43 protein-coding genes and 1 pseudogene (2 of these 44 running past the window's edge) are annotated in these 57,671 nt (G+C 61.9%); 34 read left to right on the top strand and 10 right to left on the bottom strand.

Annotated elements, in window-relative coordinates:
• Positions 1 to 335: the 5' portion of a DUF1543 domain-containing protein gene (locus tag AB4O05_RS20180; RefSeq protein WP_460135714.1), read on the bottom strand. It extends 160 nt beyond the left edge of the window; only the first 335 of its 495 coding nucleotides appear in the window; it begins with the start codon at positions 333 to 335; its stop codon lies beyond the left edge, outside the window.
• 106 nt (positions 336 to 441) lie between these two features.
• Between AB4O05_RS20180 and AB4O05_RS20175 the strand changes: the two genes are divergently transcribed.
• Positions 442 to 1,263, top strand: coding sequence for an aldo/keto reductase (locus AB4O05_RS20175; RefSeq protein ID WP_460135715.1), 822 nt, complete (start codon positions 442 to 444; stop codon positions 1,261 to 1,263).
• A gap of 52 nt (positions 1,264 to 1,315) precedes the next feature.
• On the opposite strand, the gene AB4O05_RS20170 is transcribed toward AB4O05_RS20175, so the two are convergent.
• Positions 1,316 to 1,831 (bottom strand): Hcp family type VI secretion system effector, encoded by a 516-nt coding sequence (locus AB4O05_RS20170; RefSeq protein ID WP_460135716.1) that lies wholly within the window; start codon positions 1,829 to 1,831, stop codon positions 1,316 to 1,318.
• A gap of 475 nt (positions 1,832 to 2,306) precedes the next feature.
• Between AB4O05_RS20170 and tssA the strand changes: the two genes are divergently transcribed.
• The 16 genes and pseudogenes from tssA (at position 2,307) to AB4O05_RS20090 (ending at position 22,029) form a co-directional block, all read left to right on the top strand.
• Positions 2,307 to 3,857 carry a type VI secretion system protein TssA gene (tssA, locus tag AB4O05_RS20165; protein WP_460135718.1) on the top strand — a complete coding sequence of 517 codons (1,551 nt, stop codon included), beginning with the start codon at positions 2,307 to 2,309 and terminating at the stop codon, positions 3,855 to 3,857.
• Positions 3,858 to 3,891: 34 nt separating this feature from the next.
• Positions 3,892 to 4,389, top strand: coding sequence for a type VI secretion system contractile sheath small subunit (gene tssB / locus AB4O05_RS20160; protein ID WP_460135719.1), 498 nt, complete (start codon positions 3,892 to 3,894; stop codon positions 4,387 to 4,389).
• Between the two features lie 28 nt (positions 4,390 to 4,417).
• Complete coding sequence (tssC, locus tag AB4O05_RS20155) at positions 4,418 to 5,893, top strand: type VI secretion system contractile sheath large subunit (protein WP_460135720.1); 1,476 nt, start codon at positions 4,418 to 4,420, stop codon at positions 5,891 to 5,893.
• 14 nt (positions 5,894 to 5,907) lie between these two features.
• Positions 5,908 to 6,309, top strand: a complete 402-nt coding sequence (gene tssE, locus AB4O05_RS20150; RefSeq protein WP_460135721.1) for a type VI secretion system baseplate subunit TssE — start codon at positions 5,908 to 5,910, stop codon at positions 6,307 to 6,309.
• Positions 6,299 to 8,086: a type VI secretion system baseplate subunit TssF gene (gene tssF, locus AB4O05_RS20145; protein WP_460135722.1), complete on the top strand. Its 1,788-nt coding sequence runs from the start codon at positions 6,299 to 6,301 to the stop codon at positions 8,084 to 8,086. Before tssE ends, tssF begins: the two co-directional genes overlap by 11 nt.
• Positions 8,050 to 9,057 carry a type VI secretion system baseplate subunit TssG gene (gene tssG, locus AB4O05_RS20140; protein ID WP_460135723.1) on the top strand — a complete coding sequence of 336 codons (1,008 nt, stop codon included), beginning with the start codon at positions 8,050 to 8,052 and terminating at the stop codon, positions 9,055 to 9,057. The genes tssF and tssG overlap by 37 nt, the downstream gene beginning before the upstream one ends.
• A 12-nt stretch (positions 9,058 to 9,069) precedes the next feature.
• A complete protein-coding gene (locus AB4O05_RS20135; RefSeq protein WP_460135724.1) occupies positions 9,070 to 11,508 on the top strand; it encodes an AAA family ATPase in 2,439 nt (812 codons plus the stop codon).
• Positions 11,505 to 13,037 carry a sigma-54 interaction domain-containing protein gene (locus AB4O05_RS20130; protein WP_460135726.1) on the top strand — a complete coding sequence of 511 codons (1,533 nt, stop codon included), beginning with the start codon at positions 11,505 to 11,507 and terminating at the stop codon, positions 13,035 to 13,037. Before AB4O05_RS20135 ends, AB4O05_RS20130 begins: the two co-directional genes overlap by 4 nt.
• A gap of 59 nt (positions 13,038 to 13,096) precedes the next feature.
• Positions 13,097 to 13,228 carry a type VI secretion protein gene (locus tag AB4O05_RS20125; protein WP_460135727.1) on the top strand — a complete coding sequence of 44 codons (132 nt, stop codon included), beginning with the start codon at positions 13,097 to 13,099 and terminating at the stop codon, positions 13,226 to 13,228.
• A gap of 16 nt (positions 13,229 to 13,244) precedes the next feature.
• Positions 13,245 to 14,417, top strand: coding sequence for a type VI secretion system-associated FHA domain protein TagH (gene tagH, locus AB4O05_RS20120; RefSeq protein ID WP_460135728.1), 1,173 nt, complete (start codon positions 13,245 to 13,247; stop codon positions 14,415 to 14,417).
• Between the two features lie 5 nt (positions 14,418 to 14,422).
• Positions 14,423 to 14,923, top strand: coding sequence for a type VI secretion system lipoprotein TssJ (gene tssJ, locus AB4O05_RS20115; RefSeq protein WP_460135729.1), 501 nt, complete (start codon positions 14,423 to 14,425; stop codon positions 14,921 to 14,923).
• Positions 14,910 to 16,238 (top strand): type VI secretion system baseplate subunit TssK, encoded by a 1,329-nt coding sequence (gene tssK, locus AB4O05_RS20110; RefSeq protein WP_460135730.1) that lies wholly within the window; start codon positions 14,910 to 14,912, stop codon positions 16,236 to 16,238. Before tssJ ends, tssK begins: the two co-directional genes overlap by 14 nt.
• A 5-nt stretch (positions 16,239 to 16,243) precedes the next feature.
• Complete coding sequence (gene icmH, locus AB4O05_RS20105) at positions 16,244 to 17,107, top strand: type IVB secretion system protein IcmH/DotU (RefSeq protein WP_460135731.1); 864 nt, start codon at positions 16,244 to 16,246, stop codon at positions 17,105 to 17,107.
• A 15-nt stretch (positions 17,108 to 17,122) separates the two neighbouring features.
• A pseudogene (gene tssM / locus AB4O05_RS20100) lies at positions 17,123 to 20,474 on the top strand (type VI secretion system membrane subunit TssM).
• Between the two features lie 50 nt (positions 20,475 to 20,524).
• On the top strand, positions 20,525 to 21,190 hold the full coding sequence (locus AB4O05_RS20095; protein WP_460137535.1) for a PP2C family protein-serine/threonine phosphatase: 666 nt from the start codon (positions 20,525 to 20,527) through the stop codon (positions 21,188 to 21,190).
• Complete coding sequence (locus AB4O05_RS20090) at positions 21,187 to 22,029, top strand: serine/threonine-protein kinase (RefSeq protein WP_460135733.1); 843 nt, start codon at positions 21,187 to 21,189, stop codon at positions 22,027 to 22,029. Before AB4O05_RS20095 ends, AB4O05_RS20090 begins: the two co-directional genes overlap by 4 nt.
• Positions 22,030 to 22,037: 8 nt before the next feature.
• On the opposite strand, the gene AB4O05_RS20085 is transcribed toward AB4O05_RS20090, so the two are convergent.
• Complete coding sequence (locus tag AB4O05_RS20085) at positions 22,038 to 22,367, bottom strand: DUF6388 family protein (RefSeq protein ID WP_460135734.1); 330 nt, start codon at positions 22,365 to 22,367, stop codon at positions 22,038 to 22,040.
• A 346-nt stretch (positions 22,368 to 22,713) separates the two neighbouring features.
• On the opposite strand from AB4O05_RS20085, the gene AB4O05_RS20080 reads away from it, so the two are divergent.
• Complete coding sequence (locus AB4O05_RS20080) at positions 22,714 to 24,789, top strand: PTS sugar transporter subunit IIC/EAL domain-containing protein (RefSeq protein WP_460135735.1); 2,076 nt, start codon at positions 22,714 to 22,716, stop codon at positions 24,787 to 24,789.
• On the opposite strand, the gene AB4O05_RS20075 is transcribed toward AB4O05_RS20080, so the two are convergent.
• Genes AB4O05_RS20075 through AB4O05_RS20065 form a run of 3 tightly spaced genes read right to left on the bottom strand, consistent with a single transcriptional unit; the run spans position 24,786 to position 28,068 of the window.
• Positions 24,786 to 25,628: a metal-dependent hydrolase gene (locus AB4O05_RS20075; protein WP_460135737.1), complete on the bottom strand. Its 843-nt coding sequence runs from the start codon at positions 25,626 to 25,628 to the stop codon at positions 24,786 to 24,788. The two genes, AB4O05_RS20080 and AB4O05_RS20075, sit on opposite strands and share 4 nt — an antisense overlap.
• Before the next feature lie 14 nt (positions 25,629 to 25,642).
• Positions 25,643 to 26,533, bottom strand: coding sequence for an SDR family NAD(P)-dependent oxidoreductase (locus tag AB4O05_RS20070; RefSeq protein ID WP_460135738.1), 891 nt, complete (start codon positions 26,531 to 26,533; stop codon positions 25,643 to 25,645).
• A complete protein-coding gene (locus tag AB4O05_RS20065) occupies positions 26,530 to 28,068 on the bottom strand; it encodes a flavin-containing monooxygenase (protein ID WP_460135740.1) in 1,539 nt (512 codons plus the stop codon). The genes AB4O05_RS20070 and AB4O05_RS20065 overlap by 4 nt, the downstream gene beginning before the upstream one ends.
• Positions 28,069 to 28,281: 213 nt before the next feature.
• On the opposite strand from AB4O05_RS20065, the gene AB4O05_RS20060 reads away from it, so the two are divergent.
• The 11 genes from AB4O05_RS20060 (at position 28,282) to AB4O05_RS20010 (ending at position 42,665) form a co-directional block, all read left to right on the top strand.
• Positions 28,282 to 29,334, top strand: a complete 1,053-nt coding sequence (locus AB4O05_RS20060) for an alpha/beta fold hydrolase (protein ID WP_460164788.1) — start codon at positions 28,282 to 28,284, stop codon at positions 29,332 to 29,334.
• 300 nt (positions 29,335 to 29,634) lie between these two features.
• The gene (locus AB4O05_RS20055; protein WP_460135742.1) at positions 29,635 to 30,915 is read left to right on the top strand and encodes an alkane 1-monooxygenase; all 1,281 of its coding nucleotides are present in this window, start codon (positions 29,635 to 29,637) and stop codon (positions 30,913 to 30,915) included.
• A gap of 111 nt (positions 30,916 to 31,026) precedes the next feature.
• Positions 31,027 to 31,521 carry an alkane oxidation protein activator PraA gene (praA, locus tag AB4O05_RS20050; RefSeq protein WP_460135744.1) on the top strand — a complete coding sequence of 165 codons (495 nt, stop codon included), beginning with the start codon at positions 31,027 to 31,029 and terminating at the stop codon, positions 31,519 to 31,521.
• Positions 31,522 to 31,643: 122 nt separating this feature from the next.
• Entirely contained in the window at positions 31,644 to 32,147 is a 504-nt protein-coding gene (gene praB / locus AB4O05_RS20045) for an alkane oxidation protein activator PraB (RefSeq protein WP_460135745.1), read from the top strand.
• A gap of 235 nt (positions 32,148 to 32,382) precedes the next feature.
• The gene (praB, locus tag AB4O05_RS20040; protein WP_460164787.1) at positions 32,383 to 32,886 is read left to right on the top strand and encodes an alkane oxidation protein activator PraB; all 504 of its coding nucleotides are present in this window, start codon (positions 32,383 to 32,385) and stop codon (positions 32,884 to 32,886) included.
• Positions 32,887 to 33,018: 132 nt separating this feature from the next.
• Positions 33,019 to 34,434 carry an outer membrane protein transport protein gene (locus AB4O05_RS20035; protein ID WP_460135746.1) on the top strand — a complete coding sequence of 472 codons (1,416 nt, stop codon included), beginning with the start codon at positions 33,019 to 33,021 and terminating at the stop codon, positions 34,432 to 34,434.
• Positions 34,435 to 34,720: 286 nt separating this feature from the next.
• A complete protein-coding gene (locus AB4O05_RS20030; RefSeq protein WP_460135747.1) occupies positions 34,721 to 37,246 on the top strand; it encodes an acyl-CoA dehydrogenase in 2,526 nt (841 codons plus the stop codon).
• 150 nt (positions 37,247 to 37,396) lie between these two features.
• Positions 37,397 to 38,740 (top strand): 3-oxoacyl-ACP reductase, encoded by a 1,344-nt coding sequence (locus tag AB4O05_RS20025; protein ID WP_460135749.1) that lies wholly within the window; start codon positions 37,397 to 37,399, stop codon positions 38,738 to 38,740.
• 4 nt (positions 38,741 to 38,744) lie between these two features.
• Complete coding sequence (locus tag AB4O05_RS20020; RefSeq protein WP_460135750.1) at positions 38,745 to 39,635, top strand: MaoC/PaaZ C-terminal domain-containing protein; 891 nt, start codon at positions 38,745 to 38,747, stop codon at positions 39,633 to 39,635.
• Positions 39,632 to 40,930 (top strand): acetyl-CoA C-acetyltransferase, encoded by a 1,299-nt coding sequence (locus AB4O05_RS20015; protein ID WP_460135751.1) that lies wholly within the window; start codon positions 39,632 to 39,634, stop codon positions 40,928 to 40,930. The genes AB4O05_RS20020 and AB4O05_RS20015 overlap by 4 nt, the downstream gene beginning before the upstream one ends.
• Before the next feature lie 31 nt (positions 40,931 to 40,961).
• Entirely contained in the window at positions 40,962 to 42,665 is a 1,704-nt protein-coding gene (locus tag AB4O05_RS20010) for an AMP-binding protein (protein WP_460135752.1), read from the top strand.
• A gap of 613 nt (positions 42,666 to 43,278) precedes the next feature.
• Here the strand turns inward: AB4O05_RS20010 and AB4O05_RS20005 are convergent.
• Entirely contained in the window at positions 43,279 to 44,394 is a 1,116-nt protein-coding gene (locus AB4O05_RS20005; protein ID WP_460135753.1) for a Gfo/Idh/MocA family protein, read from the bottom strand.
• Positions 44,395 to 44,705: 311 nt separating this feature from the next.
• Between AB4O05_RS20005 and AB4O05_RS20000 the strand changes: the two genes are divergently transcribed.
• Both AB4O05_RS20000 and AB4O05_RS19995 read left to right on the top strand, forming a co-directional pair.
• Positions 44,706 to 45,746, top strand: a complete 1,041-nt coding sequence (locus tag AB4O05_RS20000; protein ID WP_460137537.1) for a WD40/YVTN/BNR-like repeat-containing protein — start codon at positions 44,706 to 44,708, stop codon at positions 45,744 to 45,746.
• Between the two features lie 15 nt (positions 45,747 to 45,761).
• A complete protein-coding gene (locus tag AB4O05_RS19995) occupies positions 45,762 to 48,137 on the top strand; it encodes an efflux RND transporter permease subunit (protein WP_460135754.1) in 2,376 nt (791 codons plus the stop codon).
• A 50-nt stretch (positions 48,138 to 48,187) separates the two neighbouring features.
• Here AB4O05_RS19995 and AB4O05_RS19990 read toward each other — a convergent pair whose 3' ends face one another.
• On the bottom strand, positions 48,188 to 52,870 hold the full coding sequence (locus AB4O05_RS19990; protein ID WP_460135755.1) for a coiled-coil domain-containing protein: 4,683 nt from the start codon (positions 52,868 to 52,870) through the stop codon (positions 48,188 to 48,190).
• A gap of 171 nt (positions 52,871 to 53,041) precedes the next feature.
• On the opposite strand from AB4O05_RS19990, the gene AB4O05_RS19985 reads away from it, so the two are divergent.
• The 3 genes from AB4O05_RS19985 to AB4O05_RS19975 all read left to right on the top strand — a co-directional run bounded on the left by AB4O05_RS19985 (position 53,042) and on the right by AB4O05_RS19975 (position 54,830).
• Positions 53,042 to 53,332, top strand: coding sequence for a DUF5629 family protein (locus AB4O05_RS19985; protein ID WP_460135757.1), 291 nt, complete (start codon positions 53,042 to 53,044; stop codon positions 53,330 to 53,332).
• Positions 53,319 to 54,494, top strand: coding sequence for a lactonase family protein (locus AB4O05_RS19980; protein WP_460135758.1), 1,176 nt, complete (start codon positions 53,319 to 53,321; stop codon positions 54,492 to 54,494). The genes AB4O05_RS19985 and AB4O05_RS19980 overlap by 14 nt, the downstream gene beginning before the upstream one ends.
• 156 nt (positions 54,495 to 54,650) lie before the next feature.
• The gene (locus tag AB4O05_RS19975; protein WP_460135760.1) at positions 54,651 to 54,830 is read left to right on the top strand and encodes a hypothetical protein; all 180 of its coding nucleotides are present in this window, start codon (positions 54,651 to 54,653) and stop codon (positions 54,828 to 54,830) included.
• Between the two features lie 6 nt (positions 54,831 to 54,836).
• Here the strand turns inward: AB4O05_RS19975 and AB4O05_RS19970 are convergent, their stop codons facing one another.
• Together AB4O05_RS19970 and AB4O05_RS19965 are read right to left on the bottom strand one after the other, a co-directional pair.
• Complete coding sequence (locus AB4O05_RS19970; protein ID WP_460135761.1) at positions 54,837 to 55,430, bottom strand: glutathione S-transferase; 594 nt, start codon at positions 55,428 to 55,430, stop codon at positions 54,837 to 54,839.
• On the bottom strand, positions 55,427 to 57,671 hold the 3' portion of the coding sequence (locus AB4O05_RS19965) for an AAA family ATPase (protein ID WP_460135762.1). 1,394 nt of this gene lie beyond the right edge of the window; the window shows 2,245 of its 3,639 coding nt (coding positions 1,395–3,639); its start codon lies beyond the right edge, outside the window — the gene reads right to left on this strand; the stop codon is at positions 55,427 to 55,429. The genes AB4O05_RS19970 and AB4O05_RS19965 overlap by 4 nt, the downstream gene beginning before the upstream one ends.

The following is a 57,671-nucleotide window of genomic DNA, read 5'->3' as shown; positions in this document are numbered from 1 at the left end:
TTGCCTAGGGCCTTCGCCTCCTGTTTGTTGCGAGCGACCACCAGCAGGTAGTGGTGGGCTTCGCCAAACGCATGGGCTTCATAGCCGCCCAAATTGATGAAGTACAGGCGTTGATCCCCTGCCTGGGGCGCCAGGTGGCTGAGTTCGACCTTCCAGCCGTCGACGCCATCGACCGCCATCCACGCGTCGATATGCACGCCCTTGGGGTTGCCAAACCAGGCATCGCGCAACTGCGGGTAGGTGGCGTGCAGCGTATCCGCCACGGCGAATACCACATCATGTACTTCGATCCTGGCCCGTGGGTGCTTGCCCCCGAGCATCACGACAAACAGCATTGCAGGTTCTTCCTGGCGACTTGGCGGACGGCAACCATACTTCGATTGAACCCTTTTGTCCGGCCAATGCCACACTGTCAATCCGCGAATTCATCAGGAGGTTGTCATGCGTACTATCGATCTGGCGGGCGTTCCCGTCCCTGTCATTGGCCAGGGAACCTGGCGCATGGGCGAAGATCCGAGCCTGCATCGCGCGGAAGTCGCGGCGTTGCAACTGGGGATCGACGAGGGCATGAGCCTGATCGATACCGCCGAGATGTACGGCGAGGGTGGCGCGGAACGCGTGGTTGGCGAAGCCATCCAGGGCCGGCGTGACCAAGTGTTCCTGGTGAGCAAGGTCTACCCGCACAATGCCAGCCGCCTAGGTGTCCCGCGTGCCTGCGAGGCCAGCCTCCAGCGCCTGGGCACTGAGCATATCGATTTGTACCTGCTGCACTGGCGTGGCCAATACCCCCTTGAAGACACCGTCGAGGCCTTCGAGCATTTGCGCGAGGCCGGCAAGATCGGTCGCTGGGGCGTCTCCAATTTTGACGTGGCGGACCTGCAGGAGCTGGCAGCCCCGGCCTGTGCCACCAACCAGGTGCTCTACAACATCGAAGAGCGCGGCATCGAGTTCGACCTGTTGCCCTGGTGGCAACAACACCATTTGCCGTTGATGGCGTACTGCCCGATTGCCCAGGGTGGGAAACTGCTGTCCAGCCCGACACTCAAGCAAATTGCCCAGCGCCACACGGCCACACCGGCCCAGGTTGCCCTGGCCTGGGTCCTGCGCCAGCAAGGTGTGATCGCTATCCCCAAGGCCGTGACGCCCGAGCATGTAAGGCTGAATGCCGCCGCCGTCAACCTGCTGCTCGATGAACACGACCTGGATGCCATCGACCGCGTGTTCGGCGCGCCCAAGCGCAAGCATCCGTTAGCGATGGTGTAGCGGCCTGCAGAAACGGCGCCGTCCCTGGCCACCGTTTGCGCAGTGGTACGACTTAACCCGCTACCGGGCTGCGCCAGTCATCCGACCCGGAGGTGCCGGACACTTCGTGGGTCCACACGATCTTGCGGTAGGTGAAGTACACATCCTCCAGATGGGTGAAGTGGGCGTTGTCAGGGTCCTGGCAGTTGGGCATGCGCGACTGGATATCCACCAGCGTGGCGCCCTCCAGCTCAATGGTGAAGTAATGCTCCTGGGTACCCGCCGAAGAAGTGCGGAACCACTCCAGTCGGCACTTGACCTCTTCACCGCTGGTCAACGCGCTGAACAGTAACGGCGAGGACTTATCGAACACCTTGCTGATCATCAGGGGCTTGTGCACTCGTTGGCCCGTCGGCTGGCCGGACTGCGGGTCACGGGGAATGATCACCTGATGGGAGAAGGCCTGGACCAGAATCTGATCCTCGTGGCCTTCCTGATAAATGTTGCCTACCGAGTCCTGGGTGAACGTGCCTGCCGTCATCAAACCTTGTTTGACACCGGTGATGGAAAGATACGCGGGTGTTGGCATGCTGGGTTTCCTTGCCTGATTAAAAGGTAGTTCCAACCAAAGAAGTTATTGGTTGGGCAGGCTCCTATAACAAGAAGCGTGCCGAAAAGTGCGAAGGCTAGTCAGTGCGCGGGTTGGCGATGATCGGCAAGATTGAAGTCGAACGGTTATAAAGTATTCAAGGGGTTTTTTGTTGTGTTGTTTGCGCATAAGTGTGCATTAAGTTGCTCATGAGTGTCATGCCTCCAGTATTAATGTTTTCATGAGTTCCTGATTTAAACAGTGTTTTTACTGCGCAATATGCTGCGCAGCCCTGTTTTTCTGGGGGTTGTAGGAAACTGCTTAAGTAACACTCCTATGCTTGCTGAATGTTGTGGGCGTGGTTAATGTTCGCGGACTTCGTGGCAGGCAATCCGCAGTTAGAGCGTGTTATACATCGCGCCGTTAGTAGCGAAAGTTTGCCGGTCATATCTTGAAAAGTCTTGCGTGGCTCACAATGATTTATTCGGACAAGCTTTACGCTTATTACCTTGAACTTGCACGGTTGCCCTGTTCGCAAAGCAGCTTTGCGGGCAGTGATATGCGTTTTTCCAGTGAGTTCGAAGCGCTGGAGTCCGAGCTTGTAAAAGTGCAGTCCATCCATGGCGTCGGCCAGCCGGACTGGCAAAGCGTTCTGGAGGCCAGTGAGTGCCTGTTGCGTGAGCATTCGAAGGACCTGCGGGTCGCCGTCTGGCTGACGTGGGCGTTGCACCAGCGCGAGTCCTTTGCGGGCCTGCTGGCCGGCCTTGGGTTGCTGCGCCATCTGTGTGAACAGCACTGGTCGATTGTCTACCCGGAAAAATCGCGTACCCGTGGCGCGGCGTTCGCCTGGTTGGTCCTGCGCCTCGAGACAGTGCTTGCGCAGAACCTGGCGCTGCAGGACCAGCAACCCTTATTCCGATCCCTGCTTGAACACCTCGCGCGTCTTGATGAGCTCTGGGCCGTGCAGTTGAAGGATGACGCGCCGCTGATGTTGCCGATTCGCAGGCAACTGGACCAACGATTGCAGCGCGCCGCGCAGGGCGAATCGCCGGCCACCGGGCTGAATGCCGTTGTTGCGCAGGTCAAGCAGGCGACGACCCAGTTGTTGACGCAAAACGAACCAGCCGTAGACAGTGAAAAAGACGCACATAAAGTGCTGCGTGCCTTGCAGGTGCAGGCGCGTCCGTTATGTGCCTGGTGGTTGCGCCAGAACGCGACCGACCTGCGCGCCTTGCGCCTGAATCGGACGCTGGCGTGGCTGACCCTGGTCAGCTACCCCGACGCAGACGCCGAGCAGGTGACGGCGCTGCGCGGCCCCGCGCCGGACAAGCTCAAGCGTTATCAAGAGCGTTTTGCCCAAGGCCAGCATGCCGACCTGATGCTGGAGCTTGAAGCCACGCTCTCAGGGGCGATGTTCTGGTTCGACGGCATATACATGGTCTGGCAATGCCTGCAAGTCCTGCAGGCCGACCTGGCGATGACCGAGCTCGAAGTCAGCCTTGCCCTGTTGCTGCAGCGCTTGCCCAACCTGCCGGCATTGCGCTTTCACGATGGCAGCCCATTTGCCGACGGCCGCACCCGCGACTGGATCGCCCACCAGGTTTGCCGCCACTTGCAAGCCCCGCAGGCGCCCAGCGTGGTGGCCGATGCCGAGCCGTGGGAAATCGCCTTGCAGGAGGCAGTGCCCAGGTTGCGAAAAGACGGGCTCAAGGCGGCGGTGCAGGCACTCAAGCACGGGTTGCAAACCGCCGGTGGCGATCGCGCCCGCTTTCACTGGCGGCTGGCGCAGGCCCGTTTATGTGTACACGCGGGCAAGCATGAGCTGGCGAAGATCCAGCTTGAACACCTGGACCTCGAGTTGCAACGCACCGGCCTGGAGCGTTGGGAGCCGGAGCTGGCGCTGCATGTGACACAACTCCTGCACCGCTGCTGCGACCTGATGCCGCAAAGCCACGCCGTGCGCGAGCGTAAGGAAGACACCCACCGCAGGCTGTGCCTCTTCGATCTTGAAGCGGTACTTGAATAGGCTCTCGAGCCACTTGAAAAAAAGGAGAAACACCATGGCCAAAGAAGGTTCGGTAGCACCCAAGGAACGCATCAATATCACGTTCAAGCCCGCCATCGGTGGCGCACAGGAAGACGTCGAGCTGCCGCTCAAGCTACTGGTGCTGGGAGACTTCACCCAGCGTGAAGACCTGCGCAAGCTTGAAGATCGCAAGCCCATCGCCATCGACAAGAACACCCTCGATGAGGTGCTCGCCAAGCAATCGTTGAGCCTGACATTGAATGTGCCCAATCGCCTCCAGGAGTGCGCCGACGTAGAAGAGCTGGGCATTGAGGTGCGCATCCATTCGATGAAGGACTTCAACCCCGCGAACCTGGTGGACCAGATCCCCGAGTTGCACAAGCTCATGGCCCTGCGTGAGGCGCTGATGGCGCTCAAGGGACCGCTGGGCAACACGCCGAGCTTTCGCAAGGCCATCGAACAGGCGCTGGCGGATGACGAATCCCGTGCCCGTGTGCTGGCCGAACTGGGCCTGAACAATCCTGCGGCCTGACCATTTTCAGTAAAAGGACACTGACGTCATGACAACTCAACAAACCCCTGTGCCCGTACATGCCGCCGACGAGTGCAGCATTCTCGATAACATCATTGCCCAGACATTGCTCAGTGCCGATGACGAGGCTTATGGCATCGCCAAGCGTGGCGTTTCAGCGTTTATCGAAGAACTGATCAAGCCGCAGAATACGGGGGAGCCGGTGAAGAAACACCTGGTTGACCGGATGATCGCCGAGATCGACGAGAAGCTCAGCCGGCAAATGGATGAGATTCTGCACCACCCGGACTTCCAGGCCCTCGAAGCTGCCTGGAAAGGTTTGCAGCTGCTGGTCGATCGCACCAACTTTCGCGAAAACATCAGGATCGAGCTGCTGAACGTCTCGCGGCAGGACCTGCTGGATGACTTCGAAGACTCGCCGGAGGTGATTCAATCCGGGCTCTACAAGCACGTCTACAGCGCCGAGTACGGTCAGTTCGGCGGTCAGCCCGTGGGTGCGATCATCGGCAACTACTTTCTTTGCCCCAGCGCTCCCGATGTGAAGCTGATGCAATACGTATCCAGCGTCGCCTGCATGGCCCATGCGCCGTTTATCGCCGCCGCCGGGCCGGGTTTTTTCGGCCTGGAAAGCTTCACCGGGCTCCCCGACCTGAAGGATCTCAAGGATCATTTCGAAGGCCCGCAGTTTGCCAAATGGCAAAGCTTTCGCCAGAGCGAAGATGCGCGCTACATCGGGTTGACCGTGCCGCGTTTCCTGCTCCGCACGCCTTATGACCCCCTTGAGTGCCCGGTCAAGACCTTCGCCTATCAGGAAAACGTGGTGAACAGCCACGAGCACTATCTGTGGGGGAACACCGCCTACGCCTTTGCCACGCGCCTGACCGACAGCTTTGCGCGGTTTCGCTGGTGCCCGAACATCATCGGCCCGCAAAGTGGCGGCGCGGTCGAAGACTTGCCCCTGCATCATTTCCATAGCATGGGCGAGATCGAAACCAAGATTCCCACCGAAGTACTGGTTTCCGATCGCCGCGAGTACGAGCTGGCGCAAGAGGGTTTCATTGCCCTGACGATGCGCAAGGGCAGTGACAATGCCGCGTTCTTTTCCGCCAGTTCGGTACAGAAGCCCAAGCATTTTGGCATCAGCGCCGAGGGCAAGGAGGCCGAGCTCAATTACCGCCTCGGCACGCAGCTGCCCTACATGATGGTGGTCAACCGTCTGGCCCATTACCTCAAGGTGCTGCAGCGCGAGCAGCTGGGTTCGTGGAAGGAGCGTACCGACCTGGAACTGGAACTCAACAAATGGATTCGCCAATACGTCGCGGACCAGGAAAACCCCAGTGCCGAAGTCCGTGGGCGCCGACCGTTGCGCGCCGCGCGCATCGTGGTCAGCGATGTCGAGGGCGAGCCAGGCTGGTACCGCGTCAACCTGAGTGTGAGGCCCCACTTCAAGTACATGGGGGCTGACTTCACGTTGTCCCTGGTTGGCAAGCTCGACAAAGAATGAGCAGGGGCTAGGGGATGACCCACAAACAAAGCCTTTTCGAGCGGCTCGATCATTCGGCCGCTCCCCCAACCGATGATGTGACGTCCGTCGCGGCTCACCTGGGGAAGATGCTCAGCATTCGCGCGGGCAGTGTGCAGACACTGCCGGACTATGGCTTGCCGGACCTCAATGACATGAGCCTGAGCCTGCATGAGTCGTTGAGCCAGTCGCGCCTGCTGATCGAGCGCTTTATCCGTGCTTACGAACCGCGCTTGAAGCAGGTGCGGGTAAGGGCATTGCTCCGTGATCGTGATCCCCTGGCCCTGGCATTTGCCATCGATGCCACGCTGAAGATCGACGGTGTGACGCAGCCGGTGATGTTCACCGCGCGGTTGCGTGACGCAGGGCAGTTCGAGGTGTCGCCCGATGTCCTTTAACCGTTATTACCAAAGCGAACTCAGCGCGTTGCGCCAGCTTGGGCGGCGTTTCTCCGAGCGCAATCCTGCCCTGGCGCCCTTTCTTGCCGAAGCCGGCCAGGACCCGGATGTGGAGCGGTTGCTGGAAGGGTTTGCCTTTCTCACGGGGCGCCTGCGTCAGAAGCTGGATGACGAGTTGCCCGAGCTGACGCATTCCTTGATGCATTTGCTGTGGCCCAACTACATGCGGCCGATGCCGGCGTTCAGCATCTTGCAGTTCGATCCCTTGACGCACGCCGGCCCAGGCGTGCTGGTGGCGCGGGATACGCCTGTCGAGAGCGCGTGCGTCAATGGCGAACGCTGTCGCTTCCGTACCTGTTATGCCACCCAGGTCCTGCCGCTGCGACTGAGCGCCCTGGATTACAACCAGCAGGGAGAGCGGGCGCTGTTGAGCCTGAGTCTGGTCATGAGTGCCGAGGGCAACTTCGGTGGCTGCGCGCTGGATCGATTGCGCCTGCACCTGGCGGGTGACCGCTATATCAGCCAGGGGCTTTACCTGAGTTTGTTGCGCCATCTCGAGGGTATCGAGCTCGTGCCGCTAGGCAGCGACGGTCACGCGATCACGGGGGCTGATGGTCAGGTCCTGTCGCTGCGACTTGGCGCCGATCAGGTACAGCCGGTGGGGTTTTCCGAGGACCAAGCGCTGATTCCCTATCCGCAAAATACCTTTCGTGGGTATCGCCATCTTCAGGAGTACTTCACTTTTCCCGACAAATACCTGTTTGTCGATGTGGGCGGCCTGGAAGTGTTGCAGCGCCTGCCCGCAGAGGTACTCAAGCAAGTCCACGCCGTGAAACTGTGCTTCGCGTTGCGCAGCCAGTGCCGGGAGGCCCAGCCCCCCACACTGGACAATGTGAAGCTGTATTGCACGCCCATCGTCAACCTGTTCAAGCATGACGCGGTGCCCATTCGCCTGGATGGCAAGCAGGATGAATACCTGTTGATCCCCGGCGAATATGCGCGGGGAAATGCCTGTGTGTTCTCCGTCGACAAGGTCACGGGCTGGCGCCCCGGTGGGTTGGGGTACCAGGCGTATGTGCCGTTCGAATCCTTCGAGCATGACGGCGACACCGACGTCTCGGCGTGTCCCCCGAGCTACAGCGTGCGCCAGCGGGCGTCGGCGCAGCACGCCGGGCTCGACACCTGGCTCGGGTTTGGCAACGGCCAGGGGGATGCCCAGGAAACACTCTCGATCGAATTGACCTGCACCAATCACAACCTGCCTCGGCAATTGCAGGCGGGGGCGATCAACCAACCCTGCGAACAGACGCCGCAGGGGCTGTCGTTTCGCAATATCTGCGTGCCGAGCGCCAGCTTCGCACCGCCCCTGGACCAGGATTTTCTCTGGCGGCTGATCAGCAACATGTCGCTCAACTACCTGTCATTGAGCGATATCAAAGCCTTGAAGGTGATCCTCGAAACCTACGACCTGCCGCGTTACCACGACCGACAGGCGCGAAAGGTCAGCCAAAGAAAGCTCGGCGCTTTGCGATCCATCAGCCATACCGCCGTCGACCGTCTGCACCGTGGCATGCCGTTTCGCGGTTTGCGCGTCGACCTGAGCATCGATACCCAGGGCTTTCTGGGCCAGGGCGAGGCGTTCGTGTTTGCCTCGGTGCTCAACGAATTTTTTGCGCTTTACGCCAGCCTTAATGCCTACCACGAACTACGAGTCATCAGCACACAAGGAGACGTGTACCTATGGCCACCCCGGATGGGCCAGCAGCCCCTGCTCTAAAGGATTTGTCTCGCATCATTCGCGAATATTCGCTGTTCCAGGCGATTTTGCAGGTGATCAAGCGTCTGCGCGATGCCCACCCGTTGCTGGATGACAACGCGCTGTATGACAAGTTGGAGTTTCAGGCCAACCCAGGCCTGGGTTTTCCCGGTCACGATATTGACCGGGTGGAGTTTTTTGTTGAGCACGATCAATTGCGGGCGCGCCTTCGTCTTAACGTGCTGGGCCTATGTGGTGCGGGTTCGCCGCTCCCGGCCTTTTACGGCGAGCAGGCATTGGCCGACAGTGCGGGCGGTCATGCGACCCGAGACTTCCTCGACCTGTTTCACCACCGGCTGCAGCGGCTGATGCTGCCGATATGGCGTAAGTACCGCTATCGAGCGTGTTTCCAGGCCGGGGCACGTGATCTCTTTTCCGAGCAGATGTTTGCGCTGGTCGGACTGAAGGGGGCGCAGTTGCGCAATGTCGCGCAACTGGACTGCAAGCGACTGCTGCCTTACCTGGGCCTGCTTAGCCTGCGGGCGCATTCGGCAGCCTTGATCGAGACCGTGCTGCGTTACTACTTCAAGCACGACCGCATGTTTATCGAACAGTGGGTTCAACGCCGGGTGGTCATTGCGCGCTCGCAGCAAAACCGGCTTGGCGGCTCCAACAGTTTGCTGGGCCTGGACCAGGTGCTGGGCAGTCGGGTTACCGACCAGAGCGGCAAGTTCAGGGTGCATGTACTGGGGCTGAACTGGCAGCGTTTCCATGGGTTTTTGCCCAATGGCGCGGACTATCCGTTGCTGTGTTCGCTGGTGCGACTGACCGCGCGCGACCCACTGGAATACGACCTGCGCCTGGTCCTGGACAAGGAACAGATCAGGCCATTGCGCATCGGCGCGCACAACTTCTGCCAGTTGGGCTGGACCAGTTGGCTGGCAGACGAGTATGCCGACGGCGTAGTCATTGTGGCCAGCAACGCTCACTAGGAACAAATGATCATGATGAATGTAGACCTGCAACAACTTATCCAGACGTTGACACCTGCTGCCCGGCGCGACCTTGCGCGCTCGGCCGAACGTTGCGTGACGCGCGGTGGCCGCGAGGTGCTGGTGGAGGACCTGCTGCTGGCCTTGCTGGAACCACTCGATGGGCTTTTGCAGCGCGCATTGGCCGATGCGGGAATCGAGGTCGGCGAACTGCAGGCAACGCTGCAACCCCAGGGGCAGGCAAGTGCTTCGCGTAATCCGGTGTTCGCCCAGGCCCTGGTGCAATGGCTGCAACAGGCGTTGATGGTGGCTCATCTGGAGTTGCGCCAGACCGAAGTGGAGCACGCTGCCCTGTTACTGGCGTTGTTACGTCACCCGCTGCAACATGCTGGCAGTGGCTATCAGGCAGTATTGAGCCGCTTGGATCCGCAACGCGTGCTCGAGTTTGTGTTGAGCCAGGCACCTGATGCCGCCCCGGCCGCGAGTGGCGAGTCAATGCTGGCGGGGTTCACCCACGACCTGACGCGCCAGGCCCATGATGGGCGGATCGACCCGGTGCTGTGCCGCGATGCCGAGATCCGTCAGTTGATCGATATCCTCATGCGTCGGCGCAAGAACAATCCGATACTTGTCGGCGAGGCCGGGGTAGGCAAGACCGCCGTCGTCGAGGGCCTCGCCCTGCGTGTCGCCAGTGCCCAGGTGCCAGAGCCGCTCAAGGGGGTGCGGGTGCTGACCCTGGACATGGGCCTGCTGCAAGCCGGTGCCAGTATCAAGGGCGAGTTCGAACGACGTCTCAAGGGCGTGATCGATGAGGTCAACGCCTCGCCCAAGCCGGTGATCCTGTTTATCGATGAGGCGCATACCCTGGTGGGCGCGGGCGCCCAGGCGGGAGCCGGCGACGCGGCCAACCTGATCAAGCCGGCCCTGGCCCGCGGCGAGCTGCGTACCATCGCCGCGACCACCTGGTCGGAATACAAGAAATACTTCGAAAAAGACCCGGCCCTGGCGCGGCGTTTCCAGCCTGTACGGGTCGCCGAGCCGAGTGTGGACCAGGCCATCTCGATCCTGCGCGGACTGGTTCCGGCGTATGAAGCCACCCACGGCGTGTATGTACGTGATGATGCCGTTGTCGCGGCAGCCCACATGAGCGCGCGCTACCTGGCCGGGCGTCAACTGCCCGACAAGGCCGTGGATGTGCTGGATACCGCCTGTGCGCGTGTGCGCATCAACCGGGTGGTGGCGCCCGAGGTGTTGCAGCGTTTGTGTGTCGAGCACGCCGAAGGCGCCCGGCAACGCGATGCGTTGACGCGTGACATGGACGCGGGGCTGCCCGTGGATGAACCGGCCTTGCGTGCCTTGAACCTGCGGTTGACGGCGATTGAGCGCGAGCGGCAAGACCAGCGGCAACGCTGGCTCGAACAGCGTGAACAGGGAGAGGAGGCGCGCGTGTGCCCGCGCCTGGTGGCGGAAGTCATCAGCGCCTGGACCGGTATCCCGGTTGAACAGTTGGCACTTGAACACAGCGACACAGTCCTGGGTTTTGCCGGCGCGCTGCGTTCACGCATCCTCGGCCAGGAACAGGCGGTACAGGTGCTGGACCGCAACCTGCGTGCTGTCGCCGCAGGGTTGAACAAGGCAGACGCGCCCGTTGGGGTGTTTCTGCTGGTGGGCCCAAGCGGGGTGGGCAAGACGGCCACGGCCCTGGCGCTGGGCGAATTGCTGTACGGCGGCGAGCGGTTTGTCACCACCCTCAATATGTCGGAGTTCCAGGAGAAACATGCCCTGTCGCGGCTGATTGGTTCGCCACCTGGGTATGTCGGGTATGGCGAGGGCGGAGTGCTGACCGAAGCCGTGCGTCAACGTCCCTATTCAGTGCTGCTGCTCGACGAGGTGGAGAAGGCCGACCCGGAAGTGCTGAACCTGTTCTATCAGATCTTCGACAAGGGGCTGGCCAATGACGGCGAAGGTCGGGAAATCAATTTTCGCCATACGTTGATCCTCATGACCTCCAATCTGGGCAGCGAATGCATCGTCGACTTGTGCTCGGGCGGCCAGCGGCCCGATGCGCAGGTATTGCAAGAGGCTATTGGTCCGTTGCTGCGCGATTATTTCAAGCCGGCGTTGCTCGCCCGAATGCGTGTCGTGCCCTATTACCCGGTGGCGGGCGAGGCGCTGCATGACCTGGCGGGGCTCAAGCTGGAACGCCTCGGCCAACGATTGCAGGCGCGCAAGCTGGCATTCAGCTACACGCCCGAACTGGTCGCGCACATGGCCGAACGGTGTAGCCACAGTGACAGTGGCGCGCGGTATATCGACCAATGGATCGAGACCCACCTGCTACCGCAGATGACTGATCGTCTGTTGGCGGCGATGTCCATGGGGGAATCCTTGTCCCAGGCCCATGCCAGCCTGGATGCGCATGGGCAGCCGATGTGTGAGTTCAGCCTATGATGAACAACGTGTTCAACCCGTTGCCTGAGCCCTTGGCGTACGCCGATGCGCTACTGGGCTGGTTCACCCGCCTGGGTATCGACAGTGACGAGGCCACCTTGCCGAGCTTGTGTGCCTGCGCGGTGGCCCAACTGAGTCAGTGCGAACTCAGCCAGTTGTACTGGCGCGACGAGGCAACCGGTCGACTTGAGCTGATTGCTCAGCATTGTCCCGGTGCATTGCCACCTGTTGAAGAGATTCGCGGCGCGGACTTCCAGCATGCACAGTTGTTGCACTATGTGCTCAACCAGCGCTCACCCTTGAGCCTGGAGGATCTGGCACACAGCGTCTACGAGTGTGGGTTCCTGCCGGCGACGGCGACGCCCTGGCAGTCGCTGTCATGCGTGCCGCTGTTCAATAGGTGCCAGACCGTCACGGGCTTGTTGCTGTGTGCCAGCCACTGCAAGAGATCCTTGCAGGACTATGCCTCGTCGCTGGGCCAACTGGGCAGTTTTGCCCTGAACCAGCTGCGGCTCTTCAAACGCATGCGCCCGGCACACGGCGGCCGTGCGGCCACGCTCGACACGGCGGCCAGTTGCTCGGCATATGGGCTGATCGGTAACAGCCCGGCCATGGATGAAACCTGCCGTTTGATCGGCAAGGTGCAGAACACCCCCTACACGGTGCTGCTGCGCGGCGAGACCGGAACCGGCAAAGAGCTCGTGGCGCGGGCCATTCATAACGCCGGGCCACGCAGTGGCAAAACCTTTGTCGTGCAGAACTGTGCCGCGTTCCCCGAAGGGCTGCTGGAAAGCGAACTGTTCGGCTATCGCAAAGGCGCCTTCACGGGCGCGGAGCGCAACCACACAGGTCTGTTTGATGCCGCGCATGGCGGCACATTACTGCTGGACGAAATCGGCGATATGCCGCTGTCGTTGCAGGCCAAGCTGTTGCGGGTATTGCAGGAAGGTGAAATTCGCCCGCTGGGCGCCAGTGCGGCGCATAAGGTCGATGTGCGCATTATCGCCGCCACCCACCGTGACCTCATCGCGATGGTGGCCGAAGGCAGTTTTCGCGAGGATCTTTATTACCGGCTGGCGCAGTTTCCCATCGAACTGCCGGCCCTGCGTGAACGGGATGGCGACGTGCTGCTGCTGGCCCGGCAGTTCGCGCAAAAGGCTTGTACGGCATTGGGCCGTACCTCGGTGGAATGGTCCAGTGCAGCCTTGGATCAACTGTCGAGCCACGCTTTCCCCGGCAATGTCCGAGAACTCAAATGCCTGGTGGAGCGTGCGGTATTGCTCTGCGATGACGGTGTGATCCTGCCCGCGCATTTGTCGCTGACGCCCGTGCCTGTCGCCACGGATGTGGATGTCACGTTGCGCCAGCGCCTGGAACGGGTGGAACGGGTATTCCTGATCGATTGCCTGCACAAAAACCGTGGCAACCGTACCCGTACCGCCCGTGAGTTGGGCGTTGCGCGGCGCACGCTACTGTACCGCCTTGCCCGTTTGAAGATCCCGTGTGCCGATGCCCGAGGGGAATGCTGAATGCCTCACGCATGGATTCGGGGCTTTGTCGCCGACCTAACTTTCCTTGGAGATACCTGATGCCTCTTCGTCCGTGGCAAGCCTTGGCGCTTGTCCTGTGTTTACTGGGTGGTTGCAACGCCAACTACATTTTTGACGACGCCGACTACCGTCCGCTGGGTGACCCCCAGGCACCCCGTCGTGGCCATTGAACAGGGGAAGTCCTGCATGCAGTTAGTGTTTGAGGTGTGCGATAGCGGCAGCGACGGGGCGCCGGCGCGCAAGGTGTTCGAAGAAGTCGGCGGCGTGGTCGGTCGTGGTACCGGTTGTGACTGGATTATCCCCGATGCCAGTCGCTTGCTCTCCAGTCACCATGCCTTGGTCAGTTACCGGGAAGGTCGCTATTTTCTTACCGATATCAGTAGCAATGGTATTGGCGTGTCGGGCAGTACGCAGCGTTTGCGCAAGGGGCAGGCCTACCTGATCAACGAGGGTGACGTCTACCAAATGGGGCCGGTGGATATTCGTGCACGCCTGGTGGAGCGCGGGCTGCAGCCAGGTCAGCGAGTGATTGTCGACCGCGGCATGATCCCCGACGATGCCTTCCTGGGGCTGGACCCCGTATACGCACTGGATCATGCACAGCAGTGCGAAGAGTCCTGCGAGGACCTCACAGCATTGAACGCCGTCGTCGAGGCGGCCGGTGCGGTTTCCCACGGTGCGGTGGAGCGCGAGCACCTGATCGTGCCGAGATGGCGCGAGCCCGCCGGCGACGACGCACCCGCTCCACCCACGCCGGTTACGGCGGCGGATCCCGAAGCATTCTGGGCGCGGTTCGGCGAAGCACTGGGCATGCCCCTGGAGGCTCTGGACACATTCGAGCGCGAGGCCCTGGCGATCAAGGTAGCGGGCTTGTTCAGGCAAACCGTCGAAGGGTTGCGGCAGAGTCTGCTGACCCGCGATGAACTGAACAGCGAATTGATCCAGGGCTGGACCGTGCCCAAACGTCACACCCCACTGTCAGAGTGCGCCGATACCCAGGCCGCCCTGGCTGCGCTGCTGGATGCCAGCGAGCGGGGCCAGTCTGCCGAGCAGTCGGTCGCCCAGGCCTACCGGGAAATACACGTTCACCAACTGGCCTTGGTCGTGGCCTGCCGCGCCGCCGTACGCGGCGCGCTGGCGGCGTTTGCTCCGGCGCATTTGCTGCTGTGCTTCGAGCGCCTGGACAACCCCCCCAGGTTCCCCACTGACGGCGCTCATTGGCGGGCTTACCAGCGCCACTACCAACGCCTGCTGGATGAGCAACCGTTGGGCGAGCAGCTGTTGCGCAATGATTTTTCCAAGGCCTACGACGAGCAGGTACGCCTGGTCTCCACCCTGCATGCGGCTTACCCGGGATGAATGTCATGTATCGAGCCATCGCTATAGCAATGCTTGGCGCGCTGGGCCTGTTGGCCGGGTGCGGCAGCGTTTCTCCGCTTTCAACCTTGACCAAGCTGGACCTCACATTGACCGCCAGCGACGCGGTCAACCCTGACCGTCATGGTCGTCCTTCGCCGGTGGTGGTGCGGCTGATCGAGTTGCGGCACCCGGTGGCATTCGAAAATGCCGACTTCTTCAGCCTCTATGGTCGGGCCGAGCAGTCACTGCCCAAGGATTGGGTCAACAGCGAGGAGTTGGAGCTGCGCCCCGGTCAACAATTGGCGCTCAAGCTCAGTGTCGAACCGCAGAGCCGTTATGTCGGCGTCCTGGCGGCCTATCGGGACCTGCCCCAGGTGCAGTGGCGGCTCGTGCTTCCCCTGGCCCAGGAGCAACTCACCCGTGTCGAGCTGATGCTTGATGAGTCGGGTATACGCCTCGTCGGCCCTCAAGCGCGCAGGTTGGAGGATTCAGATGCCGGTTCATAAAGTCGTCTGGCAGGAAGGGATGCTGTTGCGGCCCCAACACTTGCAGCATAACGATCGCTACTACCATCAGCAGCTCAACCGTACCCGCTTGCTTGGCAGTGATGGCTGGGGGTTCCTGACCCTGGATGTCGATGTGCAGTACCTCAATATGGGCAAGGTGGTCGTCAACCAGGCCAGTGGCGTATTTCCCGATGGCAGCCTGTTCGAACTGAACAGCGCGATGCAGCCCCTGGTGCTGCAGGTGCCTGCCAACGCCGGCGGGCACGCCGTGTACCTGGCGCTGCCGCTGGCGATCGGCAATCAGATTGAAGTACGCAAGCAAGAGCAAAGCGATGTGCTGGCGCGCTACGTCAGCTGCGAAACAGAGATCGGCGACTCCAACGCCGGCGTCGACTCCCGCTGCCAGATCAACTGCGCGCGCCCTGATCTACGCCTGCTGTTGGGCGAGCAACCCAGTGACTCGCAGCATGTGAAGCTGCAGCTCGCGCATGTGCTGGAGTCGACCCGCGAAGGTGGTGTACGGCTGGATGCGGACTTCGTGCCGACGTTCATGTATGTCCAGGGCTCCGGATACCTGTCGTCTTGCGTCAAGGAAGTGATCAGCCTGCTGGCCACCCGGGGCGATGCGATTGCCTTGCGCATCCAGGGTCATGGTGGAGCGGCTGGGGCGCAGTTGGGCGATTTCCTCATGCTGCAATTGATCAACCGAACCGAGTTGGTCCTGCGCCACTACCTGAGCCAGGCCCAGGTTCCTCCGGAGGCGGTGTATCGAGCGTTGCTGTCGATGCTGGGCGAACTCTCGACGTTCGCCACCGACAACAAGCGCGCGCAGGTGGAAGGTCATTACCGGCATGCCGATCAGGGCGCGAGCTTTCGCGGGCTGATGGAGGGCATCCGTAGCGTGCTGTCGTTGGTGCTGGAGCAACATGCCATCGAGCTCACGTTGCAACAGCGCCAGTACGGCGTGTTGGTCTGCCCGGTGAGTGATCTCAAATTGCTGAGCACGGCTACGTTCATCCTGGCGGCAACCGCCCAGTGCGATTCGGAAGAACTGCGCCATCGTTTGCCGGCGCACCTCAAGATCGGCCCGGTGGAACGCATCCGCGAGCTGGTCAACCTGCACCTGGCCGGCATCAAGGTCAAGCCACTGCCGGTGGCGCCGAGGCAGATACCGTTTCATGCCGACAAGACCTATTTCATGCTCGAACTCAGTGCCCGTGACATCACGCAGCTGGAACAGTCGGGTGGTTTTGCCTTCCACGCCAGCGGCGAGTTTGCCGCGCTCGAACTCAACTTCTGGGCCATCAGGAACTGAACACCATGACTATGGACAGTGAATACCCGCAGGACGAAAAAACCGTTCTGCTCGACCGCGACGGGCACGGTCCGGCGCAGGGGGCGGTGACGGATAACCCGTCGCCACCGCGCTTCGAGCAACTGGAAGACCGGATGATCTACACCGCCGGCCTGCAAGGGACGCAGCACTTCAATCTGGGGCCCAACGTGCTGGTCGCCGCGGCCTGGGAGCTGTTGTCGCACGTTGCCCACCTCAAGGGCCGTTCCGGCCGGGAACACCTGGAGACACTCAACGAGCGGTTATCGGCGGGGATTACCGCGTTTGAGGCGCGCGCGTTGCACCAGGGCGCAGAGCATAGTCAGGTGATGTCTGCGCGCTATGTGTTGTGCAGCGTGCTTGACGAAGCGGTGGTCACCACGCCGTGGGGTAACTGCAGCGACTGGTCGACGACCAGCCTGCTGAGCCGCTTTCACAACGAAACCTTCGGCGGCGAGAAGTTTTTCCAGCTGTTGGAGCGCCTGTCTCGCGACCCGGTCAAGCATCTGGCCATGCTGGAGTTGATGTACCTGTGCCTGTCGCTGGGGTTCGAAGGCAAATACCGCGTGATGGAGCGCGGAGGGGCGCAGCTGGAGACGATACGCGACGCCTTGTGCCGGCAGATCCAGCATGTACGCGGTGATCGTCTGCCCATGCTGGTACACGATGGGGCCGGACCGCCGCCTGGCACGCGACCGCACAGGGTCTCGGCCACTGCGTTGGTCGCCGCCGCCCTCGCCTGTGTGTTGGCGATGTACGCAGGGTTTGCCTGGGTCCTGGGCAATGAACGCCTGTCGGTTCTGCAACCTTTTCAACCGTTGGCGCCGGAACAGATGCGGACGCCTTTGTAACGCTGGGAGCAATGAATGAACGCATTCTTCAAGAGCGCGGGCACGCTGCTGCGCAGGATTTGGGTCTGGAGCCTGTTGCTGGTGCTGTCCAGTGCGCTGCTGGTGTGGTTTATCGGGCCATTGCTGGCGGTGGATGACCGGCGGTTCTGGCAAGGTTCGACGGCGCGCCTGTTGACCATCAGTTGCTTGTTTCTGCTGTGGGGACTGGCGATGGTCGTGGTGGGCGGGCGCCGTACCGCGCGGCTTAACAGGGCTGAACACCAGGAGCGCTATCAGCGCCAGGGGCTGATCGACGATGAGCGAAGGCAGGTGCGCGGACGCTTCAAGGAAGCCTTGCACACGCTGAAAACCTCGCGCCACTTTGGTGAGCATGGCGAGCGTTGGCGCAACGATTTGCCCTGGTACCTGGTGATCGGTCAGGCGGGCAGTGGCAAGACCCGCTTGCTGGCCAGCAGCGGCACGCCGTTCCCTCTGGGTCGTGGCGACGCAATGCCGTCGGGCGCCACCGCGTACTTTGACTGGTATTTTGCCGACAAGGCGATCGTGATCGAGAGTGCCGGGCGTTATCTGGCACAGCCTGACCGGTCGGTGGACGGGGCAGGGTGGTCGACGTTCCTGGGCTTGCTCAAGACAAGGAACAGGGCGCGCCCGCTCAATGGCGTGGTGGTGACGTTGGCGCTGGACACCCTGCTGGGCAGCAACGAGCACGACTTGGATCTGCAGGCGCGCCACGTGCACTCACGCTTGCAGGACATCCAGCAGTCGCTGCATGTGGATGTGCCGGTTTATCTGGTGTTGACCCATGCGGACCGGTTGCCGGGCTTTGCCGAATTTTTTGATGCGGCCCAGGGCGACAGTGCCGACAGCGTATGGGGAGCGCCGGTCGCTGTTGGCACGGCTGGCGCCGACCTGACCCAGGTGCGTGATGCGTTCGAGGCCCTGCTACGACGCCTGGGCGCAGAGTTGATCCCGCGTTTGCATCAGGAGCGCGCGGTCGAGCGCCGTGGCCAGATGCTTGAACTGCCTGGGCAGGTTGCACGCGTCGGCGAACGTTTGTGCCTGTTCGTGGAGTCGGCCTTCTCCGCCCACCGCTTCCAGCGGATCAATGGGCTGCGTGGCTTTTACCTGACAGGCGCGCACGCTGGCGACAGGCGCTCGCACTTTGTCCAGGGCCTGTTCAAGCGGGTGATTTTTGCCGAGGCCGGTCTTGCCGGGCTGCATAGGCCGGAACAACAGCGCCTGCGTCGACGCCGGGGGCTGCTGGTGCTTGCCGTGTCCTTGCTTGTCGTCGGCGCAGGCGTGCTCTGGGCGCACAGTTATTCAGTGAATCATCAGCGCTTGACGCAGCTGGCGCAGTTGCTCGAGCCACAGCCACCGGCCCAAGGTGGCACGGACGATACCCTGGCATTGCTGCCACTGCTGGACAGTTATCTGGCCGCGACGCGGGTGTTTCCCGCGCTGGAGGATGCTCGTGTGGTCGAGCGGGCCGGCTTGTATCAGGGTGAAGTCAGCCGCCCGTTGCTGGTACGTGCCTACGAAGATGCGCTGCACCGGCAGTTGCTGCCCCTGGTGGCCACGCTCCTGGAGGAACAGGTACGGGCCAGTCTCGGTGATCGCGAAGCATTGCTCGATACCCTGCGTGCGTACCTGATGCTCAACCTGCGCGAGCGTCGCGACAGTGCCTGGCTGGCGCAGCGTATCGCCGCACAGTGGTCCGTGCGTTATGCCGGCGATGCTTCGGTGCAGACGCGTTTGAACGAACACCTGTCGCGGCTGCTCGAGCAACCTTTCGTGGCGCCCCTGAACACTGAGCTGGCGGCCCAGGCCCGCCAGGAACTGCGTGGTGAATCGCTGGCCGAGGTGGTCTACCGGGTACTGCGTGAACAGGCCCGCCATCTGGAGCCCCTTCGCCTGGCGCAGGGGCAGGGGGGGCGCGGCGGATGAGCCAGCCATACCCGGCTTCTACACCAAACGCTATGTGCAGTATTTCGAGACCCAGGGCCCACGGCTGGTCAATGCGATCGCCCAGGATAACTGGGTGCTCGGGGAGGCGGCCGATCTCGGCGTCATGCACCTGCGCCAATTGATGCTGGAGCTGGAGCGACGCTACTTCAGCGAATACGCCGATGCCTGGAGCCAGGCCATCGGCCAGGTGCGCCTGCTGGAAAGCGACAGCCTCAGGCAGCATGCCGACAGGCTTGCAAGCCTGACGTCCGCGCAATCGCCGTGGGTGCAGCTGTTGCAACAGGTTCGGGAGAACACCCGCTTGCTGGTGCTCAGCGATCCTCTTGAGGCCGCGATCCCGCAGGTCGGCGCACTGGCGGACCACCTGCAGGCGCGGGCGGTGCCGGATTCTGCTCGACGTGCGCTGCAGCGTCGTTTCGAACCCTTGCACCAATTGCTGGATTCCGCGCAGAACCCGAGCGCCGAACTCACACAGGCGTTGCGCCTGCTGGATGACTGGCACTTGCAGCTGGCGGCCCTGAACCGTGAGGGCGCGCCAGAGCTAGCGGCGTTCAAGATGGCCAGGCAACGCATGGACGGGCAGCAGCATCTGCTGGACAACGTGCGTGATGCCGCCGCGCGCCTGCCATTGCCGTTCAAGGGCTGGCTCGAAGGCATAGCCGACGACAGCTGGCGGCTGCTGCTCGACGATGCCTATGTCCATATCAATCAGCGTTACCAAAGTGAGATCCATGGCTTTTACGCCAGGGCTATCCAGCGCCGGTATCCATTCAACGCTCATGCCGGCGGTGATGTGGCCCTTGGCGACTTCCAGGCATTTTTCAACCCGCGCGGAAGCCTGGCACGCTTTTATGAGAGCTATCTGCGTTCTTTCGTGATTGCCGAGGGCAGCCGCTATCGTCTGCGCGCCCGGGATGGCCGCAGCTTGCCGTTGTCGCGCTCACTGCTGGACCAGTTGGCGAAAGCCCGAATGATTCGCCAAGGTTTTTTCAATGACGAGCAGGGCGAGTGGGCGGTTCGCTTTACGCTGGCCCCCTATAGCCTGGATCAGGCGGTCAGTCGCGCGATCCTGCGTATTGGCGATCAACAGCTCGAGTACCGTCATGGCCCGATTGTGCCCATGCTGTTCCAGTGGCCGAGCGAGGCGGACGATGGGCGTAGCAGCCTGGTGCTGGAGCGTGGCGCGGAGCGGCCGCTGGGGATTGAGAAAAACAGCGGGCCCTGGTCGTTGTTCCGCTTCTTCGACCTGATGCAAAGTGAACCCGCGAGCGGCAGGCGTGCGCAGTTGCTCAAGGCCGACCTTGGCGGTTTACGCGCCAACTTCCTGCTCACCAGCCAACGCAACCCCGACCCGTTTCAGATGGCCGCCTGGCGCACCTTCCGCCTGCCGGAACAGCTGTGAACCTGTGGCCTGAGGATTTGCGCAGCGCGGGGCGCACGGTGCGGGGCAAGATGCGTGCGCGCAACGAGGACGCGTTCCTCGATTGCCCGCAGCGTGGCTGCTGGGCGGTCGCCGACGGTATGGGCGGGCATCGGGCTGGCGATGTGGCCAGCCAGTGGGTGGTCAACAGCCTGGCGTCGTTGCCGGCCCAGGGCAGCTTTGATGAGCGGGTCGAGGCTGTGCGGCGTTGCCTGCGATGGCTTGACCAGCGGCTGGGACAAACGCTCAAACACCCCGACGGCATCATGGGCAGCACCGTTGTCGCACTGTTGCTGGAGGGGAGCCGCGCGGCCTGTGTCTGGGTGGGGGATAGCCGTTGCTACCTGTGGCGTGACCAGCGCCTGTACCAATTGTCGCGCGACCATTCCCTGCTGCAGCACCTCATGGACAAACAGCGGTTGAGCCGGGAGCAAGCCCAGGCTCATCCGGACGCCAGGGCCCTGACCCGCGCCATTGGCGGCCGGCAGCCGCTGAGCCTGGAGGTGCTGGAACTCTCGCTGCAGCCTGGGGATGTGTTTCTGCTGTGCAGTGATGGTTTGTATCAGGGGCTCAGCCATGGCGCCTTGGGGAGCGCCTTGAGCGTGGGAACACCTCGGCAGGTGTTGGATCGGTTGTTTGGCGAGGTGTTACGAGGGCCGGCGCGGGACGACTTGACGGCGGTGGTGGTTCAGCCGTGAGCGCGATAGCCGGCCCACCGGACCTGCTTGCGGGGCGCTACCAGCTTGAGCGGCTGCTGGGAGCGGGCGGCATGGGGGTGGTCTATCGCGCTCGAGACCTGCTGCATGAGGCGTTCGGCGAACCCAACGCGCGGGTGGCGCTGAAACTGTTGGGCGAAACGCTGTGTGAGTCTCCCGACGGTCATGTGTTGCTGTACAGCGAGTTCGCCCTGACCCGAAGTGTGCGGCATGACCATGTGGTGCGCACGTTTGCCTTTGAGGTCGACACGGCGCGCCAACTGGCTTTTTTCACGATGGAGCTGCTGCAGGGCATGACCCTGGACCGACTGCTGCTGGAATGCCCGCAGGGTTTGCCCTGGCGAGAGCTGCAACCCATCGCCCTGCAATTGCTGGACGCGTTGGCCTGTGCTCACCAGCAAGGCGTGCTGCACGGCGATGTGAAGCCGGCCAATATCATGGTGGACGAGCAGGGGGTGCGCTTGTTTGATTTCGGCCTGGGCCATGCCGAGACACAACAGGCCGCCGGCTTGCCGGGCTTGAGCCGCAGCCGTTTGAACGCCTGGACACCCGCGTATGCGGCACCGGAGCTGATGGCGGGTGGCTGCCCGTCAGCCCGCGCCGACGTATACGGCGCCGCCTGCGTGCTCTATGAACTGGCCCATGGGCGACGGCCCGGCGAGCACTCGCTCGATAAGCCGTTGCCCAGGCCGCGTCAATTACCTCGGTGGTGCTGGCCCGCGCTGCATTCAGCGTTGGCGGTGGACCCTGAGCGTCGAACCATCGCGCCGGCCGAGTTGCGCGAAGCACTGATGGGGCCTCGACGCCACTGGTTCATTTAGTGCAAGGGTCACCCGGCCAAGTCGTGCAGTTGGCAGTATTCGCTCCAACTGAGGCCGGCCATCTGCGCGACTTCCTTGTGCACTTCCAGGCGCTGGGTCTCGAAGGTTTCGGCGGAGTCCGCTGTCAGCTTGAGGGTCAACTCCCAGGCGAACAGGCCCTGGCGTTCGGCTTCAGCCTCGAAGGCTTCGTGCAGTCGTTCGGCGCGGTACTGCGCCAGGGTCTCGCCCTTGGCCTGGGCGGCCAGCGGATTGAGGGTATTGAGCTCGACGGCGACGTCGGGATGTTCGTCGAGGAATCGGTCCAGCGCGAGCTGGTGGTTATCGCCGGGTAGTGACAAGGGCATGCTCCAGATAGAGAAGGGGCCAGGCCAGGGTTCCGGGCCTGTGCCGAGCGGCGTGAGCCATAACACTAGCAGATAGGCGCTCAATACCAGAGCGAGGTCCAGTGCGCTATGGCGATGATCATCTCGCCCGCACTGCTCAGTGAAGCAGGTCCCGACGGCGGCTCAACTCAGAACCATCCACGATGGGCAAGAAACCACGATTTGCCTGTGATCGGTCGCTGAACATTCGCTCAGGGGCATGGCAAAAGACTTTCGCTCCCGCTATCAGGACGTGTAGCGTTGTCCCGTGTTTCCGGCCCTGTCTTCCAGGACCAGAGTGCGATGGACAGAGGGATGGGGCATGGCGAATAGGCTGTTCAAACTTTTCTTCACCCAACGTCTGGCGGCCTTGGCCAGCACCGACTCCTTACGTGCCATCCGCGAAGGGCTGCTGTGGATCCTGCCGTGCCTGCTGGTATCGGCGAGCTTTCTGATTCTGTCCGAATGCGCCCGGGTGCTGGGTTTCGAACCGCCGGTGGTGGCCTTTCTGGCGGGGTTGCACGACCAGATCAGCTCGGTGATCCCGCTGCTGGTGGCGGCTTCCATTGGTTATATGCTGGCGATCCAACATCGGCTGCCGCAGTTGCCGGTGGCGTTCCTGTGCCTGGCCCAGGTGGTGGTGGCGACCTTTATCCTGCGCGAATACCCCAGGGCCTCGGCCACGTTCCTGCTGTTCATCGCCATCGCTTCGCCGCTGCTGAATGTACCGGCCATGGCCTGGCTGCACCGTTATCGCTGGACGCGCCTGGTCAACGAAGACTTCGTGGCGCACAACTTGAGGGGCGCGATCAATATGGTGGTGCCGGGGGCCATCACCGCCCTGACCCTGGTGGTGGTGCTGTCATTGTTGTTGCAGGTGCCCTATGTGGCCCAGTTGCAGGGCCCTCAGGTGCTCGATGCGTTGGAATCGCCCTACGGCAGCGGGTTGTTTGTCACCCTGATGAACTCGCTGCTGTGGTTCTTCGGCATCCACGGCGTGTACGCCATGCAGCCGCTGTTCGATGTGCTGGAGCAGGCGGTGGCGCTCAACGGCGCCGCCATGGCGGCGGGCGAACCGATCAACTATGTGTTGAACAACGGCCTGCTGGGGAGTTTTGCCTTTATCGGTGGATCGGGTGGTGCGCTGTGCCTGTTGCTGGCGATCCTGGCGTTCTCCAAGAGCCAATCCATGCGCCTGCTGGCGATGGCCAGTTTGCCGCTGTCGTTGTTCAACGTCAGCGAAGTGCTGTTGTTTGGCTTGCCGATCATTCTTAACCCGCGCCTGTTCATCCCGTTTCTGTTGGTGCCTGCGATGAATGTGCTGGTGGCGCTATACGTGGTGCAGTTGGGGTGGGTGTCGCCGGCGGTGGTCAGCGTGCCATTCACCGCGCCGGTGCTGCTCAATGCCTACCTCAGTACCCACGGCGATCTGGCGGCGGTGGCGTTGCAATTGATACTGCTGGGCCTGGGGACGCTGGTGTACGCGCCGTATGTGCGCGCGATCCACCGCCAGGCCGCCGAGGGCGGCACGGTGTACCTCAAGTCGCTGGACATGACCTTCCGGGGCCTGGAAGAAAAAGGCCGGCTGCTTGAGCTGGACCCGGTGCTGGCGTCCCACACGATGCAGGCGCGGCGCGCCACGCAAATCGACCGGATCCAACAGATCAGCGACTATGAGTTCTACCTCGAATTCCAGCCGCAAGTGTCGACCCATACCGGTCTGTGTACCGGTTGCGAAGCGCTGATGCGCGCCCGCGATGCCGAGGGCACCGTGCATTCGCCGTGGGAATTTTTACAATGGCTGGCCCAGGCGCGCCTGATGCCGGACGTGGATGTGTGGGTCGCGTCCCAGGCGGTGCGCCAATATCAGCGGTGGCAAAAACTCGGCTTTGCCCTGCCGATGACGATCAATATTTCCAGCGCCACCCTCACCGACGCCGCCTATGGTGAGCGACTCGTGGAAATCCTCGCCCAGGCCCATGGCCAGGTGTCGGTGGAGATCACCGAAGACGCCTTGGTCAGCGATATTCAAGTCACGCGCCAGACCATTCAGAAACTGCAGGCGATCGGCGCCAAGGTCTATATCGACGACTTTGGCACCGGGTTCTCGGCCTTGAGTTACCTGCACCAGTTCCCGGTGGACTTCATCAAGATCGATCGCAGTTTCGTGGTGGCCCAGCACGACCCCAAAGGCGCCCAGGTGCTCACCGGCATGCTGCGCTTCTGTGAGGCGCTGAACCTGGGGGTCGTGGTTGAAGGTGTGGAGACCGCCGAGCAGTTGGCCTTCCTGAATACCGGCACCGAGTTGTTTATCCAGGGCTGGTATTTCAGTAAGGCGCTGCCGGCCGATCAGTTGCAGGGTTTTGTGCGCGAGCGCGCGGCCCTGGCTAAAGCCTAGGTCGCCTCATAGCCGCGTCGGCTCCGTTCGATGTCCTCGACCAGGGCGTCAATGGCGGCCAGGCGGGCGCGATTGTCGTGGTCCCAGGGGTGAAAACCGGGTTTGAAGTAGTGCAACCACGGCCGCAGCATGCGTGGGAACACGCCCTTGGGCCCGTAAAGAAATTTCAGCATGCGCCAGAAGCCTTTCAGGTGGCCGCCCGACTTGCGGTCGGCGATCAGCAGGCGCAGGTGGAAATCCAGCACCACCAGCCAGAAAAACACCGTCGTGGTCAGCATGGTCGCGGTGCGCAGCAGGTAGCGTTTGGGCCCGGGCTTGATCACGCGGTTCCACACGTCGAACGCGACGGCCTTGTGCTCGGTTTCTTCCAGCGCGTGCCAGTACCACATCTGTTGGTAGCCCTTGAGTGAGTTGCCCAAGCGGGACGGGTCACTCAGCAGGATCTCCGCGAGCATCGCCGTGTAGTGCTCAAGGGCAATGGTGATCGCCAGGTTGAAGGCGGGCGAGCAGTGTTTTTTCTGCAGGTCGAGTATGAATTTCAGGCGCCGGTCCAGGGTGTGCGCCGGCAGGCCCGCGTCCTGCAACAGATCGTTGTAGGCCACGTGCTCGCGGCTGTGCATGGCTTCCTGGCCGATAAAACCCTGGACCTGCCGCTTCAGCTCAGGGTCGTCGATGCGCTGGCGGTAGTGGCGCACGCTGTCCATGAAAAACAGCTCGCCTTGGGGAAACAGCAGCGACAAGGCATTGAAGAAGTGAGTGATGAACGGGCCTTGTTCGTGCCAATCGGTGATGCGCCCGGCGGGCAGGGTAAAACGAAGGTCGCGGCGGATAGGCAGCATAGCGGTGCTCCTGTTCAGAGGCGGGGCTCGTCGTTGGTTTCAAACACCGGCGTGCGCGGTTTGGGCGCCATGCGTTTGCTGGCCAATACCACCAGCGCTTGATAGGCCGCCGGCAGGCAACGGGCGAGCAGGTCGAGGAAATACGCATCGCGGCCAATCAGCACGCGGCGCTTGTTTTTGCGTACGCCTTGCAGAATCACCTTGGCGGCCTGGTCGGCGTCGGTGATAAACAGCTTTTCAAAGTCGGCGCGGGCCTGTTGCTCGCTGTGGATCAGAAAACCGGTCATGTTCGCGTCGATACGGCTGCTGCGGCAGATATCAGTACGAATGCCCCCCGGGTGCACACAGGTGGCCGACACGCCGCAGCGCTGCAAGTCCAGCTCCTGGCGTAAGGCTTCGGTAAAGCCGCGCACGGCGAATTTGGTGGCGTTGTAGCCACTCATGCCAGGTTGCGCGAACAGGCCGAACACGCTGGACGTGTTGATCACATGGCCCTCGCCGCTGGCCTTCAAATACGGCAGGAATGCCTTGGTGCCGTGGACCACGCCCCAGAAATTGATGCCAACGATCCATTCCAGGTCGGCGTAGTCCACGCCCTCCACGGTACTCGACAGCGCCACCCCGGCATTGTTGAACACCAGGTTGACCTGGCCGTGATCTGCCACGCAGCGCGCGGCCCAGTCCTCCATGGCCTGGCGCTCGGACACATCCAGCACCTGGAGGGTGATGGTGACCGGCGACAGGGTCGAGGACTTGATCAAGGCCAGGGTTTGCTCCAGACCTTGGGCATTTTTGTCCGCCAGCGCCAGGTGGCAACCTTCTCGCGCCAATGCCAGGGCTAAAGCACGCCCCATGCCGGATGCCGCGCCGGTAATGGCTGCCACGCGACCGTTGAATGATTTCATGACAGGCTGCCTTCTGCGGTGGAGTGGGGGGCGGCGACACCACGAGCAGGCGCATTGCTTGGCGCCTGGCTGGCCACATAATCCTTGAGCGCAAACTGCCGAGTGACCTGCTTGAAGCGCCAGGTCGAGCCGGGCCACAGGGTGGTGTTCTTGCCGGTGCGCGGGTCGAGGTACCAGCTCTGGCAACCGCCGGTGTTCCAGATGGTGCGTTTGAGTTTGCCTTGCAGGTGGTGGTTGTAGGCCTGTTCCACTGCCGGTTTGACCTCGACGCTGGCGATGCGATGGCGCTGCATCTGCTTAAGTGCATCGAGGATGTAAGTCACCTGCGCCTCGATCATCAGGATCATCGAGTTATGCCCCAGGCCGGTATTGGGCCCGACGATCAGGAACAGGTTGGGGTAACCCGGCACGGTGGTGCCCTTGTAGGCATGCGCACCCTCGCGCCAGGTGTCCATCAGGTCCACCCCGCCACGCCCGATGATGCAGTCGCGGGGCAGGGGATCGCTGGCCTGGAAACCGGTGCCGAAGATCAGGCAATCGGCCGGGTGCTTGATGCCGTCGGCGGTGATCACCCCGTCGGCTTCGATGCGCAACACGCGGTCCGTGATCACTTGGACGTTGCTGCGCGACAACGCCGGGTAGTAGTCATTGGAGATCAGCACGCGCTTGCAGCCGATGGTGTAGTCCGGCGTCAGGGTTTTGCGCAGGGAAGGGCGCGCGACCTGTTTGTGCAGGTGGCGCAGGGCGACTTTCTGCACCATTTTCATCAGTCGCGGGTGCAGGGCAAAACCCACCACACGGCCTTCCAGCGCCCAGTAAAAAGCGCCGCGCACCAAGCGCTGGGTGAAGGGCAGGTGCTTGAACAACCAGCGTTCGAAGGGCGAAATTGCGCGGTCGGGCTTGGGCATGATCCACGGCGGCGTACGCTGGAACAGGTCCAGGTGGGCCACCTGCGCCGCGATCTGCGGCACAAACTGAATGGCACTGGCGCCAGTGCCGATGACTGCCACGCGTTTGCCCTTCAAGGAGTAGTCGTGGTCCCACTGTTGGGAGTGGAAGCGCTTGCCCTTGAAGCTGTCCAACCCGGGAATGTCCGGCAACGCCGGGCGCGACAGGCCGCCCATGCCCGATACCAGCACCCGTGCGCTGACCTGGCGGCCATTGCTGAAGCTCAATTGCCAGCGTTGCCGTGGTTCATCGAACACCGCGCGTTGCAAGCCCATGCCAAAACACAGGTACGGCGCCAGTTCAAAATGCGTGGCGCAGTGTTCCAGATAGGCGCGGATCTCCGCTTGCGGCGCGAATTGCCGCGTCCAGTGCGGGTTGGGCGCGAAGGAAAACGAATACACATGGGACTGCACGTCGCAGGCGCAGCCCGGGTAGTGGTTATCGCGCCAGGTGCCGCCCAGGGTGTCGGCCTGCTCGGCGATGAAGAAGTCGTTGAACCCCGACTCCTTGAGCTTGATAGCCATGCACAGGCCGGCAAAGCCCGAGCCGATGATGGCGATGTCGATCGAGTCACTGTGGGCATTCATAGGCTGTCCTTGGTGGGCATCGGATGTGCTCCTGTTTTTGTTTTGTCTTTTAGATAGAACACCATTGCAAAGAAAAATTGAATTATTTATTTTAAAAATGATTTTAAATAATCTACCTGAAAATCGCGCTTACGCCAGGGCCTTGTCTCTTACCTGCGATTTGTCCGACGGACGCGCGGGGGATGCATGCGGTTCAGGTCCAGGGTGTGGTCGATGGCTGAGGCCCTGATCAATTCCGGTCGTGTCGCCAGCCGCAGGGATGCAGAGGACCAAGCTATGGCTGTGGAGTGGATTGCCGCTGCGGCGGGCGCAAGTGCGGTGTTATGGGGCGTGAGTGCCTGGATGACACGGCGTATTGAAGCGGCCGTGCCGATCGAGGGGCGCTTTGTCGAGGTGGATGGCGAGCGCTTTCATTATGTGGAAGAGGGCAAGGGCCCGCCGCTGGTGATGATTCACGGGCTGATGGGCAGCAGTCGCAACTTGACCTATGCCTTGTCCGGCCAGTTGCGCGAGCACTTCCGTGTGATCACCCTCGACCGCCCCGGGTCGGGCTATTCCACCCGCCATAAAGGCACGGCCGCCGACCTGCCGGCCCAGGCGCGGCAAATCGCAGCCTTTATCAACACACTCGGTCTGGAAAGGCCCCTGGTGCTGGGGCATTCCCTGGGAGGCGCGATTGCCCTGGCGCTGGCCCTCGACCATCCCGACGCGGTGTCAGGCCTGGTGCTGGTGGCCCCGCTGACCCATCCCCAACCCACCTTGCCCGTGGTGTTCTGGTCGCTGGCGGTGCGCCCGGCCTGGTTGCGTCGCTGGGTGGCCCACACCCTGACGGTGCCCATGGGCCTGTTGACCCGGCGCTCGGTGGTCAAGGGCGTGTTCGCGCCTGATACGCCTCCGCCAGACTTCGCCACCCGTGGCGGTGGTTTGCTGGGCATGCGCCCCGACAATTTCTACGCCGCCTCCAGTGAGATCGCCCTGGTCAACGATGCGTTGCCGGAGATGGTCAACCGCTACCCGCAACTGACCTTGCCCATCGCCCTGGTCTATGGCGCGCGGGACAACGTGCTGGACTTTCGCAAGCACGGCCAGGCCCTGGCGGACAAGGTGCCCGGCCTGAAGCTGCAACTGGTGGAGGGCCGCGGCCATATGCTGCCGATCACGGCTGCTGCGCGCTTGGTCGAGGCTGTCCAGCAGGTCGCCAAGCGCTCGCGTCCGGTGCCAAACGGCGCGGTCGTGCAGGCGCCGTTGGCCCTGGTACGCAAATAATCGTGATCTTCGTTGCGGGTCGAATCGTGCGAAATGCTTGCTCTAGAGACCTGACTGTGGCGCTGGAAAAGAGACTGCCCGGTCACATGAAAAAGGCCTCGAAAATATAGTTGACGACCTAACGATTCCGCGCTATTTATTTAAAAAAATATTTCAATGTTTGTTTTGAAATGATTTTTGAAATGCCTAAGAGCGAATAAAAATGAAAAAAACGTCTTTTATCGCATGGTTGATTGCTCGGAGCACTCAGCGCTCCGTGAACCTGTTTTCCCTGCTTGTCGGCCTCGTTCGGAGGTTGCCATGAATCAGGCTCTGGCAGCTCCAGGTGTGTGGGCCGACGGCAAGCGTCACCTGTGGTGGCTGGGCATTATGCCTCTGGCCACGCCATTACTGTCCGGTGCCCTGGCCATCGGCACCGGTGTGCAGCAACTCTGGTGGGTTGGCGTACTGGTGATCTTCGGCCTGATTCCGTTGATCGACGGCCTGCTCGGCGAAGATGTGAGCAACCCGCCCGAATCCGCCGTCAACCACCTTGAATCCCAACGTTACTACCGCTGGATCGTCTACACCGGCGTGCTGTTCGTGATCGCGTCGGTGGTGATCACCGGCTGGCTGGCCGCTGGGGGTATCGACTGGATCATCAACGGCGGGCTGTTGCAGGCAACCGCCAGTCTTGAACCGTCCAACTGGCTGTCACACGCCGCCAGTTACATCACGGCGCGTACCCAACTGCATGGTGAGCCCAGCGTATTCACTTACCTGGGCATGGCCATGTCGACCGGTGCCGCCACCGGCATCGCCATCAACACCGCCCACGAGCTGGGGCACAAGCCTAATGCGCTGGAAGTGTTCCTGGCCAAGGTCACCCTGGCGCCGACCTTCTACGGCCACTTCTACACCGAACACAACCGGGGGCATCACGTGCGTGTCGCCACTCCGGAAGACCCCGCCAGCTCGCGCCTGGGCGAGAGTTTCTGGGCGTTCCTGCCGCGTTCGGTGTGGTTCAGTGCCCGTTCGGCCTGGAACCTGGAGCGTGAGCGCCTGCGCAAACTCGGCCTGCCGGCCTGGCACTGGAAAAACGGTGTGCTCAGCGCCTGGATGTACAGCGTGGTGTTGTGGGGCGCAATGATTGCCTGGCTGGGGGTGGCGGTGATTCCGTTCCTGGTGATCCAAGGCATCTACGGCTTCTCGTTGCTGGAAGTGGTCAATTACGTCGAACACTACGGCCTTAAACGCCAGAAGTTGCCCAATGGGCGTTATGAGCGCTGTTCGCCGCGCCACTCCTGGAACAGTAACCGGATCGTCACCAATATCTTTCTGTTCCAACTTCAGCGGCACTCCGATCACCACGCCAACCCCACGCGTAGTTATCAGTCGTTGCGACATTTCGATGAGTCGCCGCAACTTCCCTATGGTTACGCGAGCATGATTGTCTGGGCCTATGTGCCGTACTTATGGCGCAGGCGCATGGATCATCGAGTACTCAAGCATTACGCCGGGGATATTACGCTGGCCAATCTTCAACCCTCACAGCGATTGAAGTATCTGGAGAAATACAGCGGCGCTGCCAAGCCGTTCTAATCTGAAGTAACACACCAGTCATGTACTCGGGGCGAATGCCGCGCAGGATTTTATCGCCCAGAGAAAGTGGTTTGACCCGAACAAAAATAATTAAAGGGAAGGACGTACACCATGCAAACACCTGCCAAGTTCACCGCCCATGTCGTGTTGGCCGCGCTGGGCCTGATTGCCTACCACCAGGCCCAGGCCGCACGCATCGAGCCGGCCGGCAGCGCCTTTACGGCCCAAGGCCCCATCAGTTTTTCCAAGGGGGCGTTGATCAGCGCCGATTGCACCATCAAGGTCGCCGGCAAGGTTGCGGCCGATGGCACCTCGGTCAATGTCGATAAAGTCGAGTTCGACGGTGGCCTCAAGTGCAGCCGGGTCGAGGCGATCAACTTGCCGTGGATATTGGTTGCCAAGGACACGAAAAGCGGCTCCATGTCGAAGATCAGCGTGGATGTCCACGCCTTCGGCCTGGGCGGAAAGTGCGGCCCTTCCACCGCCGATGGCACCTGGGATAACGCCACCGGCAAGTTGGAAGCGGCGAATGTACCGATTGGCGAAGACTGCAAGATCAAGACGGTGTCGATCAAGATGCCGCCGAACTTCAAGGTTGTTGAATAACTTGCTGCGGTAATTGAATTGAAATTTGGCTGGAAAGGGAAGTTCTGCAGTTTCAACGTGACCTCTCGTTCATGGCCATTACCCCCTGGCGAATGACTCGCCATTACATGTGAGGAAAAACAATGAAAAGCTTTAAAACCCTCGTTTGTGCAACTTCTTTTGCAATGTGCTTTGGCGCAGCCTCGATGGCCAATGCGGCGACCATTGCGCCTGCTGGTAGTGCATTCAGTACCAGCGGCTCGATCACCGTCACATCACCTGCGTCCTTGAACCTGCCGGTCACCTGCAACATCACCTTTACCGGCACCGTGGCTGGCAACGGTTCCGGTGCATCCATTACTGGTGCATCGGTAAGCGGCTCCAATTCGCTGTGTTCGGTACCGGTTCTTCAAGGCCTGCCATGGGCACTGAACGTTGCCAGTGGTGGTCCTGACTCCTTCACCGGTACGGTGGCGGGCGTAAGATTCAAGATCCTCTCCGACTGCTCCAGCACCCCGGTGACCATTAATGTGAACTGGAAAAACTCCACCAACACGCTGAGCGTGCCAAGTGCCCAGACTGTGGGTTCTTGCAAAATCACGGCATTGACGGCGGTTCCAAGCCCTGCCTTCACCGTCACGCCATAAGCGCTGCTGAGTGCCTGACGTGTTGATCACCCGGTAAAAAACAGGTGCCTCGCAAGAGGCACCTGTTCAAGTAGATTGGAAGCGCAAGACCATTGTTGGTGGAATACAACAATAAGGAGTGGAGTATGAATGTTGAGTACGCATCCGCACGCAGTTTATTGGGCTTTTACATTTCATCTGATCAGTGGCGCTACCGCTAGGCGACTTGATTCGCTAACCCCTGTGAGGCGTAACAATGAAAAGCTTGAGAGCCTTAGTTTGTGCAACTTCATTTGCTCTTTGTATCGGCCCCATGGCGATGGCTAATGCCGCCACTATTGCCCCCGCCGGCAGCACATTTACGACCACGGGCTCAATGACTGTAAAGTCGCCCGCTACTTTCAATATGCCAGTTACTTGCAACCTCACCATGAGCGGTTCAGTGATAAATAGTGGGGCAGCCGCATTGATTACCAGCGCTGTATTCAGCGGTTCAAACGCCATATGCGCAATTCCTGTAGCGAGCAATTTTGCGTGGTTTTTGACGCTGACAGGTCCCGGGCCAGATGTGTTCTCTGGAACGCTTGGGGCCTTGAAATTAAAGATTATATCGGACTGCAGCAGTTCTCCGGTGATCATCAACGTCAACTGGAAAAACACTACTAACACCCTGAGCATTCCGAGCCCTCAAACCGTGGGTGCTTGCACGATCACCGGGCTCAGCGCGTCACCAACTCCGGCGTTTACTGTTTCTCCGTAAAAATGCCCTTGGTGCTGGACGGGATGGCCATGAATTGGAGTAAGCAATTGCCCCGCAAGAGGCACTTGTTGAGGTAAACCGGGGTCGGAAAAACCGATGTCGGTGCTTAAAAACTATAAGAAGGAGTCGGGCATGAATAATAAGAAAGTACACGCACGCACGTTAATGAGCCTGGCCGTTATCGGCGGCCTGATGGTTATGACGGGGAGTGCGCAAGCCGGTGGGTTCTCTACTCCGACTTTCGGGGCGGAAGGCTGGGGCCGCGCATTCGGTGGTGGTTCGATGTTTAAAGATGATCCGTCATCCGCCTATAACAACCCGGCGGCGATGGCGTTCATTGATCACAATATCTCGCAGTTCAACATTGACTACGCCCGGATCAGTATCCACTACAAGGGGACCGCTAAAGACTATGCGGGCAATCCAACTTCCATCACGACCGTTGACCCAAATACCTTTGAGTTCAGTTCCGTTCCTCGCACCGGTGATGGCGGACAAGGCGGTTTTACCGCCTGGGTGCCGACTGGGTTTATGGTTATGCCCATCGGTGATCGCTTCGCTTTTGGCCTGAGCCAGGTCGTGCCCATGGGCGCGCGGACAACTTGGGATCAGGACTGGAAGGGGCGGGACTTCGCCGTTGATACGCGTATCGAAACCGTCGGTCTGACGGGGTCGCTATCGTTCAAGGTCAATGATGAATTTTCTATCGGTGGTGGTGCCATTGTTCAGCACACCAAAGGGTTCGTCAGCCAGAACGTTGACTTGTATGCCGCTGCCGCTCTTGCCCCCAATTCGATCCCATTCCCGGCGGGCATCGGCTATTCGTTGATGCGCGTCAAAGTCGACAATACCTCGGTAGGCTGGTTTGCTGGCCTGGCCTGGAAGCCAACCCCACAAGACACCTTGGGTTTGAACTACCACGCCAAGATCAAGAACAAACTCGAAGGTAAGTACAATATCTACGCTGACGCAGGTTCACAGGGCCTGATTGATGGGGGGTTGCCGGGCATTTTGTATCCAGGTCTGAACCTTCAGATGAACGGTAAAGCCACGACCCAATTGGACGTTCCTGCCAGCGCGGCGATCGATTGGGTTCACCAGTTCAATGATCGTTTTACCCTCGGCGCCAGTGTCTTGTGGACCCAATGGTCTTCATTCAAGAACCTGACCTTGAAGTCTGAAGGTTCGACCATCGTCGCCATCCCTTACAACTATAAGGACGTCTGGATGGTCTCCCTCGGCGGCGACTATAAGCTCACCGACGATTTCACGTTGCGCGCCGGTGTTGCGACGGACCAGACGCCTACCCGTAACTCTACCCGCGACCCGCGTATTCCAGATGGTGACCGGATCTTCACCTCGCTGGGCTTCGGTTACAAAATCAGGGCTATTCCAGGCCTGGCCATCGACGGTTCCTATTCCCACCAGTTCGTGGAAAAAGCCAAGTTGAAAACCCATAACCAGGATCGTCTTGGGGGGGCAACCCTGGACGGCAAGGCCGATGCCTATGGCGATGTCGTGAGTCTGGGGGTCACCTATAATTTTTGATCCTGTGTCACGCCATGCCGGTGTAACCCGCAGTCAGTGCATCTTTGCGCAGGTTTCACACCGATAGTGCAACGACCGGGTCACCCACGCGACCCGGTCCGATGCCCAGCAACTCAACAGATCAGGCTGACCTACTCAGCCCGCTATTTTTTCGCCAAATTGTTAAATAAAAATTTCAAAACAAAATTTGAATTTGGCCTTCCAAGTTTGTAGTGTGGCTTTACGCCGCAGGTCAGTCCGACCTGGCGCACGTAAACCGCGCCCTGAATCGAGTAGAGGTATCCCCATGGTGATCTGGTTATTGGTGGGCTTCGCAGCAGCGATTGCCCTGGCGTATCGACAAGCCGCCGCCATCCATTGGCTGGGCGCTGGCCTGGTGTGGCTGGCGGCTGGTTATCTTTTCAATGCAGTGGCCGCTTTTGGCGCGATTGTCGCAGCCGTGCTGGTGGTTATGCCCGCGCTGCTGCTGACCCTCAAACCGCTGCGCCGCACCCTGTTGACCAGCAAGGCCCTGGGCCTGTTTCGCACGATCATGCCGGCGATGTCCGACACCGAGCGTGCGGCTATCGAGTCCGGCACCGTGTGGTGGGACGCCGAGCTGTTCAGCGGCAAGCCCGATTGGCAGCGCCTGCTGCAAGCCGCGCCAGCGAGCCTCAGCGCCGAAGAACAAGCCTTTCTCGACAACGAGGTGGAAACCCTGTGCGACATCGCCAATGACTGGGAAACCACCCAGGTCTGGCAGGACATGTCCCCCGAAGCCTGGCAGTACACCAAGGAGGCGGGCTTTCTCGGCATGATCATTCCCAAGCAGTACGGCGGCAAAGGCTTCTCCCACTACGCGCACTCCCAGGTGGTGATGAAGCTGTCGACGCGCTGCTCGGCGGCGGCGATTTCGGTGATGGTGCCCAACTCGCTGGGGCCGGCCGAGTTGCTGCTGCATTACGGCACCGATGCCCAGCGCAATTACTACCTGCCACGCCTGGCCCGTGGCGAAGACATCCCGTGTTTCGCCCTGACCAGCCCGTATGCCGGTTCGGATGCCGGGGCAATTCCAGACCTGGGCATTGTCTGCAAAGGCATGCACGCGGGCGAAGAGGTGCTGGGTTTCAAAGTGACCTGGGACAAGCGCTACATCACCCTGGGCCCGATCGCCACGGTGCTGGGCCTGGCGTTTCGCGCCGAAGACCCGGACGGGTTGCTGGGCCCGAAAGGTTCGCTGGGCATCACCTGCGCACTGATTCCCACCTCGCACCCCGGCGTGAACAGTGGTCGCCGTCACTGGCCACTCAACGCCGTGTTCCAGAACGGCCCGACCACCGGCAAGGATGTCTTTATTCCCCTGGAATGGGTGATTGGCGGCCGCGAGCAGGTCGGCAACGGCTGGCGCATGTTGATGGAATGCCTGGCCGCCGGTCGCGCGATTTCCCTGCCATCGGCCAATGTCGGCCTGGGCAAGGTCGCCGTGCGCGGTACCAGCGCCTATGCCGCGATGCGCAAGCAGTTCGGTCTGCCTATCGGCAAGTTCGAAGGCGTGCAGGCGCCGTTGGCGCGCATGGCCGGGCATTTGTACGCGTGCGACGCGGTGCGCAAGGTCTCGGTGGCGTCCCTGGATGCCGGTGAAAAACCGTCGGTCATTTCGGCTATCGCCAAATACCACGTCACCGAGCGTGCGCGAATCATCGTCAATGACGGCATGGACATCGTCGCCGGCAAGGGCATCTGCATGGGCCCCAACAACTTCCTGGCCCGCGCCTACCAGCAAAGCCCCATCGCCATTACGGTGGAAGGCGCGAACATCATGACCCGCTGCCTGATCATCTTTGGCCAGGGCCTGATTCGTTGCCATCCCTATGTGTTCCGCGAGATGGAAGCGGCGCGCAACCCGGACCGGCGCAAGGCGCTGGAAGACTTCGACCGCGCGATGTTCGGCCATGTGAGTTTCGTGCTGGCCAACACCGTACGCGCGGCGGTGCATGCGCTGACCGGTGGGCGGCTGATTTCCGCCCCGGCCAAGACCGAACCGGCGCTGGCGTCCTACTATCGCCAGGCCAATCGGCTGTCGGTGGTGCTGGCGTTGATCTCGGATATTTCCATGGGCGTGCTGGGTGGTGCGCTCAAGCGCAAGGAAAGTATCACCGGGCGCCTCGGCGATATTCTGTCGCAGTTGTACATCCTGTCCTGCGTGCTCAAGCGCTTCGAGGATGACGGCCGGCCCCAGGCCGACCTGCCGCTGGTGCACTGGGCGGCCCAGGATGCGTTGCTGCGCGCCCATGAAGCCCTCGCCGAAGTGCTCGATAACTACCCCTCCAAAGTTGCGGCCAGCGTGGTGCGCGGCCTGACATTCCCGTTTGGCATCCCGATGCGCAAACCCTCGGATCAGTTGCTGGCGCAGGTGGCCGATGTGGTGCAGACACCGGGCGAAACCCGCGACCGGTTACTGGCCAATTCCTACATCCCGCGGCCGGAAATCGACAAATTGGCCTACGGCGAGTTGGGCTTCCGTTTGTTGCCGCAAGTCGAGCTGATCGACGCCCGGCTCAAGCCCGCCGTCAAGCAAGGCCTGCTCGAAGCGCTGCCGATCTCCACCACGGCCTTCACCGCCTGGCGCGTCAAGGCGCGGGCGCTGGACCTGATCAGCGACGACGAAGAAACCTTGCTGGCGCGCTATGTGGAATACGCCGATCACGCGATCCAGGTGGATGACTTTGCGCAGGACTTTGGTTTGCTGGAAGCGTTGCAGCAGCGCAAGCAAGCCTTGGAACCAACCCCCAAACGTCGCAGCAGCCAGGGCGAAAACGCCCCGGTGAATTAGGCAGAACGCGATCAATGTAGGCGCTGGCTTGCCTGCGATGGCATCACCTCGGTTTGACGGAAAGACCGAGTCGCCGGTATCGCAGGCAAGCCAGTTCCCAGATGAAATCGGGTTTACACGGCAAGTATGTGTTGTGAGTGAATTCTTACCATGAGTGACAGCTACCTATCCTTCGTCAATTCCGCCTGGGGCCGTCGCCTGGCCCAGGCCGTCGGCTTGCCGCAACCCTTGCCGTTGCAACGCCATCGCAGCGGCCAGCACGGGCTGGCCAACCCGGTGATCGTCGCCGGGGCAGGGCGCCTGGCCGCGCAGGTACAACGGTTGTTCAGCGCCACCGACACGGTCGCTGCCGCCCCGGCGACGCTCCAGGCGCCGTCGACAGTCAAGGTGCAGGGCGCGGTGTATGACGCCAGCGACGTGGTCGATCCCGAGCAACTGGACGCGCTCTATGTGTTCTTCCACGCCAACGCCAAACGCCTCGGCCAGCACGGCCGCGTGGTCGTGCTCGGCATCGCGCCGGAACACTGCCAGGACGTGCCTCAAGCCATCGCCCAACGTGCCCTCGAAGGCCTGGTGCGCTCGCTGGCCAAGGAGCTGCGCCGGGCGATTACCGTGCAGTTGATCTATGTGGCGCCGGGGGCCGAAGACGCGCTGGACAGCAGCCTGCGCTTCTTCCTGTCGCGGCGCTCGGCTTACGTGTCGGGGCAAGTGGTGCGCCTGGAAAAACCGGTGGACGGCAATCCCAACGTCAACTGGGAAAGCCCCTTCGCCGGTCGTCGCGCGCTGGTCACCGGCGCCTCCCGTGGCATCGGTCTGGCCATCGCCCAGGTATTGGCCCGCGACGGTGCCCATGTGGTCTGCGTGGATGTGCCCCAGGCCGGGGATGCGTTGCAACAGGCCGCCGCGAGCGTCGGTGGTTCGGCGCTGCCACTGGACATCACCGCCGCGGATGCGGCGGCGCGGTTGCTGGCCCATGTCAGCCAGCACGGCGCGTTCGATGTGGTGGTGCATAACGCTGGCATCACCCGCGACAAGACCATCGCCAAAATGCCCGAAGCAGCCTGGCGCAGTGTGCTGGCGGTCAACCTGCAAGCGCCGTTGCACCTGAGCCATGCGCTCCTGGAAAAGCAGGGCCTGAACCCCGGCGGGCGCATCGTGTGTGTGTCGTCGATTTCCGGCATCGCCGGCAACCTCGGGCAAAGCAACTACGCCACCTCCAAGGCCGGGGTGATCGGCCTGGTGCACGGTTTGGCGCCGCGCGCGGCGGCGCAGCAGGTGACGGTGAATGCCGTGGCGCCGGGGTTCATCGAGACCCAGATGACCGCGAAGATTCCGCTGATGATCCGCGAAGCCGGGCGGCGCATGAACTCCATGAGCCAGGGCGGGCAGCCGATCGACGTGGCCGAAACCATCGCCTGGTTGGCGCACCCTGCCTCCGGCGCGGTCAATGGCCAGGTGGTGCGAGTCTGCGGCCAAAGCCTGTTGGGAGCGTAACGCTATGGAATATGTGACGCAGATTATCGACCCGCCGCCGTCGCGCGGCCGCCTGCTGCTGGAGGGCGTGCGTGCGCTGCGCAAGCCCCCGTTGGCGGGGGCCCCGGTGTTGCCCGGCGAACGCCTGGTGCGTTCGGCCGTGGAATTGTCCGCCGCCGGCATCGCCGCCTATGGGCGTGCCTGCGGTTTCCGGCGCGAGCAGGGCGTGCCGTTGTCCTATCCCCATGTGCTGGCGTTCCCGCTGCACCTGATGCTGCTGACCCGGCCGAGCTTCCCATACCCGGCCAGCGGCATGGTGCACCTGGCCAACCGTATTCGGCAGCACCAGCGCCTGCACGAAGGCCAGGCCCTGCGCTTGGAAGTGTATTGCGAACGCTGGGTCGCCCACCCCAAGGGCCAGGCGCTGAGTATCGCCACGCGGGCCTACAGCGCGGGCACCCTGGCGTGGGAAAGCGACAGTCTGTACCTGCGGCGCGACGTGAAAAATCCCGTGGGTGAGCCGTGGGACGACGCACTGGCGTTGCCGGAAGACGGCCTGTTGCGCACGCAACGCTGGGTGTTGCCGGCGGATCTGGGCCGACGCTTTGCCAAGGTCTCCGGGGACTTCAACCCGATTCACACTTCGCTGATCGGCGCGAAGCTCTTTGGTTTTCGCCGCGCCATCGCCCACGGCATGTGGACCCTGGGCCGGGCGCTGGCTGCCCAGCAACCTCCGGGCGGTTTGGACCAGGCCGAGGCCCATTGCGACTTCAAGTTGCCGATCTTCCTGCCCGGCCAGGTTGCCCTGTGGAATCGACCCGCGAGCGGCCTGCGTCGTGAGTTCGAAGTGCGTAATTTTGCCGGCGACAAACCTCATATGCGTGGGCTGTTCATTTGCAAAGAGAGCGTTAAATGAGTGACTACAGCTTCAACCCGGCCCCGACCCGTCGCGTGGCGATCATTGGCGGCAACCGCATTCCATTCGCCCGCTCCAACACCGTGTATGCCCACGACAGCAATCAGGACCTGCTGGTGGCCGCGCTGCAAGGCCTGGTGGACCGCTACAACCTGCACGGCCAGCGCCTGGGTGAGTTCGCCGCAGGCGCGGTGATCAAGCATTCACGGGATTTCAACCTGGCGCGTGAGTCGTTGCTCTCCACCACCTTGTCACCCGAAACCCCCGCCTATGACCTGCAACAAGCCTGCGGCACCGGCCTGGAAGCCGCCTTGCTGGTGGCCAATAAAATCGCCCTGGGCCAGATCGAGGTAGGCATTGCCGGTGGCGCCGACACCACCTCCGACGCGCCCATCGGCATCAATGAATCCCTGCGCCACACCTTGCTCGCGGCCAATCGCGCCAAGGGCATGGGCGGCAAATTGAAAGCGCTGTCGAAGGTGCGTCCGTCGATGTTGTTCAAGCCGCTGCTGCCGCGCAATGGCGAGCCCCGTACTGGCTTGTCCATGGGCGAGCATTGCGAGGAAATGGCCAGGCGCTGGCAGATCAAGCGCCTGGCCCAGGATGAGTTGACCCTCACCAGCCACCAGCGCCTGGATGCCGCTTACCAACGTGGCTTCTTCGACGACCTGATCAGCCCTCATCGCGGCCTGGCCCGTGACAACAACCTGCGCGCCGATGCCAGCCTGGAGAAACTTGCCAGCCTGTCACCGGCCTATGACCGCCAGAACGGCACCCTCACGGCGGGTAACGCCACACCGCTGACGGATGGCGCCTCGGTGGTGCTGCTGGCCAGCGAGGACTGGGCCGCTGCCAATGGCTGGCCGGTATTGGCCTACCTGCGCACGGGCGAGACGGCGGCGGTGAATTTCGTCGATGGCACCGAGGGCCTGCTGATGGCGCCCGCCTATGCGGTGCCGCGCATGCTTAAACGTGAAGGGCTGAGTGTTGCCGACTTCGATTTCTTCGAGATTCACGAGGCGTTCGCCGCCCAGGTGCTGTGTACCCTCAAAGCCTGGGAAGACGCCGATTACTGCCGCGAGCGCCTGGGCCTGGACGCTCCACTGGGGCCCATCGACCGCGCGAAAATGAACGTCAATGGTGGCTCCCTCGGCTGCGGCCATCCCTTCGCCGCCACCGGCGGCCGGCAATTGGCGGCGCTGGCCAAAACCATCCATGAGCACGGCGGCGGTCGCGGGCTGATCTCGATCTGTGCGGCGGGCGGGCTGGGCATTACCGCCATCGTCGAAAAGTAGCGGCAACCAAAACAACAACAAGGAGACTGCCATGAACGCTATCAGCCTGGAACACACCGAACGAGTGTGGTTGAACGCTTACCTGCCCGGCGTCCCGGCGGACATTGACGCGGGGATCGAGGCCTACCCCTCGTTGCGTGAAGTGTTCCTGGAACACCTGGAAAAATTCCGCGAACGGGTCGCCTATGTCAGCATCGGCACCGAAATGACCTACGCCGACTGGCAGGTGCAAGGCATCGCGTTTGCCGCCTGGCTCCAGGGCCAGGGCGTGCAGCCAGGCGACCGCGTGGCGCTGATGATGCCCAACTGCTTGCAGTACCCGATCTGCCTGCTGGGCACGATCCTGGCCGGCGCGGTGGTGGTCAACGTCAACCCGCTGTACACCTCCCATGAACTCAAGCACCTGCTTAAGGACAGCGGCGCCGAAACCGTGGTGATCTTCGAGAACTTCGCCCACACCCTGGAAAAGGTCGTGGCCGACAGCCGCGTCAAGCGCGTGGTGATCGCGGCCATCGGCGACCTGCTCGGCGCTTTCAAGGGCACGGCGATGAACTTCATTCTGCGCCATGTGCAAAAGCAGGTGCCAGCCTTCAATCTGCGCGGTTCGCTGCGCTTCAACCAGGTGCTCAAACAGGGGCGGGCGCTCAACTACTCGCCGGTGACCATGGGCCTGGAGGATCTGGCCTTTCTGCAATACACCGGTGGTACCACCGGGGATGCCAAGGGCGTGATGCTCAGCCACCGCAATATCATCGCCAACCTGTTGCAAGCCAAGGCCTGGGTCGGTGACCAGTTGGACCAGCACACACAGGAAACCAACGTCACCCTGTTGCCGCTGTACCACATCTTTTCCCTCACGGTGAACTGCCTGATGTTCATGTGCCTGGGCGGGCGCAACATCCTGATCGCCAACCCGCGGGACGTGAAGCGCGTGCAGATGATCCTGCGCAAGGAACGCTTCAATGGCATTGCCGGGGTCAACACGCTGTTCAACGGTTTGCTGGAGAATAAGGAGTTTTGCGCGCGGGACTTTTCCCAACTGCGCCTGGTGATCGCCGGCGGCATGGCCACCCACACCGCCGTGGCCAAGCGCTGGAAGGAAGTCACCGGGCTGCCGATTATCGAAGGTTATGGCCTGACCGAGTGCTCGCCGGTGGTGAGCATCAGCCCTATCGATATTTCACGCATGCGCGAGATGGAATTCACCGGCAGTATCGGCGTGCCATTGCCGTCGACCTGGGTGCGCTTCATGCGCGAAGACGGTGAATTGGCCGACATCGGCGAGCAGGGCGAACTGCAAGTGCGCGGCCCGCAGGTGATGCAGGGCTACTGGCAACGCCCGAAGGAAACCGCCGAGGTGCTGGATGCCCAAGGTTGGCTGTCGACCGGTGATATCGGGGTGATGGACGAACGCGGGTATATCCGCCTGGTCGACCGCAAGAAAGACATGATCCTGGTCTCGGGCTTCAACGTGTACCCCAATGAAATCGAAGACGTGGTGGCGTTGCACCCCGGCGTGGCTGAAGTCGCGGCCATCGGCGTGGAAGATGGTGTGACCGGCGAGAGAGTCAAGATCATCGTGGTGCGCAAGGACCCGAGTCTGACCCAGGAGCAGATCCTCGCCCACTGCCGCGAATACCTGACCGGCTACAAGGTGCCCAGGTATGTGGAATTTCGCACCACTGAATTGCCCAAGACCACGGTGGGCAAGGTATTGCGGCGAGCATTGCGTTAACGTCCGCCTGCTTTTTTTTGGCGAGCGAGCTTGCATCTTTAGGAGCGGGCTTGCCCGCGATGGCGGTCTGAGAGCTGACCAGGATGTTGGATTAGATCGGGTACATATCCGTTACTGCGGTAACGGCGGCTATTGGTTCCGCTCTTACAGCGGGTCACTTTTGGAAGAGCGCCAAAAGTAACCAAAAACGCTTCGCCCCACCACTCGGCACCTCGCCCAGGCTCGGTGTGCCCGTAATCCGACATTGATTTGGGGGGCCGCCGCCACGCGCCATCCATGGCGCGGGGCGGCTAAACCGGCATCCCTGCCGGTTTACCCCCCAAATCAATATCGAATTGCGGCCAGCGTGGTTAACGGGGCGTCTGAGATCAAAAGCAAGATCAAGAGCGGCTCGCTTCGCATCGTGGTTAGCGTTGGCTGCTACACAGTGGTGTAGATACTTATCGCCATCGCAGCATAGGTATCTACACAACGTTGGCTCAACGCTGAACGCCCGGCAGATAGGGCTGTTGTGGGGGATTTGTCAGGATCTGAAAGTTGTGTAGATACCTATGGCCATCGCAGGCAAGCCACACAGTGGATCTGCGCTCACCAGAAGGTTTGGCATTGTCACTCAAACGTATTCTATTTTCACCCAGCGCTCTTCTCGGGCGGCGAGCCGAATCGCCGTCGCCAGCCGCTCCACTGCCCAGGCCGCCTCAAAGTCGCTGCCGTCGGCACCTTGCCCCGCCATGGCCATGATCAACTCCTGCACTTCCAAGGTCTTCAATTCGTTGTAACCCAACTGATGCCCCGCCGCCGGGCTGAACGCTGCGTAACCGGGCAGGGCAGGGCCGGCCAGTACGCGCTGGAAGCCGTCCTGGCCGTCACGGCACAGGCGCAGTTCATTCAAGCGTTCCTGGTCGAAGGCCAGCGTGCCTTTCGTCCCGCTGATCTCAACACTCAGGTGGTTCTTGTAGCCCTGCTTGAGCCAACTGCTGCTCACCGTACCGCGTGCGCCGTTGGCGAAACGCAGCAGCGCATGCACCTGGTCATCCACGGCGATAGCCTTGAGGTCGTTGCTGCCTTTTACGGTGGGGCGCGTGGCATGCACGGTCTGGGTATCGGCGCACACGCTGACCACATCCCCCACCAGATAGCGCGCCATCGACAGCAGGTGGCTGCCCAGGTCTGCCAATGCTCCGCCGGCGTGTGCCTCGTCACAGCGCCATGACCAAGGCGCCGTCGGGTCGGCCATGAAGTCTTCGCTGAACTCGCCCTGGAAGCTGATGATGTCGCCCAGTTCGCCCTGGGCAATCATCTGCCGCGCCAAGGTGATCATCGGGTTGTGCTGGTAGTTGTAACCCACCCGCGTCACCACCCCGGCGGTGGCGGCAGCGCGGCGCATGGCGTCGGCCTGTTCCAGGCTGACCGCCAGGGGTTTTTCGCAGTACACCGCCTTGCCGGCGGCAATCGCCGCCATGGCCATGGGGTAGTGCAGGTGGTTGGGCGTGGTGATGGCCACCACATCGACCTTGGGGTCGTTGATCAGCGCTTGCCAGTCGCCATGGGCCTGGGCAAACCCCCAGGCCGTGGCGCAGCGCTGGGCGCGTTCGCTATCGGCATCGGCCAGGGTGGCCAGTGTGAGGCGTACCGGCAGTTCAAAGACCGCGCGGGCATTGTTGAACGCCAGTGCATGGGCACGGCCCATGAAGCCGGTGCCAATCAGGCCGATTCCGAGTTCGCGCATCGCCGTGGGTCCTTTGAATTATTGTGATGGGGTGGCTATTAATGGAATAAAAATTCTCTAATTTCAATGGTGGAATAAAAATTCATTCGCCTGTCGCAATCAGCCTGGCGAATACGGCTATATTCACCATCTGGCCAAATGCCGCCAGTTAACAAAAGATAACGTAGCGCCGATTGTCAGACGATTCCAAAGCCCGATAGGATGGCTCCTGCTTCCTCCAGGCGCTCTAGATTGCAGGTTTCAGAGCCCGGGAAGGCGAGACGACCTAACAAAAAATAATAAAGGGGAGAAGGTCTATGAGTGAGCCTGTCATGGGTTGGGTTGTTTGCCGCCCACGCGCCGCACGCAGGGTTGCGTTGCTGGCCACAGCGCTCTCGTTGCTGGCAGGGGCGGTGTTGTCCACACCCGTGCTGGCAGCCAGCGATACCGCCGCACAGCCGGTGTTTGCGATTGAATCCCCCAAGGCCGCCAAGGGCCTGATGATCGACGTGGTCCACGCAGGCTCGCGCCTGGTGGCGGTCGGTGATCGCGGGCATATCCTCTATTCCGATGACCAAGGCAGCCACTGGACCCAGGCCAAAGTCCCCACCCGGCAATTGCTCACGGCGGTGTTTTTCGTCGATGACAAACACGGCTGGGCCGTGGGCCATGATGCGCAAATCCTCGCCAGCAGCGATAGCGGCGCCACCTGGACCCAGCAATACCAGGACCTCAAGCGCGAAGCGCCCTTGCTCGATGTGTGGTTCAACGACGCTCGCCACGGCCTGGCGGTAGGCGCCTACGGTGCGTTGCTCGAAACCATCGATGGCGGCCAGACCTGGGAGGACGTCAGCGACCGCCTCGACAACGAAGACCAGTTCCACCTCAACGCCATCGCCGCTATCAAGGACGCCGGCCTGTTTATCGTCGGCGAGCAGGGCAGCATGTTCCGCTCCAGCGACGACGGCCAGACCTGGGAAAAACTCGAAGGCCCCTACGAGGGCTCACTGTTTGGCGTGATCAGCACGGCGCAACCGCGCACCCTGTTGGCCTACGGCTTGCGCGGCAACCTGTACCGCTCCAGCGATTTTGGCAGCACCTGGGAACAGGTCGAACTGAACGCCGCGCGCGGAGCCCTGGAGTTCGGCCTGTCGGGGGCGACCTTGCTGAGCGATGGCGCCATCGTGGTGGTCGGCAACGGCGGCAGCGTGGTGGTCAGCGATGACGACGGCCAGACCTTCAGCGTGTTCAACCGCCCGGACCGTATTTCACTCTCCGCGGTCACGGCGGCGGGCAATGGCAACTTGATTCTGGTCGGGCAGGGGGGTGTACGTGTCGCCACCTCCACCGGCGCCGAACCGACAAAACAATAAGAAGGCGGGCAAAGAATGAGCAGTCATCACAACGATAAAGCGACCTTTCTTGAGCGCCTGATCTTCAACAACCGCCCGGCAGTGATCGTGATCTGCCTGCTGGTGAGCGTGTTCCTGTTCTGGCAGGCGACCTTGATTCGCCCGTCCACCAGCTTTGAAAAGATGATCCCCCTCAAGCACCCCTTCATCGAAAAGATGATGGAACACCGCAACGACCTGGCCAACCTGGGCAACACGGTGCGCATCTCGGTGGAGGCCAAGGACGGCGACATCTTCACCAAGGACTACATGGAGACCCTGCGTCAGATCAACGACGAGGTGTTCTACATCTCCGGCGTCGACCGCTCGGGCCTCAAGTCGCTGTGGAGCCCCAGCGTACGCTGGACCGAAGTGACCGAAGAAGGCTTTGCCGGTGGTGAAGTCATCCCGCAAAGCTACAACGGCTCGCCGCAAAGCCTCGATCAGTTGCGCAATAACGTGCTCAAGTCCGGTCAGGTCGGGCGCCTGGTGGCCAACGACTTCAAATCCAGCATTGTCGATATTCCGTTGCTGGAGTCCTACCCGGACCCGCAGGACCAGGGCAAGTTGCTGGCCCTGGACTATCGCAAGTTCTCCCATGAGCTCGAAGACAAGATCCGCGACAAGTTCGAAGCGCAGAACCCCAACGTCAAGATCCACATCGTCGGCTTTGCCAAGAAGGTCGGCGACCTGATCGACGGCCTGGTGATGGTGGTGCTGTTCTTCGGCATCGCATTCGTCATCACCCTGATCCTGCTGCTGTGGTTCACCAATTGCCTGCGCAGCACCATCGCGGTGTTGAGCACGACGCTGGTGGCGGTGGTCTGGCAACTGGGGCTGATGCACTTCTTCGGCTTCGGGTTGGATCCGTATTCGATGCTGGTGCCGTTCCTGATCTTCGCCATCGGTATTTCCCATGGCGTGCAGAAGATCAACGGGATCGCCCTGCAATCCAGCGAAGCCGATAACGCGCTGACCGCCGCACGGCGTACCTTCCGGCAACTGTTCCTGCCAGGGATGATCGCGATCCTCGCGGATGCGGTGGGCTTCATCACGCTGCTGATCATCGACATCGGTGTGATCCGTGAACTGGCCATCGGCGCCTCCATCGGCGTGGCGGTGATCGTGTTCACCAACCTGATCCTGCTGCCGGTGGCGATTTCCTACGCCGGCATCAGCGGGCGCGCCATCGCCAGGAGCAAGAAAGACGCGCACCGCGAACATCCGTTCTGGCGCCTGCTGTCCAAATTCGCCAGCGCCAAAGTGGCGCCGGTCTCGATCCTGCTGGCGCTGGTCGCCTTTGGTGGCGGCCTGTGGTACAGCCAGAACCTGAAGATCGGCGACCTCGACCAAGGCGCGCCGGAACTGCGCCCGGACTCGCGCTACAACAAAGACAACAACTTCATCATCAGCAACTACTCCACCAGCTCCGACGTGCTGGTGGTGATGGTCAAGACCAAGGCCGAAGGCTGCTCGCGCTATGAAGCCATGGCGCCCATCGACCAGTTGATGTGGAAGATGCAGAACACCGAGGGCGTGCAGTCGGCGATCTCGCTGGTGACCGTGTCCAAGCAGATGATCAAGGGCATGAACGAGGGCAACCTGAAATGGGAAACCCTGTCGCGCAACCCGGACGTGCTGAACAACTCCATCGCCCGTGCCGATGGCCTGTACAACAACACCTGCTCCCTGGCGCCGGTACTGGTGTTCCTCAACGACCACAAGGCCGAAACCCTCGACCGCGCGGTGCATGCGGTGCAGGACTTCGCTAAAGAGAACAACAAGGACGGCCTGGAATTCATCCTCGCCGCCGGTAACGCCGGGATCGAGGCCGCCACCAACGAGGTGATCAAGGAATCGGAACTGACCATCCTGGCCCTGGTGTACCTGTGCGTGGCCACCATGTGCATGATCACCTTCCGTTCCTGGGCGGCGACCCTGTGCATTGTGCTGCCGCTGGTGCTGACCTCGGTGCTGGGCAACGCGCTGATGGCGTTCATGGGCATCGGTGTCAAGGTGGCGACCTTGCCGGTGGTGGCGCTGGGCGTCGGCATTGGCGTGGACTACGGCATCTACATCTACAGCCGCCTGGAGAGCTTCCTGCGTGCTGGGTTGCCGTTGCAGGAAGCCTATTACCAGACGCTCAAGTCCACCGGCAAGGCCGTGCTGTTCACTGGTCTGTGCCTGGCCATTGGCGTGTGCACCTGGATCTTCTCGGCGATCAAGTTCCAGGCCGACATGGGCCTGATGCTCACCTTCATGTTGCTGTGGAACATGTTCGGCGCGCTGTGGCTGCTGCCGGCGCTGGCGCGGTTCCTGATCAAACCCGAGAAGCTGGCGGGGCAGAAGGGCAATTCGTTGTTTGCCCACTGATACTCTAGCGTCCTGGATAAACGCCCGACCTCAACCGTCGGGCGTTTTGCTTACGGCGCTAACGGCAGGAACCAACGCTCGGCCAGGGCCTTGCCGAGCATCCCGCGGTGGACCGCCACCACCGCTTGGGCACCTTGGGCGTTGTCCAGCAGGGTGTAATAGCTTTGCCGACGTTGCGCGGCAGTCTTGAGGTGCGCCACGCTGTAGTCGGCCTTGGGCGTTTGCGCGGTGCTGTAGTGAATATGCGCGTACCACAGCGGATAACCCTTGCGGTCGTTGATCGCGTATTCCTGGATAAAGTCTTTACGTACACCGGTCAGTGCGATGCGCCCGCCCAACAGCGCGACCTGCACCAGGCCCTGATCGAACAGAAATTGCAGGTTGCCGCTGGTGGGCGGCAGTTCCAGGCTGAGCGCCGTGCGCAGTTCGTGGCCTTTGCGGGTAAGACGAGTGACCCCTTGGCGCAGGTCGTCAAGCAGGCGCTGGTCGGCCGCCAGCCGTGCCTCGACGGGCTGTGCCTGGAGCACCTCGTCCAGTTCGTTGGCGGCTTTGCCGAGGCGGGCGGCCTCGTTGCCCAATATCTCTTCGATTTCCTGCGGGTGTCGGCACAACGTCTTGTAACGCTCGGCGCCTTGCAGGTGACCGTCCAACTGCCTGAGCAGCTTGCGCGCCTTGCCTTTGAGTTCATTCAGGGGCCTGGCAGGGGCCGGCGGTTCCGGCGTGCGCACGACGCGCACTTCATCCCAGAGCTCTTCGTCACGACGTGAATACGTGGCGATCACTTGGTTGTTGTCCTCCGCACGCACCTCGACCACGTCAATCGGCAAGCTGCTGCCGGCGGGGGCCAGGTCGCCGATCACAATGGCGCCGCTGCGGGTTCTGATGAGTTTCTTCTGCGGCCGGCCAGCCCTGATCTTTGGGCGTTTTGGCGGCTTCCTGACGGGTTCCGGGTCGGGTTTGACTTCACTGGCCAACTGTTGCGTGGCGTCGTCGTAGAGCTTTTCGACGAGTTTGAACAACCTGTCGAAATAACCGGTTTCCAGTTCATCGGCATTCACCTCGCGCAGCCCTTGCAAGCCGTCCAGCGCCTGCCCGTAGCGCTCCACCAGGCTTTCCAGGGTTTCACGACGTTCGACTGCCGTCAGTTCCAGGGTCCTGAGTTCGGAATGGGAGCGCACATGCACGTTCAGTGGGTCGATGATCGCGTTGAGGCCGTCCATCAGGTCCAGCTCGGCGTCCTTGATGCTCAACACCCGCAGGCTCAGCAATTGCAGTTTTGCCACGCCCAGGGCGGTAATCTCGTTTTCCGGGCGGTCGCGGGTCAGGCGCTCGAAGGCCGCCACGCCGTCCGGCCCCAGCTCATACAGCGCCGCGAGTTGTCGGTCCTTGAGCTCAAGGCTTTGCAGGCTGAGCTCATTGATCTCGGCCAGTTCCTTGATAAACGCCAGGTAACTGACGTAGTGCTCCAGAATCACGCGGCGCAGGTGCAGGCCGCCGCTGGTGAAACGACGGTGAGCCGCGTAGAGCTGCTCACGGTCCTGCTCAGCCAGCACCACGGTTTTGCGGGCATTGTTGAGGGTGTTTTCCCTCAGGGTCAGCACGGTCTCGGCGCGCAGTGCAATGCCGTGTTCGATACGTTCATCGAGTGTCTCCAGCAACTGGCGGAACACATCGGTCTGGCGCTCCAGGGTGGTTTTGAACTGGTGTCGCAGGCCGGCGCGCTGTTGGGCGGTGAAACGGGGGTCCTGTTCGGCGCGGTCCATGACGCTTTGCGAGACGTCTACCGCGCGTTGCAGCGCGACTTGCTGGGCGAGGAAGTCGTTGTACTGGTCCGTCAACTGCACTTTTCGCTGGGCCTTGCGCCGACGTTCCGCCGCCATCCGCTTGGGCGGCATGCCGCCACGCAGGCGCAGGTTGAGGTCGAGCGCCCAACGGCCGCTATCGTCAGCCTTTACGTAAGGGCCCTGACGGCTGCTGTCGAGCGGGTCCACGATCACCGTACTGCCGTCTTCCAGCAAGTTGAGACGGTAGAGGTGTTGCTCGATCAATACGTGCCATTGGTTGTCGAGCACATATAGCCCTCGGCGCGGGCCATACAGGAGCGGCGGCAGTATCGCCGGACGCGGGACTTGCAGGCGCGACAGCCGTGCCTGTTGCGCCGCCGTGAGACGCTGTCGGGCACTGGCAAAGCCCAGCTCCAAGGCTGTGCTGCGCTCGCCGGGAAATTCACCGGACATCACCACGACGCCTTCGGTGATCCTCGGTGCCTTGGGTTGCGGCCACTGATCCGGCAACCGACGCGGGGCCGGCAGGCGCAGGGCCTGGTCCTTGAGCCGGGACGGTAACGGCGCAGTGCTCGGTGCCCTGGGTGCCAACTCACCCAGCACATTTGCCAGGTTCAACAACACATCGGCGGCCGCCAGTTCCCGTGTGGTCGGATCGGTGCTACCAAGCATGGGCACGTCGCGTTGCAGGCTCGTCGCCAGCGTCAACAGCCATGCGGTGAGCAAGGCCGGCCCGCGCAACAGGGGCAACAGCAGCGTATTGAACAACACGCCCCCGGTTTCCAGTAGCGCCTCCCATCGACTGCTTTGGGTGGACACCGATTGGTGGCTGGCCTGGTCGACCAGCGCCCGTGCATTGCTGCCGTAGAGGTACTGCATCAATTGCCCATTGAGCAGGTATTGCAGCAATTCATTGCTGGCACCGTCGTTGGCCAGGCGTGCCGGCGCCGGGGTTTCCAGGGCGGAGAACTCGTCGCCCTGGCCAAAACGCACATAATGCGGGAGCAGGAAACCGCCGTTGTCGTAGATTGGGCGCGCCTCGTCGCTGAGCCAGGTCAGTACGCTGGTTTGCAACGCTCCCGGCTGTGCGATGGCGTCCAGCAGCGCCTCGCGGGTGGGGAACTCGCATAAGGCGTCGGGGTACAGCGGGCGGTAGAGCAGGTGAGGGCCCTGGGTGTTATCGAGCGGTTCAATGATGAACATGTTGGCGACCACATCCGCCACCGCTTCGGCTTTGCGTAGCAGCGCCAGGCAGCGGATGGCCACGGCTTGCTCATCTACCCGACGCGCGCTGGCCTGCGGCCGGACCAGCGCCGCGACATAGCGCGCGCCCGTGGCGCTGACGGCGCCTTGTTGTTGCAGATGCAGTTCCAGTGCCTGCAGCGGCAGTTGGTGGCGCAGTTGCTCGGCAAACAGTTGCATGCGTACCTCGACGGACGGGGTACCGCCGAGCAATTGTTGCCTGAGGAAGTCGGGATAGTGCTTGCCGATATCGACGGTTTCGATCAGGCCGTCGGTGCGCGTGATGAAGTCGGCTGTCAGCCAGGCGGGCAGTTCCAGGCCGTCGCGATGGGCCAGGGTCAAGGTGCCACGCGGTTGCCCGACCAGGTTCTTCAGCGCCAGTTCCGTGAGGCTCATGTGGGTGACATCGACAATGCCGGGGGCGCCGGGATAGCCCGCATAGTGGGTGAAGGTGAGCGTGACTTTGTCGGGGTCATAGCGCTCGGGCGGCGCGGGGGTGTCGCCGGCGGCCAGCACGCGTTGTTCTTGCTGCAGGAGGACCTGGCGCAGCTTGTCCAGGGTAAAGACGTGAATATCGGTAATGTCGTTGAGAAAGGTGCGGCCCTTGTTGAGGATCTTGCAGGCGGCCAGCCCCAGGCTGTGCTGACGGTAGGCCTGTTGCTGGGCCACCGAGGCGCGCTGCAACCAGGCGGGCAGTTGCGGGCGCAGCAGGTGCTCGAACTGCGGTTCGCCGGCTGGCGCGTCGACAAAGTACTGCGCCGGGTCGCTGAGTTCCGCATACAGCGCCTGCAGCGTGCTCAGCCCCAGCGTGCAGGGCAGGCGCAGCGCTTCGAGGCTTTTGAGTTGCTGGTTGAGGATCAGCGCGGCCTGGTGGTCGAACACGTTGCCCTGGATCTCATAGCGCCGCCAGGTCAGCGCGTCGATGCGGTAATCGTTGGCGAGTTTCGCGCCCCAATACTGGCCGAACGCGTCAATTGACGCAAAGCGCTCGACACGTCCACCCGGCTTGCACAGCAGCACGATGACCTGGGTATCGACGGTGCGCACCAGCAGCATTTGCGGCCCGAGCAGCAGCGACTCCTGGCCATCGCTGCGCACGTCTGTTTCCAGAGCATAGGCGTAGGTTTGCGCCAGGCCATGGCGGGCCAGGCGTTGGTCGTAGTCGGGGCAGTTGACCACCTGTTGCAGTGTGTCGCGCTCAAGGTCGGTCAAGCCCGGTTGTTTCAAGACGGTGACCTGCAGGGTGGTCAGGAGTGTGTCACTGAGCTGGCGCCAGCGGCTCGGGGAGGCCTCGCCGGTCTGGTTCCAGTAATCGCTCAGGGCGCTTTGCAGGGCGATGGGCACGGACCATGGCAGTTCCTCAATCAGCGTAGCGATCCGCTGCATATCCAATGGCGTACCCGCCGGTGTTTTCAGGCGCTGGGGTGGTTGTTGGGTGAGGTAGGCGGTACGTGAGTCCAGCTCACTGACAGGCACGGGCGCGCCGCTGGCCAGGTAGTCGAGGACTTTTGTCGTGAGCGGCTCATAGTGCCAGCCGCCGGAGGCATGTGGGGTGGCCAGCTGGATCTGGGGCAGATCCAGGGTCAGGCCGGGGTAAGCGGCAGTCAGTGTTGCGGTCAGCAGGTCTTGCACGACGGTTTCGAAACGGGGGCGGTCGGCGAACAGCGCGCTGACGGTGTTGGCCACGCTGGGGGAGGGTGACGGCATAGTGGGTCTCCAGGGTCAGTAATCGGGGCATCACCGTGATGCCGGGTTACTTAACGCCGTTGCGGCGGTGGAGAAGGGGTAGCCGGCTACCCCAAGGCATAAGGCCGCAGTGGGTGTGTGGGCCAAACTCGCCTATCATGGGAACTTTCCCCTTCAGATGACTGACTTGTAATGACTGCAGACAACCTGGCCACCGTCCTTGAAACCAGCGACATGCTCGAAATCGACGGGCTGCACGCCTTCGACTTCGAACTCGGCGCCGAGAAGCTGCTGATCACCGCCATGGACGGCCGTGCTGAAAAACGCTGGAGTTTCAGCCTGGAACAGGTGCAGGCCGCCACGTTCGATACCACCTTGCAAAGCTGGACCCTGACCGGTGATTCGGGCGAACACCGCCTGATCTGCATGAGCGCGTTCACTGGCAATAACAACGATGAGGACCAAGCCGATGATGATGCGTAAATTCTGGCCGCTGCTGATGGCCGGCAGCGTAGGCGCGATGTCGGTACAGGCCGCGCCGGCCGACATCCATGAATTGCTCGTGGGCAGCTACACCGCCGGCAGCAGCGAAGGCATCTACCGCCTGCAGTTCGACAGCCGCACCGGCCAGTTCCAGGGCTCGCCGGTACTGGCGGCCAAGGCGGCCAACCCGTCGTGGCTGACGGTCTCCAAAGACCAGAAACACCTGTTTGTGGTCAACGAAAACGGCCCGGGCCAGAAAGACGCCGTCGGTCGCGTGAGCAGCTACAGCATCGAGCCCAAGAGTCACCAACTGACCCTGATCAACCAAGTGCAGAGTCTGGGTAATGAGCCGACCCACTCCAGCGTCGCCGCTGACGGGCGTTACCTGTTCGTCGCCAACTATTCGGTACTCGAGGATCCGGGCGGCAGCCTGGCAATCCTGCCGGTGGACGCCACGGGCAAGCTGTCGCCGCCGGTGCAGTTGAGCGGGCACCCGGCCAGCCGCGTGAACCCTGAGCGGCAGGCGTCCAACCATGTGCACTCAGTGGTGTCATCGCCGGACGGCAAGTACGTGTTTGTGCAAGACCTGGGGGCGGACAAGGTGTTTGCCTATCGCTACGACCCCAAGACCAACCACGAGCAGCCGCTGACCCCGGCCAACCCCGCCTCGGTGCAACTGCCGCCAGGCAGCGGCCCGCGTCACCTGCTGTTCAGCGCCGATGGCAAGCATGCCTGGCTGACCACCGAGATGAGCGCCCAGGTCGCCGTGTTCGATTACAACGACGGCAAGCTGACCCAAACCCAGTTGGTGGACTATGCCGTTGGCCAACCCGTGTCGGACAAAGCCGGCGCGGCGCTGCATGCCTCCAGCGATGGCAAGTTCCTCTATGTGAGCAACCGTGGCACGGCCAACCATATCCTGGTGTTCAGCGTTGACCCGGCCACCGCACACCTCAAGCAAGTGCAGCAACGCTCGGTGGAAGGCGACCACCCGCGCGAATTCGCCCTGGACCCCAGCGGCAAGTTCCTGCTGATCGCCAACCAGAAGAGCAATGAAATCGTGGTGCTCGAACGTGACCCCAGCACCGGCTTGCTGGGTAAAACCACGCAGAAGTTGCCGATCGATGCCCCCAGCGACCTCAAGTTCCTGGTGCGTCAATAAGCCACAGGCCCCGCCATGCGGGGCCTGACTCTTTGTATTAATTGTATTAATAGCGGCTACTGTTTCAAAGCATTTCTAAGGTTCAACCCTCGGGCGTAAGTTGGGTTCCAAGGCCTTCCCCGGCCACCCAACCAAACGAACACAAGGGTTACCGACATGAACTTCAATCTCTTCTCGATCATCGCCGCTTCCGCTGTTTCCGCCACCGTGGCATTGCCAGCGGCCGCCAGTGTGGAAGTCAGTGGCAAACGCTCCAGCACCAGCGCCTATACCCAGAAATACCTGCAACAAAGCGCCAACTTCTATGCTGCCCTGGATCACAAGACCCAGCGCTGAGTGGCCTCAGGGTTTTGCCATTACCGCGATGAACAGCGGTGATTGCAAAAAGCGTTGTAACCAGGCTTGTAGCCGACGATATGGCGTTGCGGCAAACCACTCCCGGTCCACATGGGCAAACTGGCGCACAAACGGCGCCAGTGCCACATCGGCCAGGCTCAGGTGATCGGCCAGCAAGTAATCTCGCTCTGTCAGCAACGCTTCCAACCTCTGCAAGAACACCTCGCCCTCGGCCCGGTAAAAAACCATCGGTTGCTCCGGGTAACGCTCGGCGTACTTGTATCGATTCAAGTGATGTTTGAACCCTTGATCATTCTCGGCGATCAGCGCCAGCGTGGCCGGGTTGCCCTGTAGCAGCCAGTCGTCAGGATCGTTCTGCGCCAGGGCCCATTGCATGATCGCCAGGCTCTCATCAATCACTTGGCCGTCCACGCTCAACACCGGCACCGTGCCCTTGGGTGACAGCGCCAGCATCTCGGCCGGCTTGGCCTTGAGGCTGACCTCGACAATCCGCACCGCGACCCCGGCGTAGCGCAACGCCAGGCGTGCGCGCATGGCATACGGGCAGCGCCGGAACGAATACAGCAACGCCTCGTTCACTTGACCTCCAGCGTGCTCAAGCCATTGCCCTGGCGCTTGACCTGAATCTGCACCGGGATGCGCTCGTGCATTTCCTGCACGTGGGAAATCACCGCGACTTTACGGCCCTGGGCCTGCAAGCCATCCAGTGCGTCCATCGCCAATTGCAGCGACTCAGGGTCGAGGCTGCCGAAGCCTTCGTCGATAAACAGCGATTCGATCTTCAAGGTGCTGGACGCCATCGACGCCAGGCCCAAGGCCAGCGCCAGCGACACCAAAAACGTCTCGCCGCCGGACAGCGAATGCACCGAGCGCAGTTCATCGCCCATTTCCGTGTCCATCACCAACAGGCCCAACATGCTGCCGCCGCGCTTGAGGCGGTAGCGGCGTACCAGTTGGCGCAGTTGCACGTTGGCGTGGTGCACCAGCAGGTCGAGGTTGTAGGCCTGGGCGATCTTGCGGAAGGTATCGCCGGTGGCCGAGCCGATCAGCGCATTCAGGCGGGCCCAGCGCTGCCACTCGTCATAAGCCTTGGCGAGCTGTTCGTTCAGGGCGCTGTTGGCGTCCTGGCGCCGCTGGTCTTCGGCCTGGCGCGCGCGCAGTTCGGCGACGTGTTTCTCGCCCTCGGCCAATTGCTGGTTGAGCGCGGCGAGGGCGCTGTCCAGCTGTTCGGCCTCCAGGTTGCCGTTGTGCAGGGCCTGGTGTTCGGCCAGGCGTTGGTCGCGCTCCTGCACCAGGACCTTGGCTTGTTCCACGGCTTTTTCGCTGTGTTGCAGCTGCTGGCGCAGTGCATTGACGTGCGCCTCGTCGAAGGCCAACAGGCGGGTGAGGCCGGCGTCGTGCAGTTCGGGGTGCAGGGCGCGCCATTCGCCGAGGCGTGTCTGGAGGGCGTGCTGTTCGGCGCTGAGCGCTTGCTGGCGTTCCTGCCGGGCCTTGAGGTCGGCGGCCAGTTGGATCAGCGTGTTGCGGATGTCCTGCAGCTGTTGACTGGCATCCGTTTCGCTTTGGCGTGCCAGGCTCACGGCCTGGTCCAGTTGTTGTTGCCAGTGGTCGGCACTGGTGTGCCCGCCGAGCAGGTCGGTGAGGCTTGCCTGGGCGGCCTGTTGCTGCGTGGCCAGCTCGCTGACCTGTTGGAGCAGGGTGTCGAGTTGCTGCTGGCGATGCTGCTGGTGGGTCTGTTCTTTCTCGATGGCCTGCTGGCGCTCCTGCTGCTCGGCCAGTTCGTCGCGCTGATGGCCCAATTGCTCCAGGCGCTGGCTGACCTGCTGGTCCAGCTGCATGAAGGTCGCGGCCGGTTCACTGCGCAAGCCGTCGAGGGTATCGCCGGGCAACAGGCTGGCGAAGGCATGGAGTTCTTCGTCAAGGCGCTCGCGGTCGTTGGACAGCTCGCGCTGCTGATCCACCAGCAATTGGCGGGCTTGCTGGCTGGCGTCCTGGGCGGCTTGCAGTTGTTGCTGCAAGCGCCCGGCGTTCTGTTGCAGGTTGAGCAGGGCGGCCTGGCGTTGTTCGTCCTGGGTGATGCTTTGCGTGAGTTGGGCCAGTTGCTGAGCCAGCCACGGGCTGCGTTTGCCCGCGTCCTGATTGAACAGCGAAGCGGCCAGCGGGTGCGCATCCAGGCTGGGTTTCAGCGCGTGTTGCTGTGTCGCCAACTGCTCTTGCTGTTGCAGGAATTCCTTTTGCTGGGCGATCAGGCCGCCGACTTCGCCGCGCAGCTCGGTGAGTTTTTCCTTGAGGGTGTCGACGGCTTTCTGCGCCGTGGCCTCTTCGCTTTCGTCATGGCGGCCGAGGCTTTGCAGCAAGGCCTCGGGCTGGTGATACGGGTGCTCATGGCTGCCGCACACCGGGCAGGGCTGGTCGTCCTGCAACTGCTCGCGCAATTCCTCGACGCTGGCACTGCGCGCCAGGCGTTGGCGTTCGAGCAGTTGCTTGGTCACCGTCAGCGTCTGTTCGGCGACTGTCAGTTCGGCTTTGGCTTGCAGGCCGGTCTGGTTGAGTTGCTCGCGCTGCTGCTGGGCGTCGGCAAGTTTTTGCGTGAGGGCGGCGGCTTGCTGGTCCAGCTGTTGCTGACTGTCCCACAGGCGCGTGAGGTCTTCAAAGGCGCGTTGTTGCTTGCGATTGTCCTGCAGCAGGCTGGCAAGCAGTTGGATCTGTTCGGCCACCGCATGGGGTTCGGCGCCGGCCTCCTGGTACAGCAGGTCCAGGGCTTCGCGCTGCGCGGTGAATGTTTCGGCGGCACGGGTGGCGCGTTCTTCCAGCTGCGGC

It is taken from the genome of Pseudomonas sp. S1_G07 (genome assembly GCF_054668565.1).
This window is presented reverse-complemented; position numbering and strand designations above follow the sequence as displayed.

What these genes read in the sequence shown, in the direction of transcription:
- AB4O05_RS20175 (WP_460135715.1), top strand. Translation starts at nt 442, where the DNA reads ATGCGTACTATCGATCTGGCGGGCGTTCCCGTCCCTGTCATTGGCCAG.
- AB4O05_RS20170 (WP_460135716.1), bottom strand. Translation starts at nt 1,831, where the DNA reads ATGCCAACACCCGCGTATCTTTCCATCACCGGTGTCAAACAAGGTTTG.
- tssA (WP_460135718.1), top strand. Translation starts at nt 2,307, where the DNA reads ATGATTTATTCGGACAAGCTTTACGCTTATTACCTTGAACTTGCACGG.
- tssB (WP_460135719.1), top strand. Translation starts at nt 3,892, where the DNA reads ATGGCCAAAGAAGGTTCGGTAGCACCCAAGGAACGCATCAATATCACG.
- tssC (WP_460135720.1), top strand. Translation starts at nt 4,418, where the DNA reads ATGACAACTCAACAAACCCCTGTGCCCGTACATGCCGCCGACGAGTGC.
- tssE (WP_460135721.1), top strand. Translation starts at nt 5,908, where the DNA reads ATGACCCACAAACAAAGCCTTTTCGAGCGGCTCGATCATTCGGCCGCT.
- tssF (WP_460135722.1), top strand. Translation starts at nt 6,299, where the DNA reads ATGTCCTTTAACCGTTATTACCAAAGCGAACTCAGCGCGTTGCGCCAG.
- tssG (WP_460135723.1), top strand. Translation starts at nt 8,050, where the DNA reads ATGGCCACCCCGGATGGGCCAGCAGCCCCTGCTCTAAAGGATTTGTCT.
- AB4O05_RS20135 (WP_460135724.1), top strand. Translation starts at nt 9,070, where the DNA reads ATGATGAATGTAGACCTGCAACAACTTATCCAGACGTTGACACCTGCT.
- AB4O05_RS20130 (WP_460135726.1), top strand. Translation starts at nt 11,505, where the DNA reads ATGATGAACAACGTGTTCAACCCGTTGCCTGAGCCCTTGGCGTACGCC.
- AB4O05_RS20125 (WP_460135727.1), top strand. Translation starts at nt 13,097, where the DNA reads ATGCCTCTTCGTCCGTGGCAAGCCTTGGCGCTTGTCCTGTGTTTACTG.
- tagH (WP_460135728.1), top strand. Translation starts at nt 13,245, where the DNA reads ATGCAGTTAGTGTTTGAGGTGTGCGATAGCGGCAGCGACGGGGCGCCG.
- tssJ (WP_460135729.1), top strand. Translation starts at nt 14,423, where the DNA reads ATGTATCGAGCCATCGCTATAGCAATGCTTGGCGCGCTGGGCCTGTTG.
- tssK (WP_460135730.1), top strand. Translation starts at nt 14,910, where the DNA reads ATGCCGGTTCATAAAGTCGTCTGGCAGGAAGGGATGCTGTTGCGGCCC.
- icmH (WP_460135731.1), top strand. Translation starts at nt 16,244, where the DNA reads ATGACTATGGACAGTGAATACCCGCAGGACGAAAAAACCGTTCTGCTC.
- AB4O05_RS20095 (WP_460137535.1), top strand. Translation starts at nt 20,525, where the DNA reads ATGCGTGCGCGCAACGAGGACGCGTTCCTCGATTGCCCGCAGCGTGGC.
- AB4O05_RS20080 (WP_460135735.1), top strand. Translation starts at nt 22,714, where the DNA reads ATGGCGAATAGGCTGTTCAAACTTTTCTTCACCCAACGTCTGGCGGCC.
- AB4O05_RS20075 (WP_460135737.1), bottom strand. Translation starts at nt 25,628, where the DNA reads ATGCTGCCTATCCGCCGCGACCTTCGTTTTACCCTGCCCGCCGGGCGC.
- AB4O05_RS20070 (WP_460135738.1), bottom strand. Translation starts at nt 26,533, where the DNA reads ATGAAATCATTCAACGGTCGCGTGGCAGCCATTACCGGCGCGGCATCC.
- AB4O05_RS20065 (WP_460135740.1), bottom strand. Translation starts at nt 28,068, where the DNA reads ATGAATGCCCACAGTGACTCGATCGACATCGCCATCATCGGCTCGGGC.
- AB4O05_RS20060 (WP_460164788.1), top strand. Translation starts at nt 28,282, where the DNA reads ATGGCTGAGGCCCTGATCAATTCCGGTCGTGTCGCCAGCCGCAGGGAT.
- AB4O05_RS20055 (WP_460135742.1), top strand. Translation starts at nt 29,635, where the DNA reads ATGAATCAGGCTCTGGCAGCTCCAGGTGTGTGGGCCGACGGCAAGCGT.
- praA (WP_460135744.1), top strand. Translation starts at nt 31,027, where the DNA reads ATGCAAACACCTGCCAAGTTCACCGCCCATGTCGTGTTGGCCGCGCTG.
- praB (WP_460135745.1), top strand. Translation starts at nt 31,644, where the DNA reads ATGAAAAGCTTTAAAACCCTCGTTTGTGCAACTTCTTTTGCAATGTGC.
- praB (WP_460164787.1), top strand. Translation starts at nt 32,383, where the DNA reads ATGAAAAGCTTGAGAGCCTTAGTTTGTGCAACTTCATTTGCTCTTTGT.
- AB4O05_RS20035 (WP_460135746.1), top strand. Translation starts at nt 33,019, where the DNA reads ATGAATAATAAGAAAGTACACGCACGCACGTTAATGAGCCTGGCCGTT.
- AB4O05_RS20030 (WP_460135747.1), top strand. Translation starts at nt 34,721, where the DNA reads ATGGTGATCTGGTTATTGGTGGGCTTCGCAGCAGCGATTGCCCTGGCG.
- AB4O05_RS20025 (WP_460135749.1), top strand. Translation starts at nt 37,397, where the DNA reads ATGAGTGACAGCTACCTATCCTTCGTCAATTCCGCCTGGGGCCGTCGC.
- AB4O05_RS20020 (WP_460135750.1), top strand. Translation starts at nt 38,745, where the DNA reads ATGGAATATGTGACGCAGATTATCGACCCGCCGCCGTCGCGCGGCCGC.
- AB4O05_RS20015 (WP_460135751.1), top strand. Translation starts at nt 39,632, where the DNA reads ATGAGTGACTACAGCTTCAACCCGGCCCCGACCCGTCGCGTGGCGATC.
- AB4O05_RS20010 (WP_460135752.1), top strand. Translation starts at nt 40,962, where the DNA reads ATGAACGCTATCAGCCTGGAACACACCGAACGAGTGTGGTTGAACGCT.
- AB4O05_RS20005 (WP_460135753.1), bottom strand. Translation starts at nt 44,394, where the DNA reads ATGCGCGAACTCGGAATCGGCCTGATTGGCACCGGCTTCATGGGCCGT.
- AB4O05_RS20000 (WP_460137537.1), top strand. Translation starts at nt 44,706, where the DNA reads ATGGGTTGGGTTGTTTGCCGCCCACGCGCCGCACGCAGGGTTGCGTTG.
- AB4O05_RS19995 (WP_460135754.1), top strand. Translation starts at nt 45,762, where the DNA reads ATGAGCAGTCATCACAACGATAAAGCGACCTTTCTTGAGCGCCTGATC.
- AB4O05_RS19990 (WP_460135755.1), bottom strand. Translation starts at nt 52,870, where the DNA reads ATGCCGTCACCCTCCCCCAGCGTGGCCAACACCGTCAGCGCGCTGTTC.
- AB4O05_RS19985 (WP_460135757.1), top strand. Translation starts at nt 53,042, where the DNA reads ATGACTGCAGACAACCTGGCCACCGTCCTTGAAACCAGCGACATGCTC.
- AB4O05_RS19980 (WP_460135758.1), top strand. Translation starts at nt 53,319, where the DNA reads ATGATGATGCGTAAATTCTGGCCGCTGCTGATGGCCGGCAGCGTAGGC.
- AB4O05_RS19975 (WP_460135760.1), top strand. Translation starts at nt 54,651, where the DNA reads ATGAACTTCAATCTCTTCTCGATCATCGCCGCTTCCGCTGTTTCCGCC.